Annotated in this window: 51 protein-coding genes, 1 tRNA gene, 1 rRNA gene and 1 riboswitch (1 of these 54 running past the window's edge); of the genes, 17 read left to right on the top strand and 36 right to left on the bottom strand. The window is 36.7% G+C overall.

Annotated elements, in window-relative coordinates:
- The 3 genes from VK91_RS18740 to VK91_RS18730 all read right to left on the bottom strand — a co-directional run.
- Positions 1-1,073 carry the 5' portion of a globin-coupled sensor protein gene (locus VK91_RS18740; RefSeq protein ID WP_048394980.1) on the bottom strand. It extends 220 nt beyond the left edge of the window, so the window shows 1,073 of its 1,293 coding nt (coding positions 1-1,073); the start codon lies at positions 1,071-1,073; the stop codon falls past the left edge of the window.
- A 630-nt stretch (positions 1,074-1,703) separates the two neighbouring features.
- Entirely contained in the window at positions 1,704-2,990 is a 1,287-nt protein-coding gene (locus VK91_RS18735; protein ID WP_048394979.1) for a tetratricopeptide repeat protein, read from the bottom strand.
- A gap of 72 nt (positions 2,991-3,062) precedes the next feature.
- Positions 3,063-4,079, bottom strand: coding sequence for a YdcF family protein (locus tag VK91_RS18730; protein WP_048394978.1), 1,017 nt, complete (start codon positions 4,077-4,079; stop codon positions 3,063-3,065).
- 184 nt (positions 4,080-4,263) lie between these two features.
- Here VK91_RS18730 and VK91_RS18725 point away from each other — a divergent pair, with 184 nt between their 5' ends.
- On the top strand, positions 4,264-4,725 hold the full coding sequence (locus VK91_RS18725) for a hypothetical protein (protein ID WP_048394976.1): 462 nt from the start codon (positions 4,264-4,266) through the stop codon (positions 4,723-4,725).
- Positions 4,713-5,000, top strand: a complete 288-nt coding sequence (locus VK91_RS18720) for a DUF2653 family protein (protein WP_004224435.1) — start codon at positions 4,713-4,715, stop codon at positions 4,998-5,000. The genes VK91_RS18725 and VK91_RS18720 overlap by 13 nt, the downstream gene beginning before the upstream one ends.
- 49 nt (positions 5,001-5,049) lie before the next feature.
- On the opposite strand, the gene VK91_RS18715 is transcribed toward VK91_RS18720, so the two are convergent.
- The 4 genes from VK91_RS18715 to VK91_RS18700 form a co-directional block, all read right to left on the bottom strand.
- Entirely contained in the window at positions 5,050-5,418 is a 369-nt protein-coding gene (locus tag VK91_RS18715; protein ID WP_048394973.1) for an ion channel, read from the bottom strand.
- An 88-nt stretch (positions 5,419-5,506) separates the two neighbouring features.
- Positions 5,507-7,132 carry an S-layer homology domain-containing protein gene (locus VK91_RS18710; RefSeq protein ID WP_048394971.1) on the bottom strand — a complete coding sequence of 542 codons (1,626 nt, stop codon included), beginning with the start codon at positions 7,130-7,132 and terminating at the stop codon, positions 5,507-5,509.
- Positions 7,133-7,241: 109 nt separating this feature from the next.
- Complete coding sequence (locus VK91_RS18705; protein ID WP_048394969.1) at positions 7,242-8,408, bottom strand: endonuclease Q family protein; 1,167 nt, start codon at positions 8,406-8,408, stop codon at positions 7,242-7,244.
- A gap of 72 nt (positions 8,409-8,480) precedes the next feature.
- Positions 8,481-8,651, bottom strand: coding sequence for a hypothetical protein (locus VK91_RS18700; protein ID WP_175400775.1), 171 nt, complete (start codon positions 8,649-8,651; stop codon positions 8,481-8,483).
- 181 nt (positions 8,652-8,832) lie between these two features.
- On the opposite strand from VK91_RS18700, the gene VK91_RS18695 reads away from it, so the two are divergent.
- The 3 genes from VK91_RS18695 (at position 8,833) to VK91_RS18685 (ending at position 10,153) form a co-directional block, all read left to right on the top strand.
- On the top strand, positions 8,833-9,411 hold the full coding sequence (locus tag VK91_RS18695; RefSeq protein WP_048394966.1) for a TetR family transcriptional regulator: 579 nt from the start codon (positions 8,833-8,835) through the stop codon (positions 9,409-9,411).
- Positions 9,412-9,485: 74 nt separating this feature from the next.
- Complete coding sequence (locus VK91_RS18690) at positions 9,486-9,839, top strand: multidrug efflux SMR transporter (protein ID WP_048394965.1); 354 nt, start codon at positions 9,486-9,488, stop codon at positions 9,837-9,839.
- Complete coding sequence (locus VK91_RS18685) at positions 9,839-10,153, top strand: multidrug efflux SMR transporter (RefSeq protein WP_048394963.1); 315 nt, start codon at positions 9,839-9,841, stop codon at positions 10,151-10,153. Before VK91_RS18690 ends, VK91_RS18685 begins: the two co-directional genes overlap by 1 nt.
- An 87-nt stretch (positions 10,154-10,240) precedes the next feature.
- Here the strand turns inward: VK91_RS18685 and dapF are convergent, their stop codons facing one another.
- From dapF to VK91_RS18670, 3 genes are read right to left on the bottom strand one after another with little or no spacing between them, the layout of a single operon-like run.
- The gene (gene dapF, locus VK91_RS18680) at positions 10,241-11,098 is read right to left on the bottom strand and encodes a diaminopimelate epimerase (RefSeq protein ID WP_048394961.1); all 858 of its coding nucleotides are present in this window, start codon (positions 11,096-11,098) and stop codon (positions 10,241-10,243) included.
- 52 nt (positions 11,099-11,150) lie between these two features.
- On the bottom strand, positions 11,151-11,942 hold the full coding sequence (locus VK91_RS18675) for a heme ABC transporter ATP-binding protein (protein ID WP_048394959.1): 792 nt from the start codon (positions 11,940-11,942) through the stop codon (positions 11,151-11,153).
- 5 nt (positions 11,943-11,947) lie between these two features.
- Positions 11,948-12,994: an iron ABC transporter permease gene (locus VK91_RS18670; protein ID WP_048394957.1), complete on the bottom strand. Its 1,047-nt coding sequence runs from the start codon at positions 12,992-12,994 to the stop codon at positions 11,948-11,950.
- A gap of 145 nt (positions 12,995-13,139) precedes the next feature.
- Positions 13,140-13,327: riboswitch (cobalamin riboswitch) on the bottom strand.
- Between the two features lie 153 nt (positions 13,328-13,480).
- Here VK91_RS18670 and VK91_RS18665 point away from each other — a divergent pair.
- A complete protein-coding gene (locus VK91_RS18665) occupies positions 13,481-14,077 on the top strand; it encodes a biotin transporter BioY (protein ID WP_048394956.1) in 597 nt (198 codons plus the stop codon).
- Between the two features lie 103 nt (positions 14,078-14,180).
- On the top strand, positions 14,181-14,750 hold the full coding sequence (locus VK91_RS18660) for a YdhK family protein (protein WP_048394955.1): 570 nt from the start codon (positions 14,181-14,183) through the stop codon (positions 14,748-14,750).
- Between the two features lie 42 nt (positions 14,751-14,792).
- Here the strand turns inward: VK91_RS18660 and VK91_RS18655 are convergent, their stop codons facing one another.
- The 6 genes from VK91_RS18655 to VK91_RS18630 form a co-directional block, all read right to left on the bottom strand.
- Positions 14,793-15,494, bottom strand: coding sequence for a response regulator transcription factor (locus VK91_RS18655; protein ID WP_048394952.1), 702 nt, complete (start codon positions 15,492-15,494; stop codon positions 14,793-14,795).
- The gene (locus VK91_RS18650) at positions 15,472-16,866 is read right to left on the bottom strand and encodes an ATP-binding protein (protein WP_197078737.1); all 1,395 of its coding nucleotides are present in this window, start codon (positions 16,864-16,866) and stop codon (positions 15,472-15,474) included. Before VK91_RS18650 ends, VK91_RS18655 begins: the two co-directional genes overlap by 23 nt.
- Positions 16,867-17,349: 483 nt before the next feature.
- A complete protein-coding gene (locus VK91_RS18645; RefSeq protein ID WP_048394950.1) occupies positions 17,350-17,892 on the bottom strand; it encodes an NADPH-dependent FMN reductase in 543 nt (180 codons plus the stop codon).
- A gap of 63 nt (positions 17,893-17,955) precedes the next feature.
- On the bottom strand, positions 17,956-18,573 hold the full coding sequence (locus VK91_RS18640) for a nitroreductase family protein (protein ID WP_004224402.1): 618 nt from the start codon (positions 18,571-18,573) through the stop codon (positions 17,956-17,958).
- Between the two features lie 70 nt (positions 18,574-18,643).
- On the bottom strand, positions 18,644-19,627 hold the full coding sequence (locus VK91_RS18635; protein ID WP_048394949.1) for a ring-cleaving dioxygenase: 984 nt from the start codon (positions 19,625-19,627) through the stop codon (positions 18,644-18,646).
- A 50-nt stretch (positions 19,628-19,677) separates the two neighbouring features.
- Entirely contained in the window at positions 19,678-20,112 is a 435-nt protein-coding gene (locus VK91_RS18630; protein ID WP_004224400.1) for a MarR family winged helix-turn-helix transcriptional regulator, read from the bottom strand.
- Between the two features lie 152 nt (positions 20,113-20,264).
- Between VK91_RS18630 and VK91_RS18625 the strand changes: the two genes are divergently transcribed.
- Entirely contained in the window at positions 20,265-22,259 is a 1,995-nt protein-coding gene (locus VK91_RS18625) for a catalase (protein WP_048394948.1), read from the top strand.
- A 47-nt stretch (positions 22,260-22,306) separates the two neighbouring features.
- Here VK91_RS18625 and VK91_RS18620 read toward each other — a convergent pair whose 3' ends face one another.
- From VK91_RS18620 to VK91_RS18610, 3 genes are all read right to left on the bottom strand, one after another.
- Positions 22,307-22,780 (bottom strand): YusW family protein, encoded by a 474-nt coding sequence (locus VK91_RS18620; protein ID WP_231595732.1) that lies wholly within the window; start codon positions 22,778-22,780, stop codon positions 22,307-22,309.
- Positions 22,781-22,876: 96 nt separating this feature from the next.
- Positions 22,877-25,084: a YcdB/YcdC domain-containing protein gene (locus tag VK91_RS18615; protein WP_048394946.1), complete on the bottom strand. Its 2,208-nt coding sequence runs from the start codon at positions 25,082-25,084 to the stop codon at positions 22,877-22,879.
- Between the two features lie 128 nt (positions 25,085-25,212).
- Positions 25,213-26,502, bottom strand: a complete 1,290-nt coding sequence (locus VK91_RS18610; protein ID WP_048394945.1) for a glycoside hydrolase family 18 protein — start codon at positions 26,500-26,502, stop codon at positions 25,213-25,215.
- 487 nt (positions 26,503-26,989) lie between these two features.
- On the opposite strand from VK91_RS18610, the gene VK91_RS18605 reads away from it, so the two are divergent.
- Both VK91_RS18605 and VK91_RS18600 read left to right on the top strand, forming a co-directional pair.
- Positions 26,990-27,409, top strand: a complete 420-nt coding sequence (locus VK91_RS18605; protein ID WP_048394944.1) for a hypothetical protein — start codon at positions 26,990-26,992, stop codon at positions 27,407-27,409.
- A gap of 12 nt (positions 27,410-27,421) precedes the next feature.
- The gene (locus VK91_RS18600) at positions 27,422-32,512 is read left to right on the top strand and encodes a DUF4132 domain-containing protein (RefSeq protein WP_048394943.1); all 5,091 of its coding nucleotides are present in this window, start codon (positions 27,422-27,424) and stop codon (positions 32,510-32,512) included.
- Between the two features lie 43 nt (positions 32,513-32,555).
- Here the strand turns inward: VK91_RS18600 and VK91_RS18595 are convergent, their stop codons facing one another.
- Positions 32,556-33,287, bottom strand: a complete 732-nt coding sequence (locus VK91_RS18595; RefSeq protein WP_048394942.1) for a hypothetical protein — start codon at positions 33,285-33,287, stop codon at positions 32,556-32,558.
- Positions 33,280-34,617: an AAA family ATPase gene (locus tag VK91_RS18590; RefSeq protein ID WP_048394941.1), complete on the bottom strand. Its 1,338-nt coding sequence runs from the start codon at positions 34,615-34,617 to the stop codon at positions 33,280-33,282. The genes VK91_RS18595 and VK91_RS18590 overlap by 8 nt, the downstream gene beginning before the upstream one ends.
- A 149-nt stretch (positions 34,618-34,766) precedes the next feature.
- Between VK91_RS18590 and VK91_RS22590 the strand changes: the two genes are divergently transcribed.
- The 4 genes from VK91_RS22590 (at position 34,767) to VK91_RS18570 (ending at position 41,471) form a co-directional block, all read left to right on the top strand.
- Entirely contained in the window at positions 34,767-35,237 is a 471-nt protein-coding gene (locus tag VK91_RS22590) for a hypothetical protein (RefSeq protein WP_082148177.1), read from the top strand.
- Between the two features lie 525 nt (positions 35,238-35,762).
- A complete protein-coding gene (locus tag VK91_RS18580) occupies positions 35,763-37,511 on the top strand; it encodes a methyl-accepting chemotaxis protein (RefSeq protein WP_048394937.1) in 1,749 nt (582 codons plus the stop codon).
- A gap of 136 nt (positions 37,512-37,647) precedes the next feature.
- Positions 37,648-40,818 (top strand): non-ribosomal peptide synthetase, encoded by a 3,171-nt coding sequence (locus tag VK91_RS18575; protein WP_048394935.1) that lies wholly within the window; start codon positions 37,648-37,650, stop codon positions 40,816-40,818.
- Positions 40,815-41,471, top strand: a complete 657-nt coding sequence (locus tag VK91_RS18570) for a 4'-phosphopantetheinyl transferase superfamily protein (RefSeq protein ID WP_048394933.1) — start codon at positions 40,815-40,817, stop codon at positions 41,469-41,471. The genes VK91_RS18575 and VK91_RS18570 overlap by 4 nt, the downstream gene beginning before the upstream one ends.
- 79 nt (positions 41,472-41,550) lie before the next feature.
- On the opposite strand, the gene VK91_RS18565 is transcribed toward VK91_RS18570, so the two are convergent.
- The 5 genes from VK91_RS18565 to groES all read right to left on the bottom strand — a co-directional run bounded on the left by VK91_RS18565 (position 41,551) and on the right by groES (position 46,816).
- Complete coding sequence (locus tag VK91_RS18565) at positions 41,551-42,561, bottom strand: ABC transporter substrate-binding protein (protein ID WP_048394931.1); 1,011 nt, start codon at positions 42,559-42,561, stop codon at positions 41,551-41,553.
- A gap of 10 nt (positions 42,562-42,571) precedes the next feature.
- Positions 42,572-43,333: an ABC transporter ATP-binding protein gene (locus tag VK91_RS18560; protein ID WP_048394930.1), complete on the bottom strand. Its 762-nt coding sequence runs from the start codon at positions 43,331-43,333 to the stop codon at positions 42,572-42,574.
- Positions 43,334-43,337: 4 nt separating this feature from the next.
- Positions 43,338-44,417: an iron ABC transporter permease gene (locus VK91_RS18555; protein WP_009374126.1), complete on the bottom strand. Its 1,080-nt coding sequence runs from the start codon at positions 44,415-44,417 to the stop codon at positions 43,338-43,340.
- Between the two features lie 353 nt (positions 44,418-44,770).
- Positions 44,771-46,402 carry a chaperonin GroEL gene (gene groL / locus VK91_RS18550; RefSeq protein WP_036075467.1) on the bottom strand — a complete coding sequence of 544 codons (1,632 nt, stop codon included), beginning with the start codon at positions 46,400-46,402 and terminating at the stop codon, positions 44,771-44,773.
- Between the two features lie 129 nt (positions 46,403-46,531).
- Positions 46,532-46,816: a co-chaperone GroES gene (gene groES / locus VK91_RS18545; RefSeq protein ID WP_048394927.1), complete on the bottom strand. Its 285-nt coding sequence runs from the start codon at positions 46,814-46,816 to the stop codon at positions 46,532-46,534.
- Positions 46,817-46,987: 171 nt separating this feature from the next.
- On the opposite strand from groES, the gene VK91_RS18540 reads away from it, so the two are divergent.
- Complete coding sequence (locus VK91_RS18540) at positions 46,988-47,752, top strand: CPBP family intramembrane glutamic endopeptidase (RefSeq protein WP_036075465.1); 765 nt, start codon at positions 46,988-46,990, stop codon at positions 47,750-47,752.
- 77 nt (positions 47,753-47,829) lie between these two features.
- On the opposite strand, the gene tatC is transcribed toward VK91_RS18540, so the two are convergent.
- The 3 genes from tatC to VK91_RS18525 form a co-directional block, all read right to left on the bottom strand.
- A complete protein-coding gene (gene tatC, locus VK91_RS18535) occupies positions 47,830-48,654 on the bottom strand; it encodes a twin-arginine translocase subunit TatC (RefSeq protein ID WP_048394925.1) in 825 nt (274 codons plus the stop codon).
- Between the two features lie 17 nt (positions 48,655-48,671).
- Positions 48,672-48,857, bottom strand: a complete 186-nt coding sequence (locus tag VK91_RS18530; protein WP_008176991.1) for a twin-arginine translocase TatA/TatE family subunit — start codon at positions 48,855-48,857, stop codon at positions 48,672-48,674.
- 165 nt (positions 48,858-49,022) lie between these two features.
- A complete protein-coding gene (locus tag VK91_RS18525) occupies positions 49,023-49,658 on the bottom strand; it encodes a redox-sensing transcriptional repressor Rex (protein WP_004224350.1) in 636 nt (211 codons plus the stop codon).
- A 253-nt stretch (positions 49,659-49,911) separates the two neighbouring features.
- Here VK91_RS18525 and VK91_RS18520 point away from each other — a divergent pair, with 253 nt between their 5' ends.
- Positions 49,912-51,855, top strand: coding sequence for an ATP-binding cassette domain-containing protein (locus VK91_RS18520; RefSeq protein ID WP_048394922.1), 1,944 nt, complete (start codon positions 49,912-49,914; stop codon positions 51,853-51,855).
- Positions 51,856-52,289: 434 nt separating this feature from the next.
- On the opposite strand, the gene tsaD is transcribed toward VK91_RS18520, so the two are convergent.
- The 6 genes from tsaD to VK91_RS18490 form a co-directional block, all read right to left on the bottom strand.
- Complete coding sequence (gene tsaD, locus VK91_RS18515) at positions 52,290-53,306, bottom strand: tRNA (adenosine(37)-N6)-threonylcarbamoyltransferase complex transferase subunit TsaD (protein WP_048394920.1); 1,017 nt, start codon at positions 53,304-53,306, stop codon at positions 52,290-52,292.
- A complete protein-coding gene (gene rimI, locus VK91_RS18510; protein WP_048394918.1) occupies positions 53,306-53,758 on the bottom strand; it encodes a ribosomal protein S18-alanine N-acetyltransferase in 453 nt (150 codons plus the stop codon). The genes tsaD and rimI overlap by 1 nt, the downstream gene beginning before the upstream one ends.
- The gene (gene tsaB, locus VK91_RS18505) at positions 53,751-54,458 is read right to left on the bottom strand and encodes a tRNA (adenosine(37)-N6)-threonylcarbamoyltransferase complex dimerization subunit type 1 TsaB (RefSeq protein WP_048394916.1); all 708 of its coding nucleotides are present in this window, start codon (positions 54,456-54,458) and stop codon (positions 53,751-53,753) included. Before tsaB ends, rimI begins: the two co-directional genes overlap by 8 nt.
- Positions 54,455-54,904, bottom strand: coding sequence for a tRNA (adenosine(37)-N6)-threonylcarbamoyltransferase complex ATPase subunit type 1 TsaE (gene tsaE / locus VK91_RS18500; RefSeq protein ID WP_048394914.1), 450 nt, complete (start codon positions 54,902-54,904; stop codon positions 54,455-54,457). The genes tsaB and tsaE overlap by 4 nt, the downstream gene beginning before the upstream one ends.
- A 180-nt stretch (positions 54,905-55,084) precedes the next feature.
- Positions 55,085-55,423 (bottom strand): hypothetical protein, encoded by a 339-nt coding sequence (locus VK91_RS18495; RefSeq protein ID WP_048394912.1) that lies wholly within the window; start codon positions 55,421-55,423, stop codon positions 55,085-55,087.
- A 467-nt stretch (positions 55,424-55,890) separates the two neighbouring features.
- A tRNA-Asp gene (locus VK91_RS18490) sits at positions 55,891-55,966 on the bottom strand.
- 209 nt (positions 55,967-56,175) lie between these two features.
- Here VK91_RS18490 and VK91_RS18485 point away from each other — a divergent pair.
- Positions 56,176-57,240 carry a Xaa-Pro peptidase family protein gene (locus tag VK91_RS18485; protein ID WP_048394910.1) on the top strand — a complete coding sequence of 355 codons (1,065 nt, stop codon included), beginning with the start codon at positions 56,176-56,178 and terminating at the stop codon, positions 57,238-57,240.
- 159 nt (positions 57,241-57,399) lie between these two features.
- On the opposite strand, the gene rrf is transcribed toward VK91_RS18485, so the two are convergent.
- Positions 57,400-57,515, bottom strand: a 5S ribosomal RNA gene (rrf, locus tag VK91_RS18480).
- Positions 57,516-57,671: the final 156 nt, after the last annotated feature.

Below are 57,671 nucleotides of genomic sequence, written 5' to 3'. Positions count from 1 at the left end.
ATGTTGGTCAAAGAATACTCTAATTTCTCTGTTCGTTCACCTGTCTTTTTCAATAACAAAGCCACCGCTGTAACAGATTCTTTTGTCTGAATTGATAATTTACGTACTTCATCGGCCACTACGCTAAAGCCCTTTCCCGCTTCCCCAGCACGTGCTGCTTCAATTGCAGCATTTAAAGCCAATAGATTCGTTTGATTCGCAATATTGGTCACAACACTCATAATTGTTTCCATTTCCTTAGACATACCTGATAATTGTTCAATATTTTCTTCTATATCATGAAGAGAATGACTAATATTGAGCATATTTTGTGATTGATTTTTTAAACGCTCGCGACCCTCAAGTGCTTGGTTTTCAGCCAGTGTAGACACATCGAGTGATTTTTTTGCCAAATGTTTAATTTCGTCAGATTGCTTACTTAAGCAGCAAAATGAATTATTGGTTTCCTGCGAGATAGCTGCAAGTGCTTCCGAAGAATCTACAATCTGTCGTTCAATCGCTTCTTTTTCATGAACCATTTTTTCTTTCAGTTGTTCCACAGTGTTTTCAAAAGCTTCTAAAACGAGTTGTTGCTCAAAATTACAAATTTTCGATATAGCTCTGATCGTATTAAATTGATCTTGTGGAAATTCTATATTTTTTTCGACTAAATCAATAAATGATATCGATAAATCTTGGAATGCGCAGATATACCACTGTGTTCTAAGCCCAATGTGGACATGCACCTTTGCAATTTTTACACGCCTTTGGTAATACATCTCATCAATGGTTCCGTTAAACATTTCAATAATATGTTGCCGTAATGTTACTTTAAGCTTTTCTACAGAACTATGATGACTGATAATATCTACCAAATGATGCTCTGTTCCAATCATGTTGTAAAAACGGTTTACGATGTGATCTACATTATCCATAACTATTGGCTGGAAAGCTTTTAAATATTGTAAGTCGTTCTTCGTTAAGTTTAGCATTTCAATTTGCTTCGCCATCGATTGACGAGAGGACAAATCCATTTTCACTGTGTATTGCTGTAAATCCAATACCTTCGTCTTTCTTTGTTTTTGAAAAATCACACATCTTCCCTCTTTCATTCCGTTTACTTTCATCAGGCTGAGAAACATCAAATCCCTTTTAACATATTGATGGATACACGAAAAAATACCGATAAAATCTGATTAGTCAGATTTAATGGTTACATTCGATAGCGCAATTCCGTATGACAAACTTCCTCCAAAAGTATGTCGGGTACCCATTTGCTCAATTTATCCTAAGGTCATTTGCTCTCAGCAAACAGATATAGTCCCTACATGACTAACAGTAAATTATTTACGTATGCTTCTTTTCAAAATCACTCATTTACATTAATCATTTTATAAATGACTGTCAATCTTATTAATACCATTATTTTACACAAAATGTATAAAAAGTCCTTGTTGTTAAATAAAGCGTAATAAACTATAAAAAAGCTACCACAATATTATTGGGTAGCTTTTTTAACTATTTTTTTGTTTATTATGCTTACTTGCTTTATATTTATTCTACTTTTTTATCGATCATCTTCAAATTTCACTATACTAATATTTTATATCCTCAATCATGATCTATCTAAATACTCGTAAACAGCAGTCTATTTTAGACCAAAATACCCTCATACCGTAGCAACATAAATAATTCTAAAAACCTATGTTTTTTTAACACTAAATTTACAATCCTTTAAGTTCCTGTAATATTTTAGCCGCTTCTTCGGATCCTGCATCTGCCGCGAGTCCATACCATTTAATAGCTTCTTTCAGATTTCTATCTAACCCTGTATCTTTATTAAAAATATGCCCCAACTGTAGCTTGGCTTCTACATCTCCTTGAAGTGCAGCCTGCTTAAACCAATGAATACCTTTTTCGAGATTGCGTATTCCGGCCAGACCATTACTCCATATATAACCTAAATCATAAAAGGCGTCTACATGATATTGCTCCGCAGCTCTTTCATACCAAAACAGACCACGATTGACATCTTTCGCTAGGCCTAAGCGCCCCTCTAAATAAATTCCACCAAGTCGATATTGTGCTTCCACATACCCTGCCTCAGCTGATTTTTTATAGGCGTTAAAAGCTTCTTTCTCATCTACCTCAACGCCTAACCCCTGCTCATAAATTATTCCTAACGTAAACATTGCCTCTGCCACATTCTTTTGTGCAGCATAATCAAACCATTTTTTTGCTAATGTATAATTCGTTGCTACGCCCTCGCCATTAAAGTACATATCTGCTAAATTATTGGCAGCATCCGCATGTCCCTGCAAAGCTGCTTTTTCATAGTATGAAAAGGCAAGGGAATAATTTTCCTCCATACCTATGCCCCCAAAGCAAAAATTCCCAAGCATATATTGAGCATCTGCATTTCCCTGGGCAGCGGCTAGCTCAAACCATTTCAATGATTTTTCAGGTTGAAAATGTTTACCCTCTCTAGAATTATAGTATTCACCCAGTTGATATTGGGCATCCCCATCCTGCTCTTCAACCGCTTCTTTATACAAATCAATAATGAGCTCATGATCTAAGTCCTCTTCATCTAGAGCAGCAACTTGTTCATCTTGATGGCGAAAATACCACTCTACAATATCAAGCACATCATCTACTACTTCTATACTGTTTTTTAACTTTTCTAGCGAAGAAATTTGCCAAATGAGTATATAGATAGGCTGTGGAATGGCATCGCGCAAGACATCATCATATTCTGCCAACAGCGTTAATACATTCTCCTGTATCGATTGAGATTGCACTGTATGGACAATCTGTAAATGACGTTGTTGCTGTTCTTTTAATAACCCTCGTACTACTTGATACAGTATTTTCTGCAAGGCTGTTAGGTTAACTTCAGCGAATGTAAGTAATTTTATATTTTGAGCAAACCACTGATCTTGAGTTTGTGTAAGATTTTGTAGGGAAATTATTCGTTCTTTATTTCGCTTGGCTAAAATTTGCTCGTACATTATTTTCCTCCCTTGCACACTATGTAAAAAAACTGCCTTACCACTATTATATGGAAGACAGTTGAAGTTTGGTTACACATATGCTCTCAATAGTAAGCCTACGAATAGCGTAATAATTAAAAATACTGTGACATGGGTCCATTTATACATGGCTAATAAACCTATAAATTCTCGTGTGAATGCATTAGGAACATAGTAAAAAGCAGTTTTTGAGCCAATCCCCTCGGCATCTAATGCTGCTTTCCTAGCATAAATACTTGCGCGAAACACATGGAAATTATTCGTAACAAAAATGGAACGATAGTTCTCTCCATGAGAATGGTGGTCCATTATTTGCTTTGAAAAGATCATATTTTGTTCTGTATTGGCTGAACAATCCTCCATAATTATCTTGTCAGTCGGAATATGATGTACTTCTATTAGGTATTGTTTCATTGCATATGCTTCTGATACCTTTTCATCATTTCCTTGACCACCAGAGACAATGATATAAGGCTTCATCTCATACTTTATATATTGCTTTACTGCTTCGTCTAAACGGCTTGCTAAAAGTGGAGGTACTCTATCGCCAATTAATCCTGAACCTAATGCAATAATGTAATTTGGTTTATAACGTATTGGTGTAAGAAGATACAATATTGAATAAGCAAGGACACTAGTGTATAAGAACATTGTATAACCAAAAATCAAAAACGCATAGAAGAAAAGAATATGCCAAAATACATTTTCAATTTCAATAAAAATGACGAATACATACCATAACATCATAATAACAAAACTTAGCCCTAATATGGCTAACATTAAGTTACGGAATTTGCGTCCTTCCCTTTCCAATAATACTTTACTATTGAAAAACATGGCTATTGATAAAATAAACATAATACTTGGAAAGCTTCCTAATATAATGAATATCCCCATTTCAGAAATAATCCCCTGATCATTTGGTAGCAATAAAGGATAATGAATAATAAACGCTCTGACAATATATATCCCTATCACGCCAAGGGCTACAACGTTGAGAAAGCGCCTTTTTTCTGTTAGGTACAAAATGATAAAAATGGTAAGGAAGATTGATAAAGTTAGTAGCATTTTTTCACTCCTTCCTATTGCATAATTTCTACAATCATTACATCTGCCACTATTTGTCCATATTTTTTGATATAGCTTAATTTTTGAAAGCGTTTGTTTTATTTTTTAATATAGTTCATGTAATATTACTATATAAGAACTAGTTTATGATTAAATTAAAAATTATATTGGAGGAATGTATGTAATGAAAAAAATTCTTGCCGCTCTTTTTGCAGCGACACTGATATTTTCGACTGTTGGTGCAACATTATTTATTTCTGATACACCAACGGCAGAAGCTAAATCCTATAAATCGGGTAAAAAGGGCTTCTCTAACAATAATAATAGCTCGAATATCCAAAAGTCGGATACTACTAAAGATCAAAACAATGCAACAACAAATAAAAACAACTCAACATCTACTAATAAAGCAGATACTACTAAAAAAGGTGGTTTTTTCTCAGGTGGTCTGATGAAAGGATTAATGCTTGGCGGACTTGCTGGATTATTATTCGGTAGTCTATTTAGTGGTATGGGTATACTGGGGAATATTTTAGGTTTACTTATTAATGTGGCAGCAATTGTTGTTATTGTGATGCTTGTTGTGAAGATAATAAATATGTTTAAAGATAAAAAGCGCAAAGAGGAAGCACAATGGCACAAATAATCAACGAACAAGATATTATTAATGCTATTTGTTTATCTCAAGCCTACTATCAAAACATTCGCCCTGAGGATGTTCTTGTTGAATTAACTTACGAGGATGATGCAGGTTTTGGTGCAGAGGTCGAAGTCAACGGTCAAATCGAGGTGCTTAATACAGCAGCCATGATTGGTGCCTTACGTGTTTGGATCAAGGATGTTCTACACGGTGATCCATTCTCGACAGGGATTGAATTAGTTTTAGATGACGAAGAAGGCATTATTGCCAAACTATCATAAAAAAATAGCAGTACAATGAATCGTCCAAAAAATTCATTGTACTGCTATTTTACTTTTTCAAACGTTTTTTAACCTCTTCTTTTTCTTCTTCATTCAGAGAAAAATCTACGATAGAGCGTCCCAGCATTAATAACATGATAAACATTACTCCTGTACCAACAATTAAATAAATCATTGTAAATACTTTAGAATAAGCCGTTGTTGGATATAGTCCTGTTTCGACTCCAGTTGGAATTAAGCTCACTACAGCAAAATACATGGCATCCAACCAGTACCATCCTTCTGTCCCCTTGTAGAATAGAGTTCCTGATAGAATGATTAAAAATAGTGTAGTAAATAATGATAGGAACTGTGGACGTTTAAAGGACCTCCACAGTCCTTTTCCTAATCTTTTAGCAGATAATATAAATGACAGCATCCCATTCTCCTTTATTTAGATAGACTATACTTCGTTTTTTACGAAAACATCAAAAGGTAGAGGAGACAATCCCCCTACCTTTTAATGATTATTGAATGAGTAGCTGACTAAGATTGGTAAATATTTTAGCTGCTTGACCTCTTGTTGTGACAGCCTCAGGTGAAAATTTCCCTCCATCCCCTGTCACGATTCCTAATTCATACAGCATTGTGATTGCACGTTTGGTTTCTGCATTATATGAAGCGACATCTACAAATGGCACATTGCCTTTTGCAATATACGGCTGATTAGATTGCTGTTCATAAGCGCGATGAATCATTAAAGCTAATTGAGCGCGTGTCACAGGGTGTCCAGGCTTAAATTTCCCATCTGTTCCTTTAATAAGACCATGTACATATGCTGCCGCAATTTCTGCCTGTGTTGCTGCATCATAATTTTCGATATCAGTAAATGGTGCTTTTTCTTCTGTAGTTAAGCCAAGGCTTCTTACAAGAATAGCTGCAGCTTGGGCACGTGTTACACTACTCTCAGGTCTAAATGTCCCATCAGTATAGCCGTTCATTATACCTATATTTGCAGCTGTTTGAATATAATCTTTTGCCCAATGATTCTGTGTATCTGTAAAGCTAACTGTTCCTTTCGTAGTGAAAGTTACTGTAGGATTTTGAACACTTTCATTACCAGCAGCATCAATTGCTTTGATAGATACATTGTAGGTTGTATTTTCTATTAAATCTTTGAGCGTAATTGTAGTAGTGTCAGCATTTAATGTTGAAGTTAATTTTCCATTCACATAGACAAGGTAATTTGCTACGCCTACATTATCTGTCGCTTCTTGCCAGCTAACCTTAACAGTTGTACGATCTTTTACCTCTACTCCAATAGCCTGCGTGACATCCCATAAAGAGCTTGTTTTAATGATTGGTAAAAATGCTTCATTTGCTACTGCTAAATAACCAGCTTCACTTAAATGAATATTTTCAGGGTTTGGTAGATAGTTGGCAACATCCTTTGCAACAACATCATATGTAGGAACAAAAATAGCGCCCGCTTTTTCAGTAGTTGTTTTAATTGTTGCATTCAATGTAGCTAATAACAAATTAAATTGTTTTTGTAAGTTCTCACTATAGTATGGGAAGGAATTATAATAGCCCATTACATATACTTCAGCTTGTGGATTAATCTTTTTGATTTCAGATAGAATAGTAGCAATGTTCGATACAGCTTCTTTAGTAGCTTTTATGATAGCCACAGTGTCAATTCCCGTTGCTTGAGATTCTTTTAATATTGGCAATAGATCATTTGCCCCAGCTGTTAATGTGATGATTTCAGCTTCTTTAATAGAAGCCCGTAACTTTGCCTGTTCGTCTGTATAGCCAAAACCAGTCACTGTTTTTGCAACATCATTTTGTAGATCAGCTAAAACATTTTTAGTTGTGTAGCCTGACATAGCAAAGCCCTTATTAAAGGAAGTAAGGAAGCCGTCTTGCTGTAATGCCTGTGCAATAAAATCGGTATAGCCTAATCCAATTACACCTACTTCATTCATTCCATGTGCTAATGAATCACCAAGTGCCACATAATCGGTTTGTACAACCCAACTTGGTGCTATATGGTCACCCTGTCCTTCTTCTGCACTAGCTGCTACAGGTATAGCTAATTGCAAAGCCAATACACTTGAAGCTAAAAAACGAAATTTCTTTGATAATCGCATTTACTCTCTCCTCTACTTATAAAATAGTCGTTATTTTCACTATTTTACTAGAGGAACGATAAAAATAGGTTAAATTACAACAATCTTTTTGAAACATTTCATTTTTTATCTAATCAACCTGTATCTTTCCATAAATCCCACCACCACCAACTTCAATGGCTAATTGACCCGTTCTCGCTAAATCGATTAAATGGGCTAGTTTATGTGGCACAATTTGTTCAAGCTGGTCGATTGTTACACGATGCAAAATATTCATTTCTGTACCAAATGCTTCGATTAAACGTTCCATCATTTTAGGACCAATACCTGGAATGAAATCAAGTGGTATTTGATGAATATAAGGTGGTCTATTTCGTTTATCGGGAAAGTCTTCAGATAGCTCCTGTATACGGGTAGCTACTCCCTTTATAATTTGAGTACTCCCACATTCTGTACAAATGGTAGCCTCTTTACTTAGCTGTTGACTACATTTTGCACAAACTGTTTGATGATATTTGCCAAGCAAAGGGTTTAGGCCATAATTGGCTATTACCGCTCGTCCCTCTTGCTCATGCAGGGCCATTTTTAATTCTGTAAAATTCGCTTCTGCTAATCGTAACTTTTGATACTCTCGTGCTAATTTCCCAAGCGAATGTGCATCAGAATTGCTAACGAATGTATATGCTTGTAATTCTTTAATATGACTTACCATATTTGTATCAGAGCTTAAACCTAATTCAATACCATCAATAAGCTGCGGATCAAAGACTTCAGTTAAACTTCGACGAACCCCTTTGCCAAACAAGCTTTTAAATGGTGTAAATACATGTGCAGGAATAAAAATACCTCCCAATTCATGTACCTTTTGCTGCAAGGTCTGACCATCACAATAAATACGCTGTGAACTTAAATGGATATTCTTCATATGTTGTGACATCCATTCTGAGAACAGCTTCATGAGCTCTAGTGTAGGAAAGTAAGCAAGCACATGAATAGGACCCTGACAATGTTGATCATAAATTTCGATCTCTGATCCGGGAATTAAAGTTGTTTCCTGAAATCGCAGACCACCTTCTTTAAGTTCTTGTAGTTCTCCGTGTTCAATCATCCTCACCATTTCTTCGATTACTTCAGGTGAGTGACAGTCAATGATCCCAATGATGTCTAATCCCTTTCTTGCACTAGCCGTCTCTAAAATTCGTGCTAATGTTAACGTTTTACTGCCAGTAATTTTCACTGCCCTTCCACTAGAAGTACGTCCAATATGAATATGTAAATCAGCATAGAATTCATTCAATTCAAACACTCCTTTAAATACATTCTATAAAACGAAAATACCTTACATTACTGCAAGGCATTTCTCACTTCATTATGATGGATGATTTGTAGTAGTGCTATTATTTGACTCAAAAGCGCCGGAACCGTGTGATGGTGTGGAGGAAGCATCATAGGCAACTAATGTTACACCAATCTTTTCTTCAAGCTCATTAATTTTTTCTAGTTGCTGCGGGTCTAATTGTGCAAACTTAATTTCTTTCATGGTCATCAATCCTTTCAATTATACAATTCCCCGAAATATAGAAAATATACTCCTTCGCATAATTGTGGAATTACAAACGAACATTGGATAATAAAAATGACTGATAATCAGTCATTTTTATTGACATTATTTTTCTTATTCTATAACATAATAATTAAGTAAGGCAAAAGTGAGGGATTGCATGTCAAAAGAAGAAAAAATTATTCAAGCTGCCATTGAGGTTTTTCGAGAAAAAGGTATAGAAAAAACAAAAGTTTCAGATATCGTTAAAGCTGCTGGGATCGCTCAAGGAACATTTTATCTTTATTTCCCATCACGCCTTTCTGTTATGCCTGCTATTGCAAAAAATATGGTAGAAAGAATTATTGCTACCTTAGATGAAGGTATTTCAAGTCATAAGCCCTTTGAACAGCAACTTGAAGAGGTTGTGGAAATGGTTTTCTTAATCACGAAAGATTATGGAGATATCGTTGCACTTATTTATGCAGGTATTGCGCAAACTGAGCATTTAAAAGAATGGGAAAATATATATGCACCCTATTATGACTGGATGAGTCATTTCTTATTATCTGGCCAGCAACAGGGAATGATACGTGATTCAATTGACCCAACACGTTCTGCTAAACTGATGATTGGTCTAATTGAATCTGCTGCTGAACAAATTTATTTATTTGATGATAGCAAGGACGAAACAATGAAATTGCTCAAGCTTGAGCTTATAGACTTCCTATCTCACGCACTTGGCCTACGTCACCCATAAAAGTGACGTTCTCTTTTACCTCGAAAATGACTGAATGTCAGTCATTGTATTACCTAATAGAAAGGATTTTATTGATGAAAAAAGAATGGATGTACGTCGTTTTAACAAGTTTATTTGAATTGCTTTGGGTATTTGGCTTTAACGTAGCAAGCTCATGGTGGCATTGGATAATTATTGTGACAATCATTGCTATAGATTTTCATTTCTTATCGAAGGCTTGTGAGAGCTTACCTACTGGTACAGTCTACGCTATTTTCGCTGGAGCAGGTGCAATCGGTACCACATTAATGGATATTTTCATTTTCGAAGGAGAATTTAATGCCATTAAAGGACTGTTCATGATTATTTTATTATTAGGTGTGATTGGTCTAAAATTAGCGGATAATTCCTCTAAAGAGCAGATGCAAACGAAAGGAGAGAATGTATAATGGGTTGGATACTTATTATCTTAGCTGCATTGTCTGAAATTATAGGTGTGGTTGGCTTACGCTTCTATAGTCAGCATAAAACATTACGAAACTTAATGTTATATATTGGTGGTTTTGGTGTGTCTTTTGCCCTTTTATATGCATCCTTCAACTATTTGCAGTTAAGTATTGCCTATGTTGTTTGGGTAGGAATTGGTACTGTTGGAGCTGTACTCGTAAATATCATTTTCTTTGGCGAATCCAAAAATCTATCACGTATTATCAGTATCATAGCAATTATCGTAGGTGTAGCAGGCTTAAAAGCAGTATCTTAATGGCTTTACAATATAGGACGCCACTCTTAAATCGGAGGCGTCCTGTATTCATCTTATTTAAAATGGCATGACGAAGAATGGGAGTAATTAAGATAAAAATTCATAAATACCATCCGCGATAAATTCTGCAGGTCCACGCATCCAGATATGATCATTGTCAGCCCATCGTATGACTAAGTCACCGCCACTAAGTTGGACTACTATCTCTTCTCCCTTCTGACAAAAACCATTTAATATAGCAGCCACTACCGCTGCACAAGCACCTGTCCCACATGCCTCTGTTATACCCGAACCTCGTTCCCAAACGCAGCATTTTAATGCCTTCTCATGAACAACCTCTACAAACTCAACATTGCAGCGATAAGGAAATCTCATATCGTTTGCTATAATACCGCCTAATGTTCTTAATGGTGCTTGCTCGATCGCATTCACAAAAACTACGGTATTGGGATTGCCCAAAAACAAAGCTGTTACTAAAAGAGTTTGTTGGGGTAAAGGAAATATTTCATTGATGACAAGCTCATTTGGGTTTCCTAACATCGGAATGTCTTTGCGCAATAAGAGAGGCTTGCCCATATCGACAATCACTTCTATTACACGATTGTCTTGCACCACTACCTGTACCAGCATAATCCCGGATTTCGTTTCAATCGTAATTAGCTCTTGTCGTACAATATGACGTTCAAAAATATACTTAGCAACACAGCGAAGACCGTTACCACAATTTGTCCCCTCAGATCCATCTTTATTAAATACACGCATACCACAGTCAGCAATTTTAGAGGGTTGGATAATAATCAATCCATCTGAGCCAATACCAGTATGGACATTGGCCATTTTTTGAGCCAATTCACAAAAGATATCTTCCTTGTAATCATGTTGGAAAAGATCAAGATAGATATAGCTGTTGCCAATACCATGCATTTTCGTAAAGGCTATTTGCATACAGTCACTCCTTAAAGGTTGTTTTATGTATCTAATAGAAGATGACACTTTTCTATATTTGGCTAAACCCCTTCGTGAACTGTTCAGGAACATATGTAAGATACGGCTTCCCTGTCATTGGATGTATTTGAATATCCGCAAAAACACCAAATACATCTTGCAGCACTGTTGGCGTAAGTACTTCCTCTGGTGTACCATGACAAACTATTCGCCCTTGCTGTAAAACGTAAATTTGATCGCAATACATAGCAGCAATATTCAAATCATGTAAAGCTGCTACTACGGTTAAATGCAAAGTCTGAATTAAATCCATAAGTTGAAGTTGATGTTGAATATCTAAATGATTCGTCGGCTCATCTAATATTAATATCTGTGCTTGTTGAGCGAGTGCCCTTGCAACCATGACACGTTTTTTCTCGCCACCAGAAAGCGAACTAAAGCTTCGTTTCTCTAAATGCGATATGCCCGTTTGCCTAAGAGCCTCTTTAACAATTTGAAAATCTTTCTCTTGATCAAGCTCTAACAGCTTTTTATGTGGGGTTCTTCCCATACTGACTAAATCATGCACAGTGAAATCAAATAATACGGGTGTCTCTTGGCTTACAACAGCCAAATTTTTCGCAATTGCTTTGCTTGATTGCTTTAATATATCTTGCTCATTTAATACTACCGAGCCACTTTCAGGTTTTAGGAGACGATACATATTTTTTAACAATGTTGATTTTCCGCTCCCATTAGGACCAATTAATCCAACAAATTGCTTTTCTTTTATTTGAATACTTACATCATGCAGTATACGCTGATCGTAAATGGAGAATGATACTTTTTTCGCTTCTAATGTCATGGAAGTTAATCTCCTTCACCGAAAGAATAATTGTTACGACGGAGAAGCCAAATGAAAAATGGTCCTCCACAAAAAGCTGTAATAATACCAATTGGCATTTCCTGAGGAGCAATAATAATTCGAGCAAAGGCATCTGCCCACACTAAGAATATTCCACCTATTAAAGCACTGATAGGTATTACGTATTTATAGTTTGAGCCCACAATTAAACGCACAATATGGGGAATAATCAATCCCACAAATCCTATAGAACCACTAACTGCGACAAGCACACCTGTTAATAGAGATACTAGTAGTATTAACTGAATACGGAATTGCTGAAGATTAACGCCTAATGTCACTGCCGCCTCTTCTCCTAGTAATAATAAATTTAAATTGCGATAGTGTAGCCACAGTAGCCCAAATACAATAAAGAATACGAAAGCTGGAATCACAATATTATTCCATTTGGCTCCAGCTAAACTACCTAGCATCCAAAACATAACAGCCTTTAAGGCCCCTTCTTGCTTTGACATCATTAAAATAAAGTTAGAGATAGCCGTTAAGATAAAGGACACAGCCATGCCTGCCAATAGCAAGCGGAAAATAGAGACACGTCCCCCAACACGTGATAAGAAAAAGACAAGTGCAATGGCAAGTAATGAACCAAGGAATGCGGATACTGAAAGAGCGTAAATACCTAAAAATGAAAAGGCTCCTAAAATAATCACAGAAGTAGCTCCGACAGCTGCCCCTGAAGAAATCCCTAGAATATACGGGTCTGCAATAGAATTACGTACTAGTGCCTGAATGGCTGCCCCTGCAATAGCTAACCCCGCTCCTACTATCGCAGCTAGCAAAACACGAGGTGCTCTTATTTGCCAGATGATGATTTCCTGAGAGCGACTCCAATCTTGCTCGATCGAATTTTGTATAAAAGGAATTTTAGAAAGAATGACTTTCCATACATATAACGGTGTAACTGAAACTGAGCCAACCATTACAGCAAAGGTCATTGAAACAATTAATACCATGAAAAGTACGAAGGAAAATAACATAAATTTTTTATTCATCTGTTTTAAACTCCTACTGAATATTGATGAATGAAGCAATAAAAAAAGGTATCCCATGCGAAAATGCGCATAGAAATACCCAAGATTAAACAAAGTCAGAAAAATATCCAGCTATTGTCCGTAATTGCTTGCATCCTCGTGGGCATTACAGGTATTACTAAATGGCAGGTCTCCTGGCTTCGATTCACTATCCTATAATTGCCTTCCCATTCTTAAACAGTGGCAAATCATATTATAGGATTCATCGTTACAGTTGCGGGACAGCGTCGGACTTCCACCGACTTCCCTTTTAAGTGACATTCAAAATGTCACACCAATAGTATTTGAAGTTATAAAATTGTGACGATTCTATCATACATTTTTATAGATAGATAGTCTACTTCAATTTAATTCAGTAATTGCGTTAACTTATACAAATAATAAAGTTGACACAAATGTATTCGTTTTTTACACTAGCAGTAATAACTTATAAAACGAGGTGAAATCATGGCAACTGTTACACAACATAGTCACCATAAGTTAAGAACTGTTGACATTACCTACATTGGATTATTTACAACGCTAATGATGGTGGGTGCTAATATCACTTCCTTTGCACCTTTTATGGTAGTAGGTGGTGTACCCATTACGCTTCAAACCTTCTTTGCAATTTTAGCAGGGCTTATTCTTGGTAGTAGAAAAGGTGCGCTCGCCTGCACAATTTATATGTGCGTAGGATTGGCAGGAGCTCCTGTCTTTGCTCGTTTCGGGGGTGGAATTGGCCAAATTTTAAGCCCTACCTTTGGGTTTATTATTACTTTTATATTTGCGGCATTTGTTGCGGGGTTAATCGTAGAACGAAGCGGAACAAAGAAAAGTTTTATCGTAGCTGCTTTGGTAGCAACGGCTATAAATTATTTGATAGGAACAAATTGGATGTTTTTTGCCTATAAGCTATGGGCAAGTGCGCCAGAGAATTTTTCATATAAGCTCGCTTGGCTTTGGATGATTCCTCCACTACCAAAAGATATTATTTTAGCTATTTTTGCTGGTATCTTCGCCCATAGATTACAAAAAACATTGAAGATCATGCCCATTCAATAGCATATCTCCCCGCCAGACTAGAGAAATGTTTTTCATAGGTTATATCCATCGTTTCTGCATATTTATTTGCTACATTAGGAGCACATAGTGAGGAGGATATCATATGAAATTCAATAAAAGATGGTCAGTCGGACTATTATCAGTAGTCGCTCTAATTAGTTTATCGGCTTGTACAGAGGATCAAACAAAACCTGCGTCCACTTCTAATGAAGCTGCTGAAGAAATGGATCATTCTACAATGAACCATTCAAGTTCTGGCGAAGTACCAGTAACGTTAAAAAAAGCTGAAAATCCGAAATTTCCTATAGGAAGCACAGCCATTATTACAGATGGACATATGGAAGGTATGAAAGGGGCCGAAGCAACAATAGTAGGTGCCTATACTACAACTGCCTATGTTATTTCCTATGAGCCTACATCTGGTGGAAAGCGAATAGAAAAGCATAAGTGGGTAATTCATGAAGAATTAATTGACCCACAAGAAGCACCACTGGCTCCTGGAACAGAAGTAAAAACGGACGCAACACATATGGAAGGTATGGAAAATGCGACTGTCCTTATTGACGAGGCTGTGCAAACAACTGTATATATGGTTGATTATACTTCCACTACAAGTGGTGAAGCTGTAACAAATCATAAATGGGTAACAGAAGAAGAGCTTAGTCCAAAATAATAGAAAATAACCTCTACCTTCAATTCTGGTAGAGGTTATTTTCTAGCTTTTATGTTCCATTTGCTTTCTCTTTGCAGACTTATGCCATTTATAGCCGATGCCCCAAACGGTTTGCAAGTAATCATCCGCCGGAAAACCACTTTTTCTTAATTTTTCTCGTAAATTACGTACATGTGAATCAATGGTACGATCTTCAATCGTTACATCATATCCCCAAACGGCATGTATAAGGTGTTCTCTAGAAAATGCTCTATTTTGATAATCTAAAAATAGGGCGAGCATGGCAAATTCCTTTGGTGTTAATGGAATTGCCTTATGTTGAAAATATACTTCAAAGGACTCTCTATCTAAACAAAGCCCTTCAAAGTTAATCACTTTTTCTTCAGATATCGTTCTTCTTAATACAGCATGTATGCGTGCTAACAATTCTTCCTCATCAAAAGGCTTTAAAACGTAGTCATCAGCACCAAGATTTAAACCTTTTACAATATCAGCGTGTTCTCCTTTTGCAGTAAGCATAATGATAGGAACATCCCAAAACTTCCTAATTTCCTGGCAAACCTGCCACCCATCCATCTCTGGCATCATAATATCCAAAAGAACTAAATCCACATGCTCTTCTTCTAAAAAATGCAATGCCTCTTGTATAGAAGACATTGCTCTACAATTAAATAGTGGTTCCAAATAAAGGGTTAATAAATCTAACATTCTTGGTTCATCATCAATGCATAAAATCGTTTTCATTCATTTCTACTCCTTTAAATGATAATTCAAAAGTAGTCCCTTTATTTATTTCACTTCTAACCTTTATTTCTCCCCCATGTGCTTGTACTAGCTCCTTGACAATAGCAAGCCCAAGTCCAGATCCACCTAAAGCACGACTACGTGATTTTTCCACTCGATAAAACCGATCAAAAATATACGGTAAATCCTTCTTTGGAATTCCTTTCCCTGTGTCTTCAACGATGATGCTTAAAATTCCACTGTCTTGTTTTACAGTGACTGTAGTCATATCTCCTGGTGCACAATAGATTAATGCATTATTTAATAGATTAATCAGAATTTGCTCAAGTCTTGCTTCATCTGCACATAGTGTTAAGCCATTATCACAACGTACAACTAAATAGATACCTTTATCTTGAAAAGCGGGACTTAATTTTTCTTCAATGCTTGTAAAAAACGGCTCTAAATGTAAGCAATGTTTTTCAATTACAAATGAGTTTTCATCCATTTTCGCTAAATCAAATAAATCTTTGATTAATCTAGAAAGTCTATTTGTTTCTTCTATTATAATAGCTAAATACTTTTGACGATCTTGCTCTGTTAAATCCCGTTTAGCAAGAATGTCTGTATAGCCTTTAATAAAAGTTAGCGGTGTACGAAGCTCATGTGCAATACTCGATAAAAACTCCTTACGCTCTTGCCTTAGATGATTTAAATCATTGGATAAAAGCTGGATAGCATTTGATAAATCCCCAAGCTCATCTTTTCCATTCGTAGAAAGAGCAACTGTAAAATCACCCTTACTCATTTTCAATGTAGCCTCTTTCATTTGAATAAGTGGCTTAGCCAGCTTACGAGATAGAACAACAATGACTGCAATACTGACTAGACCAGATACAATACCCACGATGAGAAAATGCTTATTCAGCCGTTTCATTAATGCATGGATGGAATCGGTATTTTGAAACATAAATACATAGCCAATCGTTCCTTGCTGATTTTGAATAGGGCTTATAGTCGCAATTGCTTTAACTTCTTGCCAATTGTCTTGTAAAACCCTTCCTTCATAAGGTATTTCCCCCTCTATTTCACGAATCAGATCACTGATTTCTTGATGTGGCTGTGAGGATGCAAGGATTGTCCCGAAATGGTCAGTCACCACGACATCTGTACTTGCTTCTGATTCCATAAGAACGACATGTGCTAGTGTTTCATTATTGAAGTTCTGTTCTAATATAGTACGATGTGAATTTCCTCTCGCTTGTAAACGCTCTAGTTCCTCTTCCACTCTAGAATTCGTCAAGGAAACATGCAAAAAAAACATCATAAAGGTTTCAATACAAAACAATGTGATGAAGAAGATAATGCCCAGCTTTAATGATAATTTTCTCATCCGTAACCACCATTTTAGAATTTCTTAAAAGTATATCTTGAAAGTGTGAAGATTTCATGCAGAAGTAGCATCTTTCCAAACAAAAAATGCCCATAAGTATATTGTATACCTATGGGTCATAGTATTGAACATTCATTAGAATTTGTATGAAAAAGGCTTGCCGCTTCACAAGAATTACCATCTTAGCAAAGATTTTATGGGTAACTAATCACTTCTCCAAGTGCCTATCCTTTCTCTAATGGGCTATTTTATCCGTTACTGCTAATATGAAAAATAATCTCTTGATGTATGGTTGATGGGAGAGGAGCTAGCGTCACAGAGTAGACCCTAGAGCGAACGGAATTGAGGGAAGCGGCATCGGACGCTAGCGGAACCGAAATCAACCATTCGCCTTAACAAAAGAGCTTTTTTTGCTAGTGACATCCTCTTTTTTTCAACAATATAACCCATAAGTATATTGTATACTTATGGGTTATATTTTAATTAAACGTATTTTTTTGCCCAACTTAAGAAATTATCAATAACTACGTCAAGGAATTTCACTGTACCTTCATCAGTTAAATTGCCTTCTTCATCAAATTTAGTGTGAACAGCACCAATATAAACGTCATTACCGCTAAGTAATGGTGAGTTAATGCCTGGAGAGAATAAAATATCACGTAAATGTAATTGTGCTTTTACAGTACCTAAGTTCCCCATTGATGCACCCATAATGATAGATGGTTTGCCAATCATTACTTTATCTACACGAGATAGCCAATCAATAGCATTTACCATAACCCCAGGAACTGTACCATTATATTCAGGTGTAACCCAAAGTACAGCGTCTGCAGCTTTTACTTTTGCTTTAAAATCAAGAACTGCTTGTGGAGCCTCATTTTCAATATCTTGATTATACATTGGTAGGTCCTTTAAGCTTAATACTTCAAGATCTAACTTTTCTGTATAACGTTTTTGAATAAATTGAGCTAATTGCATATTATAAGATTCTTTACGGATACTACCTACGATTGCTACTACTTTCATGATGTTTCCTCCTAAATGTACATTATTCATAGTATTTGTATAGCTATTGTATTTTATACCATTTCAATAATAAATGGCAAATTCTTCAACTGGCTTGCGATACCCACGTAATCGACGACTGCTTTCTTTTTCTTTCCCAATAGTAATCATTAAGGCTATTTCATGTGTTTCTGGCACATTGAAAAGCTCACGCATTTTCTGATTATCAAAGCCAATCATTGGGCAAGTGTCCCAACCACGATTTTTCGCAGCTAGCATGAATAACATTGCAGACAGAGAAGCATTACGAATGGCTTCATCTTTCATGAATCCTTCACCGCGATCCTCATAAAATCTTGTATTCTCTGCTACAATATCCTCTAGTTCACCCGCTGTAATTATGCCTAAATCCACCATGCCCTGACTTAACTCAGCAGTATTTTTATATGCTTCCTTGTCACCTAGTACAAGAATTACACCTGAAGCTGAATGTACTTTATATTGACCATATGCTGCCTCTCTCACCTTTTCTTTCATATCCTCATCCAGCACAACAATATAATTAGCATGCTGTAAGTTAAATGCTGAAGGGGCAAGCTTAACATCCTCCAAAATAGGGCGTATATCTTCTTCAGTCATTTTAACGTCCTTGATAAAATTATTAGCAGAGCGACGCTTATCAATCAGCTTGGAAAATTCCATTTTTTTATCCCCCAATACAGTTATGTATACATCCAGTGGGGCTTTGCTTTCCCAACTGGATGAAATTGTGTTACTCATATTCTTTATCGAACATAATGGAACTTCTTACAGTGTCAATCGGACGAACAAGACTTTCAATCTGTTCACGTTTTGGTTCTAAAAATGGTGGTAATGACAGTTTTTCTCCTAATGTTTCATATGGTTCATCGCCCATAAATCCTGGACCATCTGTAGCCAATTCAAATAAAATCTGCGGAGCTACTCGTGCATACAATGATTCAAAGAAATGACGATTTACATAGCCAGAAGTGTGGAAACCAAAACTTTCGAAACGTGCAGTCCATTCATCTAATACCGAACGATCCTCTACACGAAAGGCAGCATGGTGAACAGTACCAAAACCTTGACGAGCAACGGGTAACACTGTGTTGTGCTCGACAATAATCTGGGCGCCATTTCCTCCCTCGCCTACTTCAAATAAATGGAAGTCCCCTTCATCTGCAATCTCTGTAAAAAGCATTACCTTTTCTAAAACATCCTTAAAGTATTTAAAATTAGCGACACGGACAAAAACTGGTCCTAAACCTGTAATGGCATACTCAAGTGGGATGGGGCCATTCTGCCAAGGCGTACCTGCCGCCACACCTGTATTGTGCTCATCAGAAATTAACTGATAGTGCTGATCATCAAAATCTACGAAAGATAGTGTTTTCTTACCAAACTGTTCTTTCATACCTGTATGCTTCACATTTAAACGGTCAAAGCGCTTTATCCAATAATCTAAAGCAGCATCCGTTGGTACACGGAAAGAAGTCTTTGAAATTTCATTTGTACCATGTACACCTTTTGGGATATTAGGGAAATCAAAGAACGTCATATCTGTACCCGCACTACCCTTATCATCTGCAAAGAATAAATGGTATGTTTGAATGTCATCCTGATTCACTGTTTTCTTTATTAAGCGCATTCCTAAAACATAGGTAAAGAATTTATAATTTTCTTCAGCACTACTTGTGATAGCCGTTACATGGTGTACACCTTTTAAATGATTCATAGTATGCTCCTCCTATATATCTCGATATCGAGATATATATTTAAATTTTTTTATTGGTTAGTGGCGTTCTTGCCAACTTTTTTAAGTGATAAAATCATGTTGTCCAGCTCCTGGGCTTCCAATACTTCAAATATCTCATTTATTTTCTGTTCATGCTTAGGGAATATTTCCTCCATCAAAACCTGTCCCTCAAGCGTTAGTAATACGTACGTAACACGACGATCTCTTGGACATGCCTTACGGTACACATAGCCCTTTTGCTCGAGCTTATCAATCACATAAGTAATACTACTGCTTGCAATTAATATTTTTTTACCAATCATTTGAACTGGTTGTTCTCCATGGTGATACAAAAATTCAAGAACCGAAAATTCAGTTTGATTTAAATCGAATTGAAGTAAATCTCTTCTAGTTGCATCTTGAATCGTTTGATATGCTCGGAACAAGACCGTAAATGCTTTTAAGTTACGATTGTTTTGCTTCATACGACTCCCTCTTTTTACTTCGAATTTAATTATCTCTAATTCGAGATAATAATAACATATACATTTTTAAACAGCAAACAATTTGTTTCTTTATGTTTGTCATCTTTTCGTTCGGGTAGAAGGTAGTTGTAACTTATAAAGGAGGATTCTAAATGAAAAAAGATGTCAATCAAAAACAACAACAGCTAGAAGCATTCCGAGTAAGTGATAAAGATCAACCTCTCACAACCAATCAAGGATTAAAAATATCGGAAGATGAACATTCACTAAAAGCAGGTGAGCGAGGACCCACTTTACTAGAGGATTTTCATTTCCGTGAAAAAATGACTCACTTTGACCATGAACGAATTCCTGAACGAGTAGTACACGCACGTGGCTCAGCCGCTCATGGAATTTTTGAAACTTATGAATGCGCAAGTGATATTACAAAGGCTCAATTTTTAAATGGAAAAGGCACTAAAACCCCTGTTTTTGTCCGCTTCTCTACCGTTGCCGGGTCTAAAGGCTCTGCAGATACTGTTCGTGATGCACGCGGCTTTGCTACTAAGTTTTATACACAAGAGGGCAATTATGATTTAGTTGGAAATAACATACCAGTATTTTTTATTCAAGATGCTATTAAATTCCCCGATTTTGTACACGCTGTAAAGCCCGAACCAAATAACGAAATACCACAAGCACAAAGTGCCCATGATACTTTTTGGGATTTCATTGCAAATAATCAGGAGTCTGCTCATATGGTTATGTGGCATATGTCAGATAGATCGATTCCACGAAGCTATCGAATGATGGAGGGCTTCGGAGTTAATACTTATCGCTTTATCAATGCCGAAGGAAAAGCCCACTTTGTTAAATTTCATTGGAAACCTGTACTTGGGGTAAAATCATTAGTATGGGATGAAGCACAAATTATTGCTGGAAAAGATCCCGATTTTCACCGCAGAGATTTATGGGAATCCATTGAACGTGGGTATTTCCCAGAGTGGGAGCTTGGTGTGCAACTTATTCCCGTTGAAGATGAATTCAAATTTAGCTTCGATATTCTTGATGCCACGAAAATATGGCCTGAAGAAGAAATTCCAGTACGCATTCTTGGGAAAATGACCTTGAATAAAAATGTGGATAATTTTTTTGCAGAAACGGAACAAGCCGCATTCCATGTCGGGCATGTTGTGCCTGGCATTGATTTTTCAAATGATCCTTTATTACAAGGTCGTTTATTCTCCTACACCGATACACAGTTAATACGACTGGGAGGACCTAATTTCCATGAGCTTCCTATTAATAAACCAATTTGTCCATTTCATAATAACCAACGAGATGGCTATGGCCGACAAACCATTAATGTGGGACAAGTTAGCTACCATAAAAATTCCTTAGCCAATAATACACCACATCCTGTTTCTGAAGCAGATGGTGGATATAAGCATTATGAAGAAAAAGTTGAAGGGCATAAAGTACGTGCACGTAGTGAGAGCTTCAAAGACCATTTTTCTCAAGCAAGATTATTCTGGCTTAGTATGACAGATATTGAGAAAAAGCATATTATCGATGCCTTTAGCTTTGAACTTGGCAAAGTAAAAAATAAAGCGATTCGAAAACAAGTTGTAGACATGTATGCTCATGTCAGTTACTCACTTGCTTCAGCTATCGCTGAGCGTATTGGTATAGTTCCACCTGTAGAAGTGGAAGTACCACATATTCAACAAACTTCTCCTGCTGTTAGCCAAGTAATCAATGCAAAGGAAAGTGTCAAATCTAATAAAGTAGCTGTAATTGTTACAGAAAATAGTAGTGAAAAATTAAATGAACTTATTGCTACATTTTTAAGTGAAGATATCGTAGTTGAACTAGTAAGTAATAAACAAGGCATAGTAAGCGGTTATGAAATTCACGAAACATTTGCTACTACCTCCTCAGTTCTTTATGATGGGGTTTATGTTACAGGAGCCTTTCAGAATTCCTATGAACAAGCAAAAGCAGAACAGTTTATTGAACAAGCCTATCAGCACTGTAAAACAATAGGTTATACGGAAAATGTTTTATTTTTACAGCATATAGCCAATAAACATGGGGTTGCAACCGATCCAAAATCTTTTGTTCATGCCCTTGCTAAACATCGACATTGGGTACGAGAATGTAAATGAATGTAAAGCCAGCTAACTGATTAAATCAGCTAGCTGGCTTGTTTTTATTATTTAATTCGTTTAAATTCCTTTTCATTGCCGTCTACAAATTCGACATCCACTTCAATGGATTGATAGTTATCTTCAATATTGAATACTTTGATTACTTGATCAATCACTTCATCATTAGATGTTGTAGAATCAAAATTCAACTGCTTAAATAACGGCTCTAATTTAGTATAAGCTTCATCGCCCTGCAGTTTTTCATTTTTTCGATCATCTTCTAATTTTGCTTCTATTCCTGTTTTTTTATCCTCATATTCTACCTCATAAGACTCCGTTGCAGAGTAATCAACATCTAAAGAAAACTCTAAAAAATTAAATGTCACTTGGTCAGTTGGCGTCTCACCCGTCTGTTGAGTAGCATTCTGATCTGCTGGAGCATTTGCAGGCACATCTTTTACCTCATCCTTATTACAGCCGTAAAGAATAACAGTCATTAAAGAAATCACTAAAATAAATTTCAATTTCAATTTATTCACTCCTTTTTTTACATATTATTTCCCCATTCTTCTACAAACTAACCTAAAAAGGGCATCTCCTACAAATAAGGAGATACCCTTTTCATGGAATGCGACTTAATAATAGAAGTTACGATCCACTTTATTTTCTTGAATAGCTTTTGCTAAACGAACTGTTGAAACAGCCAAATCGGCATATGACACACTCTTGGTAGCATTAAAGTTATTTTGCTGTGTATCAATCAGCCCCATCCCATTTGCTATTGCTATATAGCCTGTATACGCTGGATCAATAGAAGCTGCATCCGCAAAGTTTAATTTGTAAATATCCTTATACTTTGCAACATTCTCCAATTGCATTGCTTTAACAGCCCATACTGCTAGCTCTTGACGAGTCAATGTTTCATCCAAAGCGAATTGGTTTGCTGGCTGTAAAATTCCCATTCTTACAGCTTGTTCAACCACTCCATATAATGGATGGTTTTTATCGATATTGCTGAAGGTTTGCTTTTCACCATCGCCACTACCAAAATGGCCATATGTTAAAGATTTTAGTAGAATCTTTAATGCTTCTCCCTTTGTCACAGCAGCATCAGCATTAAAGTTTGCTATATCTTTTACCTCTAATACATTTTGATGTAAAAGATAATTTAATTCATTGGCTGCTGTTGGGTGTGAAATAGATGGTTTTTCTTTTGAGTCATCTACCTCATACAACCATTCACCAGTAATTGCATCAATCTGATTAACTAAGCTACCGTTGTAAGTTGGAGCATAGACTAGATCATAATGTTGTTTACCTTCAGTATCTTGTTTTATATATTGTAACTGTAATGTAAGGGCCTTACTATATGCTTCTTTTGCTTTATCAGCAGAGATTACCTGACTAAGAGAAGGCCAGTTATTAATCCTTTGTTTATTAACATTCAAAGAACGTAATGATCCATCAGAGCCAATACCTACGTTTATTTCATCTCCAACAACCGCAATCCCGTTTACGATGCGTGGGAAGGAGAAGTAATAATCTTTACTATAATCATCATATACAGGATCATCAATTGGCATCGAATACTCATGTAAATAGGATGGAGCCCATTGCTTTAAGTATTCAATCGCCTTTGCTAATGCCGCATCCTTAGAGAGGGTAGTTGTTTTGTCAGTGTTGATAAAATCTCTCATAATATCGTGATACTGCACGATATCGCCTGTTGCCTTATTAATTTCTAAAGAGGTACCAGACCCGCCATTATTGTACATATACATGTAATTTACTGTATAAACTGTTTCACCATTGTCATTTTCTCTTTCGTCAACCATATCAATAGTGAGCTTTGCCTTGTCTTCATCAACTTTTAATAAATTTTTAGCGAATTCCTCAACCTCTGCTACTGTCATACCGCTTTTTCTTGGTGGTAATTGCTGTGAGGATATTTTCTCAGCGCTTTTCGTCTTTGGAACTTGTGTAGAGAAGCCATTCGTTGTTTGCCATTGACCTGTTAAAGCATGTACACCATTAAATCCTGTTGCTGGCATATAGACAAGCTTCACATTACGTTGATCGCTAAAATAGTCAACGTAATAACGAAGTTCAACTGCTAAGTTATCACGTACTTGTGCAACAATTTCTTCCTCATTTTTTTTCTGGCTTGAGCTATCAAAGGTTGCTTTACCAATTGATTCTGTATTTTTATACATTCCTGTTATTTGACCATTAGCAAGAACATCTATAGTGATACTTTGATCGCCAATAAGCACTCCATTATAGGTTGGCGAATAAACAAATGAGTAGGTAATTGGTTGTGATAATGGACGATTAATGACATTGTAATAACCGAAGCCATCTTCACGGAGTTTATAGTTCTCTATTTTCGCAAATTTTCTTAGGAAGTCATCTGCAATTTTTTTTGCTTCAGTCTCTGAATATTTTGCGGGATATACTGCTTCAGCGATATTAGCTGGCTGATAATAGAAATGTTCTAACTCTAAATCTTCACCTTTAAATGTAAAACCACCATATACATCTTTACCATTTACCGTTTTATGGAAGTTTAAATCATAACGGACCGTTGTATCATCTCTAAAGAAATGACCGCCTCCAGAATTAAACTCATTATCAGCTACAAATTTGAACTCTTTAGGGAATAGTGCACGTAATTTGTTAATTAGCATACCTTTTGTCACTTTCGTCTCTGAGGCAGCCAACTGTATTGCAATACGCTCGGAAGGTTCTTTCACATTTGCAGAAGCTTGTGAAACGGGTGCTAGAATACCAACAGAAAATGCAGTAGTGGTTAAAATAATACCTAACTTTTTAAATTTACCCAAAATATACCTCCTAAAATACTATTTACCATAATTATAATATATTTACCCATAATTAGAAATGAATTTTACAGATAATTTCCTCTTCGAAGAAAATACATTGGGCAATCCGTCCTTTTTTCTTCATTTTCTCATTTCTTTACCACATCAAAATTGGCACCAATTAACACCCAGTTCTGAGGGAATGGTAGTCCTAATTTCCAATAACCAATACCACGAAGGTTATATTGTTTAATGAGATTGAATTTAGCTTGAATAGATCTAGCATCTTCAAACCACACCATATGCGCCCTACCTTGCTCATCATAGTATTCAAAAAATGGTGCTTGGGCTCTCCAATCATACTGAATTGCTGCATTATAACGTTTAGCAATTTCAATGGCTCGCTGTGGACTAAGCGCTTCTGCATACGGTCCCCCCTGAACAAAAGGTAACGTCCAATCGTAGCCATATAAATTTTGCCCTAACATAATTTTGCTTGCAGGTATTTCACTCACCGCATATTTTACAACTGCTTCTACCTCTGGGAGAGGTGAAACGGCCATTGGTGGGCCAGCTGAATATCCCCATTCATAAGTCATGAGTAAAACAAAGTCCACGATTTCCCCATGTGCTCTATAATCATGTGCCGCTGTCCATGGTCCTCGTTCACTATCACTTGTTTTAGGAGCTAATGCTGTAGACACTGTATATCCTTGAGCGTGAAATTTTTCTACAGCTCTTCTTAAAAAATTGTTATAGGCTTGTCGTTGATCTGCTGGCAAATTTTCGAAGTCAAAGTGGATATCTTTAACATCCCCAAGTCGCTTTGCTTCTGCAAGAATATTATCAAATAATAAATCTTGAACAGCTGTACTTTGAAAAATATCTCTCGCTAATTCACCACTAAAACTAAAATTCTCCAAATTAGAAATAACCATTGCCATTGATGCTCCCGTATCATTTGCAATTTGTGTCACACCTTGGCTTGGTGGCCTCTGTAAAGTACCATCACGCCTAGCCTCATAGCTAAATAAAGCTAAATATGTTAAATTAGGACCCGCTTCCCTCGCTTGATTCAAGAGTGCTTCACTAACTGATGTTCCTCTCGGCTCTAAATAGGCTAATGTTTCTGCCCTTGTTTTTGGTGGCTGTGGGATATATAATCTCGTTCCAACTGCTAATGGTTGATTTGGATTAATGCCATTTACTTGTGCAAGTGTTACATAATTAATACCGAAACGTTGGCCAATTGACCATAGGCTATCACCTGGCTGTACATAATAAAAGCTTCCGACAATCGGGATTACAAGAGCTTGCCCCACAACTAAACGATTTGGCTCTGGAATTTGATTGGCATCTATAATGCTCTGAACCGTAGCCCCATACGCCTGTGCAATTCCCCATAAAGACTCGCCAGCCCGTACAACGTGTATTTGAATGATTTTGCCTCCTTCTAGCTTTATAAAATCATACCTATAAAGCTTATGAAATCAGAGATGAAAAGATGTCTCTTAACAACTCCACAAAAGTACACCACTATTCAAAGCAAATAAATAGTATGCTATATTATGTCACCTATTTAATACTAATGAGAATAATCTTCGTTTACGAGATTTCATGAAAGAATGTTCTTTTAAATACGTATGTCTAAAAAGTTACCTGAGTAATATATTCTGCTTCTTCACCGTTATTAGAATAAAAAAACGCAAAATGATACTTATCTTGATAACAATAATCGTACAAATGTTCTACTTTCCGCATAATCTTCAGTAAATTTTTACCCACTTTCTACCCTACAAATCAGTTGTAGCAGGCTACTTTTGATAACACTTTTCCCAAATTTTTTTACGCAACTAGCGTCATATGCCTTATTCTTTTCCCTGTTCTCACTCTTGTATAATGAAATTATTGTAAGGAGGTGTTAGATTGCGTTTATTTTACCAGCAAAAAGTAATCGGTAAGAAGTCTCGTAAACTTGAAAAAATTTCATTTTCAATTGAAGAGCCTGTCATAACGTTACAAGATTTACTTGTTCAGCTTGTTACACAGCAGGTTCAACAATTTAATGAGAAAATGGTAGATACACCACTTCATGTTTATTTATCGGATCAGCAACTAGAAGAAGCTGCTCAATATGGCAAAGTACATTTTGGAGAAAAGAAAAAGGATACTGTACAGTCAGTGGATCAAGCTATTTCCACAATGCTTCAAGCCTTTCAGGACGAGCTGTTTTTAGTCCTTCATAATGAAGAATCTTTAGATTCTCTTTCTACACCATTAAACATACAGGAAGACGATGTCTTTACATTTATTAAACTTACTATGCTTGCAGGACGAATTTGGTAAGGAGGGATTTATATGACACTTTCACATGAACAAAAAATACATTTTCAAAGTATAGTTGATTCTGCACCTATAGCAATACAGCCTTTAGCAGCTGCATTGTTAAAATACATGGACAATAGAGATTATGACATTGAAACGCTTATAGCTGCTCAGCAATATTCATCACTTGAAGAACTATTTAGTGGACCATTATTTGAAGTGCTTACCATGTTTTCTTCACAAGAACGTGCACTTAAGATCAAGAAACTAGCATTACGCTTTGATGCTACAATGTTCCAAAGAGGTGTTTTACGTCGATCTTTTCGTTCTTCTCAACCAGTGCAAGACCATCTGTTTCAATGTTTACAATTAATGGAAGAAATGCTGACATTTGAGGAAATTACTTTGCAGGAGTTGTTAACGAATCATCGTCAATATGAGCATGGAACCTATCCAAACTATAGCTCCTATGTCTTAAAGAATGAAAATACAAAAGTAATGGGTTTTAATGTCTTTGAGCAGTTGCTTGCTGAAGAACTATCATTAGAAAACCCGTCAATTGAAGAAGCAGTAGAGGGTATTTTATTTGATGAACATCAAAGTAGCTTTTTCGGCCATCCATTCATTCGAGGTATTTTTAAATCAAGTAATCATCGGATGCATGATGCACTTGGCAAACTCTTATTAGCAGCTGCACGACAAGAAGGTTTACGACAGGCAATAGTAGAAAATATTGACCATGGCAATCTTGATGCACAACTCAACATGATGAAGCTTATTCAGGAACATCGCCTAACACGCTTCTCCTCTGTAATTCGAGCAGTCGATACTTGGATGGGACTTGGCTATAATAGTTTCGAAAATCAAAAAATAACAGAGGAAGTTCTTGCATTAGCCATCCAAGCAATCGAAGAAGACAGCTTTGTTGAAAAACTGTTAACGAGTGAACGTACAATTGATATCTATGTTGCATTATGGGCAACTGCTACAAAGGACTATACGAAGTTAAATGACCTTGTAACAAAACTCTTAAAGCGTGACAAGCATATCCAACTTACAACGCTTGCCTTTTTGAAAAACTTATCGAAAATTTCCTTCACAGCGCCATTTGTAAAGGATTTAATCTTATCAACAAAAGATATCGAGTTGTTTGCCTTTGCATGGGGCAATTTTCTTTATGCTAATCACCATATTAATAGTGAGTATGCAAGAGACAATGAATGGGCGCAAATCCTTCAAACCTTCATGCAAGAAAACACACAGTTACAAGGGATTGAATACCTTTTATTCGAACAGCTTGAGTGGGCAAAAAATGAAATTACGAAAGATGGACTTAACATTACAGGTAAACCTCTATCCTTTGTCCATGTCCATTTGTCATTAGAAGATTTAATTTCAACACAAATTATTTTAGCCCAACATGTACAAGACGAGGCATTATTCCAACGGATTATTGAGCATGCAGATTCTTACTCACCATCTAGCAGAATCGGCCTACTGAATATTTATTGTCTTGACCCTGTCACAGAAGGTCAACGTGAATTTTTATTTAATTCATTACGGGATCGCAGTTCCATCAATCGTTCTCTTGCGTTAAAGAAAATACATGCTCTAACACCAACAGAAGAAGAAATAGCAAAAATTGAAGATCTTTTAGCTAATAAATCAGGTGCACTTCGTAAAGAGGCTATTTCTCTCTTAAAAGTTCAGGCACAGAATAATCTGTTACAAAGTGCTGAAAGGCTGTTAAAAGATAGTAAGCAGTTAAAGAGACTTGGAGGGCTTGAATTACTATTAGAAGCCTCTAAGCGACACAACTTAGCAAGCGAGCAAATTACAGCTTTATGCTCCTTATTACCAAAAGTAACTAAAAACGAGCAAGTTTTGTTAGAGCAATTAATTACAAGGGATGTCCCTGAGTATAACGAAAGTAATGGCTTTGGCTTGTATACGCCACATCCCCCTATTCAATACGGCTGTATTTCTGATGGAGCCATTCAAATGAATGGTGTAGAGCCTTGGCAACAGCTTGCTCCACTTTATGTACAGGCACCTACACCTTTTGAAAAATTCTTTCAATATGATGTTGATAAGTTATTATCTAAGCTTGAACAGCTTATTCAGGTTTTAGATCAACATGCTGAACTAGAATATGAAACATACCAATGGAATGACACACCCATTAGCACTACATTAGGACAAAGATACAGTGTAATGGCAACTAAATCGGATAATCAACGACATGCTAGTCTTGATGCTTATCCTATCCCCGAAGAAATTGTTCAATGGATGAAGACAGCATTATTTAGTAATGAGGACTTAGCCTATTTTAATTTTTACCATAATCTATCAGAATACCCTGCTGCTCATGATCTTTCCGAAGCAGCTCATACACTAATTAAACCGTTCTTCCAATACAAAGATTTAAAAGTACGTGTTGCGCAATTTAATTCCTTGAAATATGACGATACAATTCAACAGATTTTCTCAGTGCTATCCCAAGACATCGACAAAATCTCAGGTGATACAGCGCTACATCAGGAAGCACTTTCATTACTCGAAAAGCATGCACCCGAATTTAATCGCTTCGAACAGGCAGTAGGCATAATGTTACAGCTATTCAAACAAATCCCTGCTGATCAGTGGCAACTTGATGTTCGAGAGAAGGGTTATTATTACTATCGTTCCACTTCTACTATTATCGATTTAGATGTCGTTGAGTCATTCGTTGATCGATGCTGGTCTGATTACTCAACCTATGGTGAATATGTCAAAATGCTAGCTGTTAATGAAGAGCTAACAAAGCGTATGAAAAATGCAAGCTATAGCCCAAACGTCTACAATTTATCTTTGTTCCAATATTTAGACGCCATGAAAGTTGGTTTATTTACGCAAGATCACTTATTTGAAGCCATATTTACCAACACGCTCGCTTCAGAAATATTTAATGAGCCAACTAAGTTACAAGAACGCTATCAACAATCGTTTGAAGATTTAACAGATTTCTTTGCTATTCGTGAACAAGCGATTGATCGTATTTTAGCCATAGAGCTAAAACGTGGTGATACGCCTACTGCTGTAACAAAGCTTGCTAGTAGCATTTCTTATTTTGAGGGTATTGATTATTTCTTACAGATTCTACAGGCACTTGACGGAGAAAAGCTTGCGAGAGGATATATTTGGCAGGCAGAAACGAAAAAGGATGTATTCTCCCGATTGCTAACTAACTGTTACCCCAAAAAAGAAGAAACAGCCCAGCAATTAAAAGAAGCTTGGCAGAAAACAGACATTTCTAAAGAACGATTAATTGAAGCAATGATGTATAACCAGCATTGGATAGACCTTGTAAGTGAAGTGATTGGCTGGGATGGACTAAAAGAATCAGCCTGGTATTTTATTGCTCACACAACAGATTCATTGTCTGACTATGCCAAAGATCAAATTGCCCTTTTCTCTAGCATCACTGCTGAGGATTTCCGTGATGGTGCATTCGATTTAGCTTGGTTCCAAAGCGCTTATCAAACACTTGGGGCTAAAAATTTCAAAATTGTCTATGATGCTGCAAAGTATGCATCAGAAGGAGCCAACCATCGTCGGGCACAGCTTTATGCCGATACAGCTATCGGTAAGCTCAGTCCAAAACTGTTAATGCAAGAAATTCAAGATAAACGCAATAAAGATAAACTGCGCGCACTTGGTCTTATCCCTTTCATAAAATCAGATGACAAAGACGCCCTGACACGCTATCAATTTATTCAACAGTTTTTGAAGGAAAGTAAGCAATTTGGTGCTCAACGCCGCGCAAGTGAGGCTCGAGCAGCAAGTATCGCTCTAGAAAATTTAGCGCGCAATGCAGGGGATGGAGAAGCCACTCGCTTCACATGGCGTATGGAGTTATCTGCCTTTAACGATCTGAAGCATTTATTTAAAGCACAACAAATCGAGCAAATTACAGCCCATCTACAAATAGAGGATGATGCCTCTGTAGCTATTATTGTTGAAAAGGATGGTAAACGTCTAAAGAACGTTCCTGCTGCATTAAAAAAGCATGCTGATATTGTAACCTTGCAGGAAGCCCGAAAAGACTTACAAGAGCAATATAAACGAGCACGCCCAGCGCTTGAGCAAGCAATGGAATTAGAAACAGTATTTTCGGTCGAGGAGCTCATTCATTTATTAGCTCATCCGATTCTAGCTCCGCTGTTACAAAAACTACTATTTATTAGCGATAATTACGTTGGAATGCTGACATCAGAAGGTTTACAGCTTTTATCGGCTGACATTGTGAACCTTGCTCCTACGTCCTCTATAAAGATTGCTCATCCTTACCATCTTCTAGAGAGCGGTCAATGGAGACAGTGGCAATCCTATATGTTCGAGCACAACATTAAACAGCCATTTAAGCAAGTGTTCCGTGAGTTATATCTCATCAATGCTGATGAAAAAGCACAGAAACATTCATTGCGCTATGCAGGGCATCAAGTAAATCCTTCACAAACAGTAGCCCTGTTGAAAACACGTGGCTGGCAAATCAGCTATGAAACAGGACCACGTAAAGTATATTATAAGGAAAATATTGTGGCATCCTTGTATGCACAGGCAGATTGGTTTACGCCAGCAGAAATTGAAGCACCTGCAATCGAAGGTGTTTACTTCTATGATCGACTAACAGGCAAAGATATCGTTTTAGATGATATTCCAGCTGCGATATTCTCTGAGGTTATGCGAGATATTGATCTTGTTGTCAGCGTAGCTCATGTTGGTGGTGTAGACCCTGAGGCAAGTCATTCTACTGTTGAAATGCGCAGTATCATCGTAGAAGAATTGGCTAAATTATTGAAGCTAAACAATGTGGAAGTGAAAAAGCAACATGCCCTCATAGAAGGTAAGCTAGCAAGTTACTCCTTACATTTAGGAAGTGGTGTGGTGCATCAAATAGGCGGTTCCATGATCCCAATTATTGCTGTCCCATCTCAGCATCGTGGACGAATTTTCTTACCGATGGTGGATGATGATCCACGGACGGCTGAGATCATGTCCAAGCTCTTATTACTATGTGAAGATACAAAAATTAAAGATCCAGCTATATTAACTCATATTCGAAGCTATGAGCAAATGCACTAACGTACTCTAGATAAAAACAGGTGACTCCATTCGTCACCTGTTTTTACTTTATATCTGTTTTAATCATTTCAAACAATAGCGGTACATTCGTGCCACGATGCAATGAATGACAGCCTTCCATTAAAAATGACCAACTTTTCTTTATTTTTTCCCTATAAGACAACTCTGAACTAACTGGGAGATAGGTGCTTAAATATTCCTCAATCGTGCATGTCAGATTGTCCATAAATTTATCTGCTTTTTGTATTTTTTCTGTTGGGATTTCATTGCGCTCATTCCATAAGACATGTTCTAAATTCGTAGAAAAATAAAATAATTGATAAGGTACTTTCATACGGTTAATGCTAAAGTGGTCGTTGGCAATCAAAATTCTAGCATTCTTAGCCTTCATATCATTGCGTTGTTCTATTTGTTCTTTGCGTTTATCCGACTTCACTAAAATAGCATCCTCTGTATAAAATAAGTTTTGCTCGATACGCTCATCTACCTTGACGCACTCTGGTGCAATAAAGCATCCATCTGCATCTGTAATATGAACAACCGCTGTTAAATCATTGGCTAAAAATTTATATTTTTCAAGATAGCTTTGAATCACTCGTACAACACTGTTTTTAATATTCGGTATTCGTTTGTGCGCATCCCACTTTGTTAAGATATCTTCTCGTTGTACATCAAAACGTATTGTGGAGTTCGCAAAATGAGCATCTAAATAATCCTCTAAAATAATTTGCTCCGTCTGCCCTTCCACAATAATCAAAAGTACTTTTTTAGTCATGTTGAACACCTGCTTTACGAAAAGCCCGCTTTATTTTAAATGTTTTAGTTTCCTTATATATCTCTTCCTCTTGCCCGCCAAGCTGGATAGCACGTAAATAGACATCTCTAGCGTTATTCACTTCTTTGATACCTTTTAGCTGCATATAACGGTGATGTTCATTTGTTGTCGTAAACCATAAATTTTTAATAGCTAGCACCTCTAACACACGTAGATTATGGGAAGTAAAAATAAGTTGCCCTTTTCCATCCTCATCTATCACTGTTAACAACTCACCTAACAAATATTCAAATACACCTGAATCTAATTCATCAATAACCACGCATGCATTCGGATTATTGTATACAGCAATTAATACACTAAGAATAGAAATGATCTTTAAAATTCCCTCTGACTCTGTTCGTAGCGGTAATTCCTGCTCCCCACGCTGAGACAAAAATTCAAAACGAATTCCTTGCTCGCCACTGTCCATCATTTGCTTTGTAATGATATTAATTTTAATCGTCAGACCAGGAATAATTGCTGAGAGCACTTGATTACTTTGTTCAATAACTTCACATAATGCATAGAATGCATCCTCTGGTAATAAAGCTGGTCCATTTAAATCATAAGGAATAAGACCTCTTGTTTTCTCTAAATGAATACTGAATGGCATCATCCGTTCTTCAAATAGTGGGGCAATATTTTGAGTATTAACAACATGTAAGTCTCGACTAAAATCAACAGCAATATTTTGTAGCAACTGCATTTCTAGCTCAGAAAGCCGTTCCTGTAATAATGTCTTTATATCTTTATGGAATAGAAATGATATATATTGTTTTCTTGCTAACTGTTGAATAACCAGTAATTGAATTCGTGCTTGTTCACTCAAATCATCCAGTTTCGATTGACGAATTTGTACATCCCTCTCCGTCACAGCCACTAAAATCTTTGATCGCTTCCCTTTCGTGTTTTCTCGATAGGTAAGGCGCTCCAACGTAGTATATAGTCGATGTTGATCCTCCTGTAGCTCCACATAGTAATTCACAAAAAATGTACCGAATTGATTCTGAACTAGAAATTCTACATCCATGCTAGCTGTTTGCTCTCCTGCCAATATAAGTCGCTTCTTTTGAGAGGGCAACTTCACTTCAGCAAGCCATCCTGATAGAAGTGTCTTCAATAAACTAAATGCATCTACAATGGTTGTCTTTCCAGAGCCATTTTGTCCATATAGGCCAACAACATTCGCTTGTAGAAATGTCTCAAAATTTACTGTGAGAACAATTTCACCCTGTCGTACATTTCGTAAATTTTGTATGTTTATTTTTTTTATCTTAATAATTGCCATGTGCTAAACATCCTTTTAGCTTTTTCCCTTATTATAATGAAAATCGTTTTATTTTATAACAAATTCGAACTTAAGCATCCATAGCCTATAGCCTATGACAAAAATCGTAATAGGCATATGTTAGAAAAAATGAAGAAAGGTGTGTTTCATTGGTTTATCCTAGATTAGCCCCTGATGATTTTAACAGTCAATTTCGCCCAGGTATGAAAATATGGGTAACACTCCCTACTGGTACTTATTCAGGTACATTAATTCGGACATTCGGAACTGGAGGAAGAACTGCTGAAATTCAGTTAGATAATGGTCAAATAGTGACTGTGGATGTTAGTCAAATCACTGCTGCAGGTACAGGAACACCTCCTGGTAGTTCCTATCCGCCGCCATACCCACCACCATATCCACCATATCCACCATATCCGCCTCAACCTTATCCACCGCGTCCATACCCACCACAGCCTTATCCACCGCAACCTTATCCGCCACGTCCTTATCCACCACAGCCTTATCCACCGCAACCTTATCCGCCACGTCCAGGTGGGCAATATCCTGGTTTCCCACCACCATTAATACCAGGACTCCCTAATATTTTACCGGGCATATTTGGTAATCCGCGGCCTTAGCAACAATTAGAAAAGGTTATTTCTTTATTTAAGAATAAAGAAATAACCTTTTTTCATTTTATTCCCATAACAATAATCATCAAATTCCTTTACATATAAGTCATGACAAAATAAGTAAAAAGCCCTAACAAGGAATTGGAAATTGGTATTTCAGCCAAATTTTTAATCAACTAAAAATAAGTTAGATCTGAGCATACTTCTTTTTTATACTAGGAAATATATAGCTTTTTGTAAAAATTTAACCTAACCTAAAAAATATATAGACTAAAAAACTATATATCATCGTTTATTTATAGAAATCATGACTTGAAATAGTAAGTTTTCTGGGTTGTGAATCAATTTTTTTGGCAGTATAGTAGTTAAATGATAGGGGATAAATAGATTATTTTGCATTTATAAATAGTTAACACGCATCTGGACTTCTACGAATAACATCAACATCTTCAATGTGTAGTACATTGACTAAATTATCCATTTATAGTCCTTAGCTTGAAATATTTGCTATATCATATTAGGAGGAAAAGCATGAAAACACGCAAGAAGCAGCAAATGTCTATTAGTAAGAAATTAACTGCAATAGTAGTGAGTATTTTATTATTATTTGGATTAGTTACTTTAGGTCTTTCTTATTATATAGTAAGAAATAGTAATTTAACAGACATGAATCAATCTCTTTCTGACAAAGGCATGATCCTAGCCAAAACCATTGATATTACTACACTAAAATCGATATTAGAGAATCCTACAAATAGTAACCCTGATGCTCTACAATTAACTAGTGAAATGGATGCAATCAATGATAATTCAGATAGCATTACCAATCTATTTTTAATTACAGTTAACGGTGAAAATATTAATGCACCTGTTCTATCATCTAGTATACTTGAACTAGGGGCAGAGTATAACCAAGATATGATTGCAATGGGTTTATCTCCAGATTTCCTAGCAAGAATTAAAGAAGTCTTTGATACAAAAAAAGCAACAGCAACAGATATTTATAGCGATGAATATGGTAGCTATAAAACAGGCCTTACACCAATCTTGGATGAGAATGGGAATATGCTGGCTGCTTATGCCATTGACTATGACGTATCAATGGTAACAGGAAAAGCGATGTCTGAAGCCCTATGGACGTTATTAGTAACGGTTATTTTCTTAATTGGTTCATCCATTGCTGTTTACACTCTTTTAAGAAAAAAATTAACACCAATTCAACAACTTTCCTTACAATCTAAAAAAGTCGCAGAAGGTAATTTAGAGCTGGAACCATTACCAGTTACTTCAACAGACGAAGTAGGAATGCTCACACAAAATTTTAATTCTATGATCGATAACTTAAAAAATGTTATTAAGAGTACAACGATTGTTTCTGAGCGTGTTTCAAACACAGCCAATGTTTTATCTGTAAATATGCAAGAAGCTTCCGATTCATATAATAATGTAGCATCTTCCATGCAGGAGATTGCAAGTGGCGCTGATCTTCAAGTACAAAAGGCAAAAGAAAGTACAATTACCATTGAAGAAATGAATATTGGTATTCAACGTATTGCCATGACGTCCAATCAAATTTCAGAATCCTCGATTTTAGCATCAGAGGAAGCTGAAAGAGGGAATGAATCGACAAATAAATCTGTTGCACAAATGAATGCTATTAGCAAAGCTGTTAACCAATCTGCAGCTTCTGTTAAATTACTTGGCGATCATTCCAATAAAATAGAAGAAATCGTAGGAATCATTACAGGGATTGCTTCGCAAACCAATTTACTTGCATTGAATGCGGCAATCGAAGCTGCACGTGCTGGGGAGGCTGGTAGTGGCTTTGCAGTGGTTGCTGATGAGGTACGTAAACTTGCAGAGCAATCTGAGGCATCTGCAAGAGAAATTTCTACACTTATTTCTCATATCCAGCATGATACAAACGAATCTGTAAATATCATGGTTCACGCTGTAGAAGAAGTAGATCATGGTATTGTCATGATCAATGACTCAGAAAAATCATTTAGCCAGATATTAACTTCCATTCACCATGTGACAGGGCAAATTCAAGAGCTTTCTGCAACAATTGAAGAAATGGCAGCTGGTATGGAAGAAGTAACATCTGCTGTAAAAGATATGGAAGATTTTTCAGTCAATTCAAAGGACAATACAAGAGCAGTAGCAGCAACTTCTGCCTCTCAATTGAATACAGTACAACGAGTTTCTGAAGAAGCTCAAGTATTATCCGAGCTATCTGATGAATTAATGAATGTTGTTAATACCTTTGTAGTGAAATAAAAAATGAAAGGGCTGCCCTTATTAAGGAGAGTTATGTCCGTTAGTTTCTCACAGATCGATTCACTACTGTGGACCTAATGACGATAATCGCTCCTTGATAGGTGTCGGCCCTTTTCTAAAATAGGAGTTGTCATAATTGAATAATAAAAAAGAATTTGATGTACACCCATCACAGAATAATACGCTTTCTTTTGACCAACAAACACTTCAATCCAATAGTACACAATTATTAAACAGAGAAGACTTACTCGCATATCAAACGTTAAACCGTACAATAGCTGACTACGATCAAAACACCACAATACCTGACGTATTTTATCAGGCAGCACAAAAATTTGCGGAACGAATCGCATTATCCTATGAAGGTGGAAAACTTACCTACCGTCAGCTAAATGAACAATCCAACCAAGTTGCTCATATGTTAGTTGCCAACGGTCTACAAAAAGGAAACTATGTAGCGATAGTTATGGAACGCAGTAAAGAAACCGTCATTAGTTTGTTAGGTATCCTGAAAGCTGGTGGAGTTTATGTTCCCATTGATCCGAGCTATCCAAAAGAACGTTGTCAGTACCTATTAAACGATACAGGTGCTCCATTTATCATAACGAAAAACGAACATACAGCTCTACTGAATGATTTTATACATAATGATTCCCAAACACGCACAGTGTTCACAATCAACCAAATGGAGCAAGGATATTCACAGGAAAATATCCAATGTGAAATTCTTCCATCCGATTTAGCCTATATTATTTATACATCTGGTTCAACAGGTAAGCCAAAAGGCGTCATGCTTAAGCATGAGGCTGTCATTAATTTAATAACAGATAATCAACGAATCTACCATTCAACTAAAGAAGATGTTTATTCCCAGTTTATTTCTTTTAGTTTTGACCCTTCTATAACAGAAACCTTTACTGCTTTATTTTCAGGTGCAAGACTTCATATGCTTACAAGTATAGAGCGTTTGTCCATTGAGGCATTTGCTGATATGATCGACCGTGAGCAAGTAACGACCGCTACTGTTCCAAATGCCTTCTTTACACAGCTAGCTACACATTTACCAGTAAGCTATAGAAAAAAGCTTTCGACATTAAATTATTTATCTGTAGGTGGTGAAGCCCTATTGCCTGCCATTGTTCAAAAATGGCAAGACAAATTTGGACTCTCTACAGAAATTATTAATGTGTATGGACCAACTGAATGTACAGTATTGTCCTCCTATTTTAAGGTGAAAAGTCAGATAACAGACATGCAATCTAGTATCCCTATTGGTAGACCAATCGCCAATTATGAAATGTACGTTATTAACACGGACGATCAGCTATGTCCCGTTAATGTAATCGGAGAATTATGTATTGCTGGTGCTGGTTTAGCAGCAGGTTATTTACATCAGCCTGAAAAAACAGCTGAAGTATTTGTACCTCATCTCTTAAAGCCAGATCAAAAAATGTATCGAACAGGTGATTTAGTTCGACTATTGCCAACTGGTGTCATTGAATTTGTTGGACGTAAAGACTCTCAAATTAAAGTAAGAGGCTTCCGTATTGAACTTGGTGAAATCGAAACAGTATTGAGCAATCATACGAGCATTCAGGAAGCTGTGATCATTGCAAAGAAAATGGCTGATGGGAATAATCATTTATTTGCCTACTATACGGTGGCAAGTGGGATGCAGCTTGAGGAGAATCTTTTAAGGGACTACTTAGCAAATCTTTTACCAGATTATATGGTGCCAGAGCAATTTATTGAATTGCAAGAAATGCCATTATCCCCTACAGGAAAAATTGATCGAAAACACTTAGCTTCATTGGAATTAACTTTATCACGCAGTACTACATATATTGCCCCAGAAAATGATACACAGCGTATGCTTGCTACTGCATGGGAATTTGTACTCGGTATTGAGCCAATTGGCATTCACGATAACTTCTTTCATATCGGAGGGCATTCGCTAAAAGTGCTCGAGATTCTTGTACAAGTGAAAAAACATATACCATTCTTAAAGATTCAGGATTTCTTCCAATATCAAACGATTGCTGAACTGGATCATTATATTCGTCATTATCAACCAGAAGCGATTGAAGATCAAGACGAGCCAGCTAAAAGCATTGTATTCAAGGACTTAATGGAGCCTAGTCCTCTAAAAGTCTCCCAAAATGTGAAGCCCTTGCCAATGACATCGGTATTACTAACAGGTGCTACAGGTTATTTAGGTAGTCATGTATTATATGAGCTATTAGCAACAACAACTGCGCACATATATTGCCTTATTCGACCAAGCACCCAAACTACGATTGAAGATAAACTAAGAGAGAGTATGCAATTTTATTTTGGCAATACCATTGCTCAGCAGATGAAAGATCGTATTACTGTTATCCAAGGTGACTTAGGGAAGCAACGACTACACTTATCTGATAAAGATGAAAAAATCATTATGAAAGAAATTAATGCTATCATTCATTGTGGTGCAGATGTACGTCACTTCGGTGCAGCTGATCATTTTAATAATGTCAATGTGAATGGAACTCGCTACTTGCTTGAAATAGCCAAACAGAAACCAGGTGTGCATTTCCATTATGTATCGACAATTGGCATTCCAGAGGAGCTAGCCGCCATACAATGGGGACCAAATGAAGCAAAAGGTAACTTCAATTACAATGTTAAGCTTGATAATGTTTATACTCAAAGTAAGCTAGAAGCAGAAAACCTTGTTCGAAACGCTGTACAGGATGCAATCCCTGTCTCCATTTATCGTGTAGGAAATTTAAGCTGTCATTCTGAAACAGGTAAATTCCAACGTAATATCGATGACAATGCCTTTTACCGTATGATTAAATCAATGCTTTATTTAGGTAAAACACCTACCGCACAATGGCATGTTGACTTCACACCAATCAATTATGCTAGTCAGGCACTTGTTTCTTTGGCAAGCCAGCCAGCAACCAACGGCCATGTCTTCCATTTATGTAACCCTGTATCGCTTACTTATTTAGAATTAATCGATATGCTTAAGGAAATTGGTTATGACCTAACAATTGTGTCAACACAAGAGTATACAGATTGGCTATTAAATGGTGATCATTCAAAAGATGTACAGGAATATTTATCGTTAGCTATTGCGCAGCTTGAAGGTGATGGAGCAAGTGACTCCCCATTTATCTTCAATTGCAAAAAAACGATAGAATTTTTAGCTCATACCAAGATTGAATGTGCGGTACCAAATAAAGCCTTTATTTACAGAATGATTCAATATGGCATTGATACAGGCTACTTTCCTGAACCAAAACAAGTCAATATAAGATGATAAAACAAACTATACAGTTATTTGCACTTCCTCTAGGAGTACAGTTAGCACCACCAGAACGGGATGCTTTCCTTAAAGCACTTCCTTTTGAGGTGCAAAGAAAAGTTCAGCAATACAAGCACTGGCAGGATCAGCAAAGAGCGTTGCTAGGTAGCACTCTTATTAGATGGGCACTCCTTCCCTATATAGATGACGTTCTGTTACAACTAGCTCATAATGAATTTGGGCGCCCTTATATTGCAGGACACCCTCATTGGCAGGGAGATTTTAATCTCTCTCATTCTGGGGATTGGATAGTGTTAGCAGTCACCACTATCGGACGAGTGGGCATTGATGTTGAAGAAATAAAGCCAGTTAGTGAAGATATGATGATTTATGCGCTTTCCGAGACAGAGCGTCAATTGGTCTCTCATCAGCCTTTACATGTTTTTTATGAGTTTTGGACTTTAAAAGAGGCCCTTTTTAAAACAGGCTTATTGCCAATCCTATCGCCATATTTGCTTGATACCACCAACATAAAAAAAACAAGGAAAGACCTTTTTACCCAATTACTCTATCTCGATCAGCAGCATCCTGTATCCGTCTGCTGGAACAATGAAAATTCTAAGTTAATAACCACAATATTAAATAAAGAGCAGCTTCTACAGCCATAACAATAATTATTCCTCCGTATTAAGAAAACGCTGCCCTAACGTGTCATTTATTCGACCCGCTAGGACAGCACTTTTTGTTTTATTTAAATAAGTCTGGATACATTTCTTTTGCTAATGCTTCCATTCCATCAATTGTGTTATAGCCATAGCCAAACATGTAATTGTAATCTACAATATACATTTGTTTATTTTTAATAGCCTTCATGCTTGATAGTTTAGGATTCGCATAAATTTCTTCACGTACTTTTGTCAAATCAGAACCGTCCCAGTTAGGAAGAATTAATACATCTGGATCTGCTGCAATTAATGTTTCAACACTTACATCGCCTGTTTCATCTTTAAAAATATTATCTAATTTAACCATTTTAAATGCATCATTAAAGAATGTTTCATCGTGTGCTGGATAAACAAAAAGCTCTTTTGGATCATTTGTATGCAAATAGGCAAATGTTTTTTCTTCTTTTATACTTTCTAATTTTGAGGAAATATCTTGTTGTCGACCTTTTAATTCTTTAATAAAGCTATCTGCTTTGTCTTGAACATTAAAAATTTCACCAATATTCTTTATATCTTTATAAATAGAATCATATGTGCCGCCTGTTACGGATGACTCTAAAACATATGTTTTTACACCCATTTCATTAAGCGAATCTACTGTCCCTACTCCCCATTCAGCATTATCAAATAAGCCACCACGACCAAATACTAAATCAGGATCAGTACCTAATGTAACCTCTTTCCCAACATATTCATCACTTAAAATATTTAGCTTAGCATACTCTTCTTCAACAGCTTTATCAACTGCACCAAAGTTTGCACCAACACCAACGATTTTATCGCCTAATCCTAAATGTAATAATAATTCTGCAGCTGGGCGTGTATTTGCCATAATTCTTTCTGGTGCTTTATCAAATACTTGATCTTTCTTTTCCCATGTTGATCCACCTTCAGCCTTTGTAAAGTTCTCAATTGTCAGTGGATAATGCTCTTTTGTTTGTTTTTCCTTAGATGTATCTTTTGATGTGTTACCGCAGGCTGTTAATGTTAATAAAGCCGCTAAACCAATTCCTAATAATAATTTTTTCTTCATGTTTTTCCTCCTACAGTCCATATGCAAAGCCTAATCCATTCGTCACTGGATTAGTAAACGTTTGACATTTGATATGATATAAAGCTTCTATTGTTTCTGGTGTTAAAACTTCTTGGGGTGTACCATGTGCATAGATTTCACCATCTTTTACTGCATAAAGATAATCACAGTAATGTGCTGCCATTTCTAGATCATGAAGAGCTGCTAAAACACCGATATTTAAACTTTTTACACAGGATAGTATTTCAATTTGATAGCGAATATCTAAATGATTTGTTGGTTCATCCAAAATCATAAATTTAGGCTGCTGGGCAATCGTTCTAGCTAAAATAACCCTTTGCTTTTCACCACCAGATAGTGAAAGAAAACTGCGCTCTCTATAAGATTGTAAATTCGTTCTTGTCAATGCCTCTTCTACGATGTCAAAATCCTTTTGGTTATCTGACTCTAGGATTTTTTTATGAGGTGTTCTACCTAACATCACCATTTGTTGTACCGTTAAATCAAAGTGCATTTCATTGAATTGTCCAACTACACCTAAGTGTTGAGAAATCTTTTTTTCGGCGCTTTTTAAAACATCTAAATCATCTAAGAAGACCATCCCTTTTTGAGGTACTAGGCTTTTATAAATGCTTTTCAGTAAAGTTGATTTTCCGCATCCGTTTGGTCCGATTAAGCCCACAAATTGTTGCTTATTCACATGAATGGATACGTTTTTTACGATTTCCTTTTTGCCGATTTTTACTTCTATTTCCTTTGCTACTAATTCCATTGTTCTACCCTCCGAAGTTGTAACCTTTTTTTACAATCATATAGATAAATAATGGTGACCCAATGACAGAAGTAATAATACCAATAGGTAATTCCACATTTTGGATTAATGTTCTAGACAGAATATCAGCCCAAATCATGAAAAGGCCTCCTAAGAGCAATGTTCCTAACATTAATCGTTTGTGATCTGCCCCGAAAATACCTCTTGTGATATGTGGAATAATTAAACCAACAAAACCGATCATACCTGCATAAGCGACCATCGTTCCTGTAATAAGCGAGGTAAGAATCATATATAATTTACGATAAGCACTTAAATTGATCCCTAAGGTGATAGCTGATTCATCCCCAAGTAGCATTGTGTTTAGCACACGATGTTGGAAAAGGAATAATGCAGCTCCTAGTACAATCACGATTGTTAAAATTGGTGTTTTGTCCCAGCTGGCAGATGCTAAACTCCCCATAGACCAGAACGTAACAGTTTTAATGCCCTCTGCATTATTGGCAAAAAAGATGATAAGGCTTGAAAACGAACTACATAATGCACCGATAACAACCCCTGATAAAACCAATTTTACTGAGGTTGCTTTACCTCCAATGCTGGATAAGATAAGCACTGCCATAGAGGTAATCATCGCCCCTGCAAATGCACCAAAGGCTACTCCAAATTGTGCTAACAATGCACTACTCCCAAAACCAACTAGAATAGCAAAGGTTGCACCTAATGACGCTCCTGAAGAAATACCAAGTATGTATGGATCAGCAAGCGGGTTTTGGACAACTGCCTGCATGACAGCCCCACACAATGCAAGACCGACACCAATCAATAAGGCAAAAACCACACGCGGCATTCTGACCTGTAGAATAATATTCAAATAGGATTCACTTTCCACACTATCAAGTGTTCCAAGTTTTCCATTGGATATAGTATGTAGCAAAATATCCATCGATTGCTTGAAAGGAATGCTGACTTGTCCTATTGATACAGAAAAAACGGCAGATATTAAAATAGAGACTATTAAAAGCAAGATAATAACATAATAAATATTGCCCATTCCTATTCTGTTAGCTTCCTGTCTATCCAAAATTTCACCTCTATCTATTAAACTTTTAGTTAATGATAACGATTATCATTTTCATTTTGTATTGTAAGTGATAATCCATTGAAAAACAACAGGAAAATTTTTAATTATAGATTATGCATACATTCAGTAGATAAATATTCCACTACTGGCGGGTTTTAATTCGCTAAAATTATTGTTCCGATAGAAATTAAAACAGCTCATTGTAAATTCCGGATATTATATAGCGAAGAAAATTTAAGGATTTTTATTTAAACTCTGTTCTAATAAAAAATCAAAATAAAAAACCACTTTCCATAAAACTATGGAAAGTGGTCATATTACTTAAAAGATTGTGCTTATAGACTAACTAAATCTTACATCATTCCTGGCATACCGCCCATGCCGCTCATATCTGGCATTGCCGGTGCTGCTTCAGGGATATCTGCTACAACCGCTTCTGTTGTTAAGAATAGGGCTGCAACTGATGCTGCGTTTTGTAAAGCTGAGCGAGTTACTTTTGCTGGGTCTACTACGCCTGCTTCCATCATGTTTACCCATTCGCCAGTTGCTGCATTGAAACCAATGCCAACTTCTTCACGTTTTAGACGATCTACGATAATTGAGCCTTCAAGACCAGCATTATTAGCAATTTGACGAACTGGTTCTTCTAAAGCACGTAGAACGATTTTCACACCTGTAGCTACATCGCCTTCTACTGCTTCAGCCGCTTTTTCCACTGCTGCATAGACGTTAAGAAGTGCTGTACCACCACCTGATACGATACCTTCTTCAACAGCCGCACGAGTTGAGTTTAAAGCATCCTCAATACGAAGTTTACGCTCTTTCAGCTCTGTTTCTGTTGCAGCACCAACTTTGATAACTGCTACACCACCTGCTAATTTAGCAAGACGTTCTTGTAATTTTTCTTTATCGAACTCTGAAGTAGTTTCAGCAAGTTGTGCTCGAATTTGACCAATGCGTGATTCAATTGCGTCTGCTCCGCCTACACCTTCAACGATTGTTGTGTTGTCTTTTGTTACAACAACTTTTGCTGCACGACCAAGTGCAGAAATATCAGCTGATTTTAGGTCTAAGCCTAATTCTTCTGTAATCACTTGTCCACCTGTCAGGATAGCAATATCTTCAAGCATTGCTTTACGTCGATCACCGAAGCCTGGTGCTTTTACTGCTACAGCATTAAATGTACCACGAAGTTTGTTCACAACAAGTGTTGCAAGAGCTTCACCTTCTACATCTTCAGCAATCATTAAAAGTGGACGACCTTGTTGCACCACTTGCTCTAATAATGGTAATACTTCTTGAATGTTTGTAATTTTTTTATCAGTAATTAAAATGTATGGGTTATCAAGAACCGCTTCCATTTTATCTGTATCAGTTACCATGTAATGAGACGCATAGCCACGATCAAACTGCATACCCTCTACTACATCTAGCTCTGTTGTGAAGCCTTTTGATTCTTCAATTGTAATAACACCATCGTTACCAACGCGCTCCATTGCTTCAGCGATTAGTTGTCCAACTTCATCATCAGCAGCAGAAATAGCAGCAACTTGTGCAATTTCTTCCTTATTGCTTACTGGGCGAGAAATAGCGTGTAATTCAGTAAGTGCTGCAGCAACTGCTTTATCGATACCTTTACGGATACCTACTGGATTTGCGCCAGCTGTAACGTTTTTCAAGCCTTCACGAATAATTGCTTGAGCTAATACTGTTGCTGTAGTTGTACCATCACCAGCGATTTCGTTTGTCTTAGAAGCAACTTCTGCTACTAATTTTGCTCCCATGTTTTCGTATGGGTTTTCTAGTTCGATTTCTTTAGCGATTGTCACACCATCATTTGTAATAAGTGGTGAACCGAATTTTTTTTCTAAAACAACATTACGTCCTTTTGGTCCTAATGTTACTTTTACTGCATTTGCTAATTTATCTACACCTTGTAACATTAATGAACGAGCGTCTTCTGAGAATTTAATATCTTTTGCCATGAGAATTTACCCTCCTGAAATGGAATATTCGTTAAGCTTCTTCAATATATTTATATCAATTTCACCTTATTGTCACATTTGTTATGCAAACAATAAGTATTCACCTTACGTAAGGTGCCTTTAAAGTTCTTATTCAATAGTTGCAAGAATATCGCTTTCGCGTAAAATTAGGTATTCATTACCTTCAAATTTAACTTCTGTGCCAGCGTATTTAGAGAAAATAATGCGGTCGTCAACTTTAACGTCAAGCTCTACACGTTGCCCGTTCTCTAATACACGACCTGTCCCAACTGCTACTACTTTACCTTCTTGTGGTTTTTCTTTTGCAGAGTCAGGTAGTACAATACCGAATGCAGATTTTTCTTCTACCTCGATTAGTTCAATTACAATACGATCTCCTAGTGGTCTTAACAAGTGAAACAACCTCCTAATAATTAAATAATTGTTGATATTTATTAGCACTCTATATCAATGAGTGCTAACACAATTATTATGATAATCAATCACTCTTTTTTTTGCAAGTCAGAACTTCAAAAAATTTTGTTTTCTTTCCATATTCCTCTACAATAGAAAGGAAGCATATGAATGGAAAGGATTTTGACTGTGACTAATTCTCAAAAAGTAACGAAACATAAAAAAACAGCCCTGTATGTTTTGCTGATTTATATCTTGATGCAAATCTCTAGCAGATGGTTGCTCTTACCGTTCCATAAGCTCATCATGAAGGTAACTGGTTTAGCTTCTGAACAAGCGGCTCCTATTACTCAAGGTTGGTATATTGCACTAAGTTTTGCAGTAGCGCTCATTTTAAGCTTAATCCTTACATCTCGAGATAAAGCATTTTGGAACATTTATCAAGGAAAAAAAGAAACGATACCTCTTACAATTGTGTGGGGAATCATCGGCTTCTTCCTAGTGTTCTTTGGACAAATGATTGGTGCAGCTATTGAGATGGCTGTTTTCGGTATTGAAGGAGGCTCACAAAATACTGCAGATATTGTCGCGATAGCTAAAGGTGCTCCCATCGCCATATTAGCAATTGTTGTATTCGGGCCAATCTTAGAAGAATTCGTCTTCCGTAGAGTGATCTTTGGCTCGCTTGTCCAAACAACAAATTTCTGGGTGGCAGCAATTGTGAGTGCCATTTTCTTTGCGATTATACACTTCGACTTCTCACATATCTTGCTTTATACCATTTGTGGTTTAATTTTCGCCTTTTTATATCACAAAACAAAGCGCATTTGGACGTCTATTATTGCACACGTCATGCTTAATGGATTTGTGACACTTGTACAATTCTATGCGGAACCATTGCAAAAGTTTCTTCAAGAACTCGAAAAAATGCAATAAATTTTTGTAAAGCGATTGTAAGATGCAAAAATAACACAAAAGCTCGGTGTCCCATTTAGGGCACCGAGCTTTATTTATTACTGTTGATTCAATTCTTCTATTTGTCGTCGTTGCTGCTCAAGTGCTTCTTCAATCTGGCGCTTTTGCTCCGCTTCCTGTTCTTCTTTTAATCGAATCTCTTCGGATTTAAGATATTTCTTATAGCCAATTCGTGAAATCATAATACTAATTTCATACAAAATAAACAGCGGAACTGAAACCATTAAATGCGAAGCCAACTCAGGTGGTGCAATAATCGCAGCACATACAAATAAACCGAAGTACGAGTATTTACGAATACGAATTAGTAATTCCGGACTTAATATGCCAATTCGTGAAAAGAATAAAACAACAATTGGCAACTGGAAAAGGAAACCGAACGGTATTGTAAGCTTAAACAAGAATGTAAAATACTCATGTATACCAATGGTTTGCTGTATCTCCAAATCATTCGATAAATTCATCATGAATTTGATGACATATGGGAATAGTAAAAAGTACGAAAAAGATAACCCTGCAAGAAACAATAAAAATGAATACGGAATATAGCTTAGAGTTGCTTTACGCTCTACTTCCCTTAATCCAGGGCTAATAAACGACCATAATTGATACATCAACACGGGTGATGAAAGAATAAATGCAATTATAAAAACAACTTGTATATAAATTGCAAGTGGTGTGACTACATCAAATGCATGAAGCTCTATATTATATTTGGCTCCAGTCATTTGAAGGTATTTTACAAGTGGCTTTGCGACAAAAAAGGCGCCGGCCATAGCTAGAACAAAGAAAACGGCAACAATGAACAGCCGTTTTCTTAATTCTTCTATATGCTCAATGACAGTTAGATCTTTTGGATTCATTCCTCAAACATCCTAACTTACTTATCTAGTTCTTTCTTTTTCTTATCATCATCATCTTCGTCGGCTAAACCTTTAGTAGCATTTTTGAATTCACGTAGTGTTGAACCAAATGCCTTACCAAGCTCTGGTAACTTTTTAGGACCAAAAATTAGTAACGCGACAACTCCGATAATAATGAGGCTCATAGGACCAATACCACCCATTACAGCCACCTCCTCTTTATATCCATCATTTTAACGCATATTTCGCCATTTTGCTAACTAATTATATGTGAAAGTTTTTCGTCACACTCACTGATTTGACCTCATTTTATTTAAATTATCTATTTGACAGAAACGGTGAATTACACTAAAAAATATGTATGGTTTTCACTCTTCCTGATTACGAATTAAATAAATAAGCGCTTGCAACTCTACCGATAAATCGATGGTTAAAAGCTGCATTCTATCAGGTACTGTTAATCGCTCTGGCGTAAAGTTTAAAATTCCCTTTGCATTCATGGCTGCTAAGCGATCCGCCATTTTTTGAGCGGAGCGTGGTGAAACGGTTAAAATAGCAAGCTCTGCACCGTATTCTGCATATTTTTCTTCCAATAAATCTGGATGAAAAACCGGAATGTTACTGATCATTTTGCCATCCTTCGGTGCTTTTGAATCGAATGCTACCACAATATGTGTATTATGGTTTTTTTGAAAATTATATTTTAATAATGCACTGCCTAAATTCCCCACACCAATTAACGCTACTTTTGTCGTTTCATGTTGATCAAGCGTCTGGCTAAAAAATTGTAATAGATGCTGCACATCGTAGCCATAACCTTTTTTCCCAAGTGCACCAAAATAAGAAAAATCACGGCGAATAGTTGCAGAATCTATTTTCATCGCTTCACTCAATTCCTTCGACGAAATACGTTCCATACCTTCTTGTGCAAAGTTTTGAATAAATCGATAGTAAAGAGGAAGTCTTTTTGTAGTGGCTTGTGGAATTTTTAATTCTTGTTTCAAACTTTTTCCTCCTTATGATGTACCTCCATCAATTTTACTGTCTTTAACTACTAATTTTAATACATTCATCCTTAACAATATACAACATTTTTGCAATCCCCTGCTGTATTTCTCTTTAGTTAATGGCGCCTTATACGCAGCTAACTAAAAAGAAATCGTTTCAATCTTACATGACTGCTAGGAATAAGTAAAGCACGGACATTGCATGCAAATCGTTCATCCATTACACTAAGGTAGAATTGAGGTGTCAAGAATGATTGTTTTACAGGTCAATCAACTAACTAAATCCTTTCTTGCAGATGAAATTTTAAGTGGTGTTAAATTAGAAGTTCAACACCGTGACCGTGTTGCCTTAGTAGGACGAAACGGTGCAGGTAAATCTACTTTATTAAAAATAATTGCTGGTCAAATGTCTTATGATTCAGGTGATATCATTATCCCAAAGGATATTCAAATAGGCTATTTAGAGCAACATGCAGGATTAAACTCTACGCTAACAATTTGGAATGAAATGATGACTATATTTGAATCTCTTTTAGCCCAAGAACAGCTGCTACGCTCACTTGAACAACAAATGGCTGATCCTACTGTCTATGAAAACCCTACTATGTATGCGAAAGTTATGTCGGAATACGATCAATTACAGCATACGTTTAAAGATGCAGGTGGCTATCAATATGAATCAGACATACGGTCAGTCCTTCATGGTATGCAATTTTATTCCGAAGACTATGACAAACCCATCAGTTCCTTATCTGGTGGACAGCGCACACGTTTAGCACTTGCTAAGCTCTTACTTAGTAAACCAGATCTTTTAATTCTCGATGAGCCAACGAACCATTTAGATATCGAAACACTATCTTGGTTGGAATCCTATTTAAAGGGCTATGAAGGCGCTATTTTAATTGTTTCCCATGACCGCTACTTCTTAGACCAAGTCGTTTCTATTGTCTACGAAGTATCTCGTCATCGCGTTACCAAATATCCGGGTAATTATAGTGCATATCTAGATGAAAAAGCTAAAAATTATGAGCGTGATGTCAAACTCTTTGAACGTCAGCAAGATGAAAAGGCCAAGCTAGAGGATTTTATCCAAAAAAATATTGCACGTGCTTCTACAACAAAAATGGCACAAAGTCGACGTAAAATGCTTGAACGTACCGAGTGGATGGAATCGCCGGATGGTGATGAGAAATCCGCTAGTTTCGGTTTCACGATTGAACGTCAAAGTGGAAATGATGTTTTATCTGTTGATGAATTAACGATAGGTTATAACGATCGTACCATTTCTAGTGGGATAAACCTCCGCACTTTTCGTGAGGATCGTATTGCCCTTGTTGGACCAAACGGAGTTGGTAAATCGACATTATTAAAAACAATTGTAAAAGATTTATCCCCTCTTGGAGGTAGTATTCGTTATGGTACGAATGTACAAATCGGCTACTATGATCAAGAGCAAGCAAAGCTATCGAGCAATAAGAGTGTCCTAAAAGAATTATGGGATGAATGGCCACTCATGAACGAAAAAGATATTCGAACTGTATTAGGGCGTTTTCTTTTTAGTGGTGAAGATGTGGATAAAGCTGTATCCTCTTTATCGGGCGGTGAAAAAGCACGCCTTGCACTCGCAAAGCTAATGATGCAAAAGGCTAATTTCTTAATTCTAGATGAGCCTACCAATCATTTGGACTTAGATAGCAAAGAGGTATTAGAAAATGCCTTGATTGATTATCCAGGTACGCTTCTATTTGTCTCACACGACCGCTACTTCATTAATCGTATCGCAACAAAAGTGGTGGAGTTATCTGGAACGGGTTCATTTGAATATTTAGGTGACTACGATTATTACGTTGAGAAAAAGCAGGAACTATTGGAGCTAGCACAAATGAAGGCTGCCTCCCAACCACAAGTACAGCAAGACCTACCTGATAAAACCTCTACATCAAAAATTGATAAAGAAGCAAAAAAGCGTGAACGTCAAATTAGACGTACGATTGAAGATTTAGAAAGCAAGATGCAAGAAACATCTGCTATTGTTGCAAGACTAGAAGAAGCTCTTTGTGACTCTGCCATTTTTACCGACCATGAAAAAATTTCAATGCTTCAAGCAGAATTAGCAACTGCTAAAGAACAGCATGAGCTATTAGAATTAGAATGGCTTGAGTTAAATGAAGAACTTGAAAATATTAGTATGTAAATGATGTAAGCCATGTGAAAGGTCACATGGCTTTTTCTTTACTTGTCTTCATTTTTCATATATATTGGTCAAGTGCTATTTTTCGACAAAAAATGCCCACAGTTTTATTCACACTACAAATCTAGTAGTACCAACATATCAACAGAGTTTTCCACATTGTCCACAATGAAAATTTATTTTATCCACATTCTATCGTATAAAACCAGCTACTATATATTGAATAATCACAAGTTATACACAAGTTATCAACAATTTGTGCATAAGTACGCGTGTTCGCCATTTAATTCGCTCCTTTACCTGTGGATAATTTTCTGAAAAATTTGTCAATTGTGATGCCTCTACTGACTATTCCCTTAGCACGGTTCTTTTTTATCAACAATTATTCGACAATTAAAAAAAGAGATATCTAAAAATATAGATACCTCTTTCTTACACTATACCCAGGATTTTAACTCCATTCCTGGACGTCCATTCATCATTAAGTTTCCTCGAATACCAGCCTCAAACATCGGCATAGCTGCTGCGCCAATCATTGCCGCATTATCAGTACACAATTTAAGCGGCGGTACAAAAAACGGGATACCTTCCTCTTCAAATACAGTCTCCAAAGAAATTCGCAACCCCTTATTTGCTGCTACACCTCCAGCTGCAATAACCTGTTTCACCTGATATTCGCGAGCAGCACGTAATGTCTTAGCAGTCAGTACTTCAACAACACTTTCCTGAAAGCCCTTGGCGACAGCTGCTGGTGAAATAGCTTCACCTCGTTGATCCATATTATGTTTATAATTGATGACAGCTGATTTTAAACCGCTAAAGCTAAAATCATATGAATCCTCTTCCAACCATACTCTTGGAAAAGGAACAGCCTCTCCTTCCTCATGAGCAAGACGATCAATATGTGGCCCACCAGGATAAGGTAAATTTAAAACACGCGCCACTTTATCATAAGCTTCACCAGCTGCATCATCTCTTGTTTCACCAATGACCTCAAAAGAGCCATGTTCCTTCATATAGACAAGCTCTGTATGACCGCCTGAAACTACTAGTGCTAATAAAGGGAACTCCATCGGCTGAACAAGCGCATTGGCATAAATATGCCCTGCAATATGATGCACACCTACAATTGGTAGGTTATTCGCAAAGGCAAAAGCCTTCGCTGCATTAATGCCAATCAACAATGCCCCTACAAGACCCGGACCCTCTGTAACAGCAACCGCATCCAAATCTACCGGCTTTAAATTTGCTTGAGCTAATGCTTCTTCAATTACCATCGTAATTTGTTCAACGTGATGGCGTGATGCAATTTCAGGAACAACGCCACCAAATCGCTTATGACTCTCTATTTGAGAAGCAACAACATTCGACACGATTTCATGACCATTTCGTATAATCGCTGCAGCTGTTTCATCACAGCTTGATTCTATTGCTAATATCAATCCATTATTCATTATAAATTCACCCACATGACAAGGGCATCCTCCCCGTTATCCGTATAATAGCCTTTCCGTATACCACCATCTTGGAATTGGAGCTTACGATAAAGATTTTGTGCAACTGTGTTCGTTACTCGTACCTCCAATGTCATAACCTCCATTCCATGTAAACGAGCTATTTGCATTGCCTCACGCATTAATCCCTCGCCTATACCTCGTCCACGAGCTGCCTCAATAACAGCTACATTCGTAATTTGGGCTGCATCTATAACCATCCACATCCCGCAAAAACCAATAATACGTCCACTTGCATCAACAGCCAGCACATAATGGGCATACTGATTTTCATGTACTTCATAGTAAAAGGAATCCAACGTCCAAGGTACAGGAAATGAAGCTACTTCAATTTCATAAACTGCTGGTACATCATCAGAAACCATTTTACGATAAGTTACATCACTACTCATGTTCTTTCTCCTTCTGTTCTTTCAGCCAATTTGCTTCAGCCTCTGCAATTCGTTTATATTGTGGGACAAAGTGATGAGTAGCTTCAACACTCGGTAATTCCACTTTAGTTCCTACACGAATAACTTCCGTTGCACGTGGCAAGTCAAGACTAAAAGGTGCACGAAAAGCGTTATCGCCAAGCTCCTCTACAATGTTATCCCAAAATAAGCCCACATCTGTTCCTACAAATAAAATAGGTGCATCTAATGCCCTTAAACGCTCTAATAAATCAGCGATATGTGCATGATGATCCTCCACAAGAGCCTCTAGAGTCACTCCTTGATAAACAGCTGTATAAACATTATCTCTTCTTGCATCAAAAATTGGACAAATTAATCCATTATAAAGGGTAGCATTTGCAGCTAATGCTTTTAAGCTAGAGACACCAACTAAAGGTATCTGTAATGTCCATGCTAGGGTTTTCGCTAATGTTACACCTATACGGACCCCTGTATACGAACCTGGCCCTTCAGACACTGCAATAACATCCAAGTCGCCTGCCTTCAAACCTGCTCTTGCTAATACCTCTTCAATAGCGGGCATTGCGCCTGCTGAATGTGTTAATTTTATATTTTGTACCAGCTCAGCTACCACTTTTCCATCCCTCACAATAGCAACGGAAAGTGGTGTATTCGCTGTTTCTATTCCTAACCAAATCATTTCATTAGCTCCTCACATAGTGCCTCATAGCGTTCCCCACTAGGTATTAACACAAATCGTCGTTCATTGTCTCCGATTCGATAAATCTCTATCGCTAATCGATTCCGTGGCAAATCCTGTTCTATTAAATGCGCCCACTCTACCACTGATACTGCATCTCCATAAAATAATTCATCCCAACCAAGGTCCTCGTCACTTTCAGCCAAACGATAAACATCTAAATGATTGAAGGGTAAACGTCCTTCATACTGTTTAATGATTGTAAATGTTGGACTGTTGACCGTTCTTTTCACACCAAGCCCTTTTGCTAAGGCCTTCGTAAACGTTGTCTTGCCTGCACCCAAATCTCCTTCTAATGTAATTGTATCTTGAGCTTCTAGTAATTTTGCAAGTGTCACGGCAAAACGCTCTGTATCATCAACTGAATTCATGATTATTTCATACATTCTCATTTTTCCTCTCATCACTACATTACCTCTAGTTTACCTAAACTAGCGAAAATGTTCAAAGCATCCAATATCATTATATCCTACATAGATTATCTTCGTTAAAAAGCCTAATTTTATGACATAGGTAGCCATTTAAATAAAAAAACACGCCTTCTTTTACAAAGACGTGACAACTATTTATCTGTTTGAATGACCTTTCACTGCTATGATTTCTTTGCCAATTAGTTTATCATCCTTAAATTTTACTATATAGGCCTGTGTCATCAAGATTTCATCATTCCAACGATATTCATTATTTTTGATTTTTTTACCTGCGCCGCCTGCTGCTTCTACTACCTCAATATATGACATATCATTTTTTAATTTCTCAAATTCTACTTCGTTCATATTTTTTTGCCAGTGATACGCATTTGATTCTTCAATCTCCATAATAGGATCTCCACAGCCTACCATCATTATCATGGAACCAATAAGCAAAGGGAAATAAATACTTTTAAAAGAATAATCTTTGCTCATATAAACACCTCCGTAGCCAATCCGATTACATCTACTTTTTTACCCCTAATCTTTATATTAGAAACATCTCTAATTTTACCTTATAGAAACGCTATCATTTATCGGTAATTTTTACTATTTTTAGATAATGTTAAATATATGAAATTCGCTATGTTTATGGCAATATTATCGATCATTTCACAGCGATTTAAGCCATTTTTTAGATACACTTGATATGTTTTAGGGAAATAGATGTTGTTTATGAAATAATAAAGGGAAGTTGGTCTCAAATACTTCACAAAATGTTATGCTTTTAGCCTCTGTGTTTCTACTAGGCAGTGTTGATCCTTTCGACATTATTCATTTGTCATGTAATTTCTACTTAATTTACTGATAAACTCCTGAAAGATGAATTGGATCCATACTCCAATCACATACAAAAAAGTCCCTATGATGTAAAATCATAAGGACTGTAATATCAATTTAAATGGCGGTCCCGACCGGGATCGAACCGGCGATCTCCTGCGTGACAGGCAGGCATGTTAACCGCTACACCACGGGACCTCTTTAAGACATTTATAAATATATCATAGAAAATATAGATATACAATATCTTTTTTCACATTTTTTTAATATATTTTCCAACACTCTTTAATCTAGGATAGAGGTTATCCTGCAATGCATTTTCCACATAATCAACATCTAATTTCATATAAGCTCTAAACATGATGCAAATTTTGCAGTATATTTAACTTTGAAGGGGGAAACATAACATGTCAAAATTAGAACAATTACAAGCAGCCTTACAGCTCCACAATACCGATGCAATTATTATCACAAATGCTCAAAATCGTCGCTATCTAACAGGTTTTACAGGTAGTGCAGGTACAGTTATTGTAACAAAGACACGCGCACTTTTATTAGTAGACTTCCGCTACACTCAGCAAGCAACAAATCAGTGTGACACCTTTGAAGTACTAGAGATTGATCGCAACCATTTATATGAAACCATTCAGGAAATTCTTGAACAGGAATTAATTCAAACTGTTGGTTTTGAGCAACATCATGTAACTTATTTTAGCTATCAATTAATGAAGAGCAAATTGACAGCTATATTAAAACCAATGCCTACTATTGTAGAAGATTTACGGATGATTAAAACACCAGAAGAAATTGAAATAATTAAGAAAGCAGCATGGATTTCCGATGAGGCGTTTAATCATATTCTGACATTCATCAAACCAGGTATTTCAGAACTTGAGATTGCCTATGAATTAGAGTCTCATATGCGAAAAAATGGTGCAACAGGTGCAGCCTTCGATATGATTATTGCTTCTGGCCATCGTTCAGCACTCCCACATGGTGTAGCATCCTCTAAAATAGTGGAGCAAGGTGACATGTTGACAATGGATTTTGGTGCTTACTACCGAGGTTATCGTTCTGATATGACAAGAACGATTGCTGTTGGAGAACCATTAGAGCAATTAAAAGAAGTATATCAAATAGTTTATGGTGCCTTACAGCATGCCCTTTCCAATATGAAGGCTGGTATTACTGGACAAGAGGCCGATAGTTATTCACGAGACTTCATTACTAAAAAGGGATATGGACAAAATTACGGACACGGTGCAGGACATGGTATAGGCTTAGATATCCATGAAAACATATTTATGTCTACCATATGTAAAGACATGTTAGAAGAAAATATGGTACTAACTGTCGAACCGGGTATTTATATACCTAATGTAGGTGGTGTTCGAATCGAGGATGATGTTATCGTTACAAAAGAAGGTGTGGAAGTCATCACTCACTCTCCTAAGGAACTCATTATTTTATAGCCCATTAAAGTGATGTTTTATATGGAGATATCATTAAAGAAGTTTAGCTGCTTACTTTGATATATAACAAATGTTTTAAAGAGTAAGTACAATAAATTCTTTGTACTTACTCTTTTTATAAAAGAAAAAACAGCCAACACACAGCTGACTGTTTTGTTTGCCTAGCGACGTCCTACTCTCACAGGGGGAAGCCCCCAACTACCATCGGCGCTAAAGAGCTTAACTTCCGTGTTCGGTATGGGAACGGGTGTGACCTCTTTGCCATCATCACTAGACTTATGCGACCTCCAATACACGGCGTATTACTGCGTCAGCTGCTCTCGTTCAATCAGTCACGTACAGAAGTACGCTCCTTCAATCACTCGTTTGCTTCCTTGTACTACTTGTGTCTTGAAGCTCTCTTTTTTTGTTGAAAGATTTATTCTTTCAAA

Origin of the sequence: Lysinibacillus sp. LK3 (assembly GCF_001043675.1) — a bacterium.
Classification (GTDB): domain Bacteria; phylum Bacillota; class Bacilli; order Bacillales_A; family Planococcaceae; genus Lysinibacillus; species Lysinibacillus capsici.
This window is presented reverse-complemented; position numbering and strand designations above follow the sequence as displayed.

Excerpts from the sequence above, each read along its gene's own strand:
- VK91_RS18735 (WP_048394979.1), bottom strand. The coding sequence starts at position 2,990 with ATGTACGAGCAAATTTTAGCCAAGCGAAATAAAGAACGAATAATTTCC.
- VK91_RS18730 (WP_048394978.1), bottom strand. The coding sequence starts at position 4,079 with ATGCTACTAACTTTATCAATCTTCCTTACCATTTTTATCATTTTGTAC.
- VK91_RS18725 (WP_048394976.1), top strand. The coding sequence starts at position 4,264 with ATGAAAAAAATTCTTGCCGCTCTTTTTGCAGCGACACTGATATTTTCG.
- VK91_RS18720 (WP_004224435.1), top strand. The coding sequence starts at position 4,713 with ATGGCACAAATAATCAACGAACAAGATATTATTAATGCTATTTGTTTA.
- VK91_RS18715 (WP_048394973.1), bottom strand. The coding sequence starts at position 5,418 with ATGCTGTCATTTATATTATCTGCTAAAAGATTAGGAAAAGGACTGTGG.
- VK91_RS18710 (WP_048394971.1), bottom strand. The coding sequence starts at position 7,132 with ATGCGATTATCAAAGAAATTTCGTTTTTTAGCTTCAAGTGTATTGGCT.
- VK91_RS18700 (WP_175400775.1), bottom strand. The coding sequence starts at position 8,651 with ATGAAAGAAATTAAGTTTGCACAATTAGACCCGCAGCAACTAGAAAAA.
- VK91_RS18695 (WP_048394966.1), top strand. The coding sequence starts at position 8,833 with ATGTCAAAAGAAGAAAAAATTATTCAAGCTGCCATTGAGGTTTTTCGA.
- VK91_RS18690 (WP_048394965.1), top strand. The coding sequence starts at position 9,486 with ATGAAAAAAGAATGGATGTACGTCGTTTTAACAAGTTTATTTGAATTG.
- VK91_RS18685 (WP_048394963.1), top strand. The coding sequence starts at position 9,839 with ATGGGTTGGATACTTATTATCTTAGCTGCATTGTCTGAAATTATAGGT.
- dapF (WP_048394961.1), bottom strand. The coding sequence starts at position 11,098 with ATGCAAATAGCCTTTACGAAAATGCATGGTATTGGCAACAGCTATATC.
- VK91_RS18675 (WP_048394959.1), bottom strand. The coding sequence starts at position 11,942 with ATGACATTAGAAGCGAAAAAAGTATCATTCTCCATTTACGATCAGCGT.
- VK91_RS18670 (WP_048394957.1), bottom strand. The coding sequence starts at position 12,994 with ATGAATAAAAAATTTATGTTATTTTCCTTCGTACTTTTCATGGTATTA.
- VK91_RS18665 (WP_048394956.1), top strand. The coding sequence starts at position 13,481 with ATGGCAACTGTTACACAACATAGTCACCATAAGTTAAGAACTGTTGAC.
- VK91_RS18660 (WP_048394955.1), top strand. The coding sequence starts at position 14,181 with ATGAAATTCAATAAAAGATGGTCAGTCGGACTATTATCAGTAGTCGCT.
- VK91_RS18655 (WP_048394952.1), bottom strand. The coding sequence starts at position 15,494 with ATGAAAACGATTTTATGCATTGATGATGAACCAAGAATGTTAGATTTA.
- VK91_RS18650 (WP_197078737.1), bottom strand. The coding sequence starts at position 16,866 with ATGAGAAAATTATCATTAAAGCTGGGCATTATCTTCTTCATCACATTG.
- VK91_RS18645 (WP_048394950.1), bottom strand. The coding sequence starts at position 17,892 with ATGAAAGTAGTAGCAATCGTAGGTAGTATCCGTAAAGAATCTTATAAT.
- VK91_RS18640 (WP_004224402.1), bottom strand. The coding sequence starts at position 18,573 with ATGGAATTTTCCAAGCTGATTGATAAGCGTCGCTCTGCTAATAATTTT.
- VK91_RS18635 (WP_048394949.1), bottom strand. The coding sequence starts at position 19,627 with ATGAATCATTTAAAAGGTGTACACCATGTAACGGCTATCACAAGTAGT.
- VK91_RS18630 (WP_004224400.1), bottom strand. The coding sequence starts at position 20,112 with ATGAAGCAAAACAATCGTAACTTAAAAGCATTTACGGTCTTGTTCCGA.
- VK91_RS18625 (WP_048394948.1), top strand. The coding sequence starts at position 20,265 with ATGAAAAAAGATGTCAATCAAAAACAACAACAGCTAGAAGCATTCCGA.
- VK91_RS18600 (WP_048394943.1), top strand. The coding sequence starts at position 27,422 with ATGACACTTTCACATGAACAAAAAATACATTTTCAAAGTATAGTTGAT.
- VK91_RS18595 (WP_048394942.1), bottom strand. The coding sequence starts at position 33,287 with ATGACTAAAAAAGTACTTTTGATTATTGTGGAAGGGCAGACGGAGCAA.
- VK91_RS18590 (WP_048394941.1), bottom strand. The coding sequence starts at position 34,617 with ATGGCAATTATTAAGATAAAAAAAATAAACATACAAAATTTACGAAAT.
- VK91_RS18580 (WP_048394937.1), top strand. The coding sequence starts at position 35,763 with ATGAAAACACGCAAGAAGCAGCAAATGTCTATTAGTAAGAAATTAACT.
- VK91_RS18570 (WP_048394933.1), top strand. The coding sequence starts at position 40,815 with ATGATAAAACAAACTATACAGTTATTTGCACTTCCTCTAGGAGTACAG.
- VK91_RS18565 (WP_048394931.1), bottom strand. The coding sequence starts at position 42,561 with ATGAAGAAAAAATTATTATTAGGAATTGGTTTAGCGGCTTTATTAACA.
- VK91_RS18560 (WP_048394930.1), bottom strand. The coding sequence starts at position 43,333 with ATGGAATTAGTAGCAAAGGAAATAGAAGTAAAAATCGGCAAAAAGGAA.
- groL (WP_036075467.1), bottom strand. The coding sequence starts at position 46,402 with ATGGCAAAAGATATTAAATTCTCAGAAGACGCTCGTTCATTAATGTTA.
- VK91_RS18540 (WP_036075465.1), top strand. The coding sequence starts at position 46,988 with ATGGAAAGGATTTTGACTGTGACTAATTCTCAAAAAGTAACGAAACAT.
- tatC (WP_048394925.1), bottom strand. The coding sequence starts at position 48,654 with ATGAATCCAAAAGATCTAACTGTCATTGAGCATATAGAAGAATTAAGA.
- VK91_RS18530 (WP_008176991.1), bottom strand. The coding sequence starts at position 48,857 with ATGGGTGGTATTGGTCCTATGAGCCTCATTATTATCGGAGTTGTCGCG.
- VK91_RS18520 (WP_048394922.1), top strand. The coding sequence starts at position 49,912 with ATGATTGTTTTACAGGTCAATCAACTAACTAAATCCTTTCTTGCAGAT.
- tsaD (WP_048394920.1), bottom strand. The coding sequence starts at position 53,306 with ATGAATAATGGATTGATATTAGCAATAGAATCAAGCTGTGATGAAACA.
- rimI (WP_048394918.1), bottom strand. The coding sequence starts at position 53,758 with ATGAGTAGTGATGTAACTTATCGTAAAATGGTTTCTGATGATGTACCA.
- tsaB (WP_048394916.1), bottom strand. The coding sequence starts at position 54,458 with ATGATTTGGTTAGGAATAGAAACAGCGAATACACCACTTTCCGTTGCT.
- tsaE (WP_048394914.1), bottom strand. The coding sequence starts at position 54,904 with ATGTATGAAATAATCATGAATTCAGTTGATGATACAGAGCGTTTTGCC.
- VK91_RS18495 (WP_048394912.1), bottom strand. The coding sequence starts at position 55,423 with ATGAGCAAAGATTATTCTTTTAAAAGTATTTATTTCCCTTTGCTTATT.
- VK91_RS18485 (WP_048394910.1), top strand. The coding sequence starts at position 56,176 with ATGTCAAAATTAGAACAATTACAAGCAGCCTTACAGCTCCACAATACC.